Raw genomic sequence first — 52,354 nt, 5'->3', positions numbered from 1 at the left:
GCCTAAATGAGCACCAGTTTGTGACCTTACTTGGCAGGATGCGACTTTATCAGTGCTTGCCACAAGGCTATCAGAAGGCTATCCCCAGAATGCTGCTTACTGACACACAGATAAACAGTGTAGCTAAAGCGTATATCAATGACGATAACTTTGGCAGTCTGGGCAGTGACCTATCCATGTGGAAGTTCTATAACCTGCTTACTGGCAGCAACAAGAGCAGCTACATAGACAGCTTTCTGGATAGAGCCTACAACGCTACAGAACTGGCAACGGGTATTGCATCCGCTCTGCATGGTGATGAAAAATACAGCTGGTTTCTTTCTTAGCTGTATCTGGAATTATATCCTATTACTGGTTTCTCAAAACTGGAGATTATGCTACGGAATTTATTCTACGTGTTATTGGCTACTTTGGTATTCTTCATTGCAATGGCATTATTCCCACTTATAGCGGTGGGATATATCCTGCTATTGGGCTATGCCATTGTTAAAGGATAGCTTAGTATGGAGGACATCTATATAATAAGGTATAGGTGTCCTCTTACTGTTAATGGGAGAAATGTTCACTTCTTTACAAAGTGAATGTTTCTTTGATTATCAGCAAGTTGGATATTCCAGCTTAAAAATGATATTCACTTTTATTTATTTACATACAAAACTGAACATTATGAGTTTAAAATATTCAAGCACCACAGCAGATTATCTGCAATGGAGCGAAGCAATGAACTTGATAAGAAAACTGGCTAAAGATGGAAATTACAGAATTTCCATTCTTGTTGCTCTGGGCTGTTTCACTGGTCTAAGAATATCTGACATTCTGGCTTTACACTGGAAGCAGATACTAAATACCAGTGAATTTACAGTGATAGAGAAAAAGACAGATAAGGTAAGAACTATTAGGATAAACGCCCAACTTGGGCAGCACATTAAAGAGTGCTATGAACAGATAAAGCCTATAGGGATTAACGCACCTATTTTAGTGAGCCAGAAAGGGACTGTTTTCACTATCCAAAGAATCAATGTGATACTAAAAGAGGTGAAAAAGAAGTATAAATTAAAGGTCAAGAACTTTAGTTGTCATTCACTTAGAAAGACTTTTGGCAGGCAAGTTTATAACATGAATAGTGACAATTCAGAACTTGCCCTAGTAAAACTCATGGAACTGTTCAATCACAGTTCTGTAGCCATTACTAAAAGATACTTAGGTTTGAGGCAGGAAGAACTACTTAATACTTATGACTGCCTTAGCTTTTAACACACAAGTTTAGTTCTAATACAAACGCTTTTCGTATATTTGTGCCGTTCCAGTAATGGAATAACATATTTATTTAACGAAAGGCGTTTTGCATTATCCTTGTCTCTAAAGTTCGCCAAAATTTTACACTACGAGGATATGCACAACGCCCATACTTGGCTATATACCTGCTTTCTGGCAGTATATCATAGTCTAGGTGTGGGCAACTTGTGTGTATTTGTAGTGTGGGTGTTTGGCGATACCTAGAGACAGATATGCTGATAGTTCCCACACCTTTCTTGTATGTAGAAATTGCATCTTTGGGAACTGGATGTACAATTAAATGCAAGAATTATGAAACACATATCATTACAGTTGTCCCCAACCTTGTTTGTACTTTGCATGGCAGGTAAAATGTTAAATCCTTTACAAATTCATAGATTAGGCATTTTTATCTAAAAATCTTTGTGCAGGAATGTAATTTAATTAATATCTTTGAAAGCAAATAAGAAGGCATTGCATTAGCCTTTTTCATAGAGGCTATTTCAGTCCTCCAGTGTCTTGAATACTATGTGAAACAACTTCTGAAAGGGGACAAGGAAGTAGAAATTTACATTTAGAGGGAAGAGGTTATTTAACTAATCTGTAAATGAGAATTCTATACTAAAGTAGAAATATAATTTATCTAATGAATATATAGTTATATGGCACCAACTTTTCGTTTAAGTCCAGAAAGCCTGCAAATGATTGAGAATATCTGTAATGGCTTTAGAAGATTTGAGAATTATCATATTGTAACAACTGATGATAATTGGAGTACTGGAACATTTCATGTTGATGTTTATCACATGGGACGCTTTTGTTCTAAATATATGTTTTGTCCCACTCTGAATGGTAAAATTGGTTCAATAGCCATATATGGCGTTGGACTACCTGACCATCTAAAAAAAATACAAGCATCTATGAACTGTTTTGGTTTAAGTGTTGCAGAAGTTTCCATAGACAAAGAAGGAATGTCTCCTTATGTGGATGTAGTGCTAGCTCCTTATTAAAGTGTGTATACCTATAATATGATAAATTTTTATTCCTTTCTAATATTTTGATTTGCAGATTGTAATATTCAATTTGTATATTATGGATTAATATTAGTAATGATTGGGTAAAGCTAAGTGATTTTAAACAAATGTAAGTATAAATCTTTATTTTTAATACAATGACAGACTTTTATAAGAATTTAATGAACAGTATCAATTCTGAAAAGGAAAGAAACGCCAAAATGATGGGAGCGTTAAGAATTGAGGATAAAGCTGCAATTTTACAGCTTGTATGCCAATTGATTATTTCTGCGGATGGCGGTATGATAGAAGAAAGGGACGATTGTGTGGTAGATTATGTTCTGAAAGAGTTAGGATATGATACAAACACTAGCTCTGGGGCAACGGACGGCAATTTATTATGGAATCGTGCTACTGAATTCAACCCATTTGAAGCATTCCAGATAGTATCAGAACTTGATAGGGATGTGAAAAATATGGTTAAGACCATATTACTGCAAATTTGTAAAATGGGAGGCAATTTTGTAAATAGAGTGGATATTGCCCAACAGATATTTCAAAGAACAAATATTGAATATTATCCAGTAAACTTGACATTATGATAACACGGGCAGAAGCTCAACAAATAACCGTTTCTTCTTATAATGACTTATGTAATAGGCATGGAGGAACGGTTAGAGGAAATGATACTATCTCTGATATAGTGAATGTTGGATGTCACTACCTCTTGTCCCATTACAAGGATATTGTACAAACTGCTGATAAAGACGAAGTATATGACTTGGTTCCTCTGAACTATAAATATATGGCAGAAGCAAAAATTATAGCAGGGGCAATGAAACAATGGTTGCCAGATTTATTGACTCAACAACATATTGATGGTATTGCTTCCATGATTATCCTCAATATAGGTTGGTCTGGAATGTGGAATTTTTTATGCGATTATTTTAAGCAAGAGCATGATAGAGTAATATGAAAACATTCTTACTGGACAGCTTTAACAGATATAAAAGATTTAGTGAGGAATTGGATGTTAGGACTATATTGTGTAATAAGCCTTGGCTGATATTCAATGATTGTGGGGACAAGGAATTATATGTTTTTCAAGAAGACGGTTCTCTCATTGCATCAGTAAATGGTAATGTTACCAATGCTAAATGGCAATATATACCTGCCAATAAATCTCTTGTTGTTTCTTTCAAGGAACAATCATATATGTTTCATCCTTCGTTTATTAATAACGTCATATTCGCTTTACAGCAAGATGGCACAGAAAGGTTTGCCTTTATGATAAGTGAAGAGCAAAGTGAATCTTTTTATCCTAAATCTCTTAAAGAGCTGAATAACTATTTTGAAGGAATAGAACGTAAAAGAAACGAAGCGAAAGAACAAGAGAAAAGATGGCTGATTGAACAGCAACAGAAAGAGCAGCAACGAATAGAGGAAGAGAATAAAAGACAGCAACAATATCGTATAGAGCAGGAAAGACAACGACAAGAGGAAGCTAGAAGAGCAGAGGAGGAGCGAAGAAGAGAAGAAGAAAAACTTGCAGAAATCAAGAAAGAGAATGATATATTAAAACAATACAAATTATTTTTGGCTGCAAAAGTTTTAGGCTATAATTTAATAGGAATTATAACTGTAACACTCACAATTTTAACATATAATAGCGCCACTGACGGGGTTTGGGTTATTGTTCCTCTTATAGTTTTCTGTATATCATATTATCTTCATAAAGCAATTATTTCATGGCTACGGAGAAGAATAATATCTAATCATTTACAAACTAAAAAGAAGAAAAAAGAAAAGGAAGATAGAAAGAGAGAAGAAGAATGGGGAAGGTATATAAAGCAGAGAGACCAAAGAGATTTTGAACAAATTGAAAAGCATAGAATGGAAAGAGAAAGACAAGAAAAAAGAATGAGAAGAAAAAATTATAAAATTACGAGGTGGCTTAATAAAATGCTTTTGAAGTGATTGAATTAAATGAGGTGAAATCAACAATTAGAATCACTTTAAGACTTGTTTGGAATAACATACCCGTCTATAAAATCATTTTAATAAATGGAGAATGAAAATATTTAGAATATTAATAGTATTGATGGCATTGGTTTCTGGATTTTATGCTTGTGTAAATAAAGAAAACGAAACTAGAGATAATGCCATTGACAGTACATTACAAACTAATGCCACTGCCATACTGGAAAGCAAGTTGTCTGAACTTAATGCCCAATCTGGGCAGGTAATTGTTATGGAAGTCCAGACTGGGCAAATAAAGGCTCTGGTTGGACTTGAAAGGAAAGACAGTGCAGACTACCAACCATGCGAGAACTTCTCTGTACAACAGCCTACTGGCTTGATGCAGGGTGTCTCGCTATTGGCTGCACTGGAAACAGGAAAGGTGAAAATGAGTGATAGGGTGAATGTTGGCAATGGCATTTATGTCTGTAAGGGAGATACTGTTTTCGACCATAACTGGCATAGAGGCGGCTATGGTGAAATTACGGTAAAGCAAGGACTGGCTAGTGGTTCAAACATTGCTACAGTCAAGACTATGGAGAATGCTTTTGGTAACAATGCACAAGCATACTTTGATGTATTGTCAAAAATGAGCTATGGCAAGCCAGACAGTATCAATGGCATTCTGCAACCTTATAGGATTACAGAAAGAAATATCACTTGGGACTGCATAGGATATGGACAGTCTGTTTCTCCTATTCAAGTCCTTACATTCTACAATGCTATCGCCAACAATGGGAAAATGGTGCAGCCTCAACTATACAAGGACAGTGTAGTGGTTATCAATCCCCAGATAGCAGATAAGGCTAATATCGACAGCTTGAAACTGGCACTGGCATATAATGTTACAGACGGACTGGGGCAACCTGCCAAGTCAGATAAGACTACCGTAGCAGGAAAACAAGGCACTATCATAGTCTCTACAGATGATGGCAATACAATGTATGCAGTGGAGTTCTGCGGCTACTTTCCTATTGACAATCCCAAGTATAGTATTATTGTTTCCATTAACAAGACTGGTTTGCCTGCTAGTGGTGGGTTGATGGCAGGTGATGTGTTTAGGCAAATAGTTGATTGCATGATTTATAGACATTTAGAAATAAATTAACACGTTTGGGTTATATTCAAATGGTTTCATAAGAAGAAAGGACAAGTCCTTAAAAGTGAAAAGCCATATAGCATTATTAAATGTGGCATTACCCTTGCATACATAGAAGAACTAAAAGCAAACGAGATATTTGTGTTTGGAAGTAACCTGCAAGGCATACATGGTGGCGGTGCGGCACGAATAGCAAGAGAATGTTTTGGTGCTATCATGGGGCAAGGAGTAGGGCTACAAGGACAGTCTTATGCCATACCTACTATGCAAGGTGGAGTGAAAACAATAAAACCGTATGTTGATGAATTTATAAAATTTGCTCAAATTCATACAGAATTTCATTTTTTGGTAACAAGGATTGGCTGTGGCATTGCAGGCTTTAGGGATGAAGACATTGCACCGTTGTTTGAGAATGCCATAAATCTATCTAATATAAGTTTGCCAAAAGAATTTGTAGACATTATTACATTTTGATTATTTTTTAAGTGTAGGTGATATATGTTGGCAGTAGTTGATTATATAAATCTTTAATAGCTTTTGCGATGAAAATTATATTTCTGGATTTTGACGGTGTAATGGATACCGCTTATTACGATATGGTTCTTGTTAGTAAAGGCTTGCAAGAGGTTGATGAGTATGGTGTATTATTTGACCCTGCATGTGTTAGGAACTTAGAAACTATAATTAGAAAAACAAAAGCGGATATTGTTGTAACTTCTTCTTGGAAATACCTAATGTCTTATGAAGAGTTTTTAGAAATGTGGAATGCAAGAAATCTACCAGGCTTTATAACAGATACCACACCCAATATTAGTAATCACCGTGGGGATGAGATAGACGCATGGATTAGAGAATGCAAAACAGAATGTGAGTATGTCATTATTGACGACCTTGATGCAAATAATTTCAATGAGCATCATTTACCGCATCTGATAACGGTCAATCCTTATAATGGATTAGACGAAATTGCAGTGAAACAAGCTATTGAGATATTAGGTATGGATGTTAGCTAAATAATAGAGTGTTGAAGTGACAACATTTGATTTTACCGTATGGCTTAAATGTGAGAATGGAGGTAAATTATGAACATTAAAAGAGTAAATGGAACTGTGTGCCACCAAAAAACAATACTCATACTATATATTAATTTAGTTATCTGATAATTGATACATTTTTTCATATAAAATGGCATAAGTGGAATTATGAAACGTGAATTTAAAAGCGGTGAAGTAGTATTGGAAGTATATGATGCGTCTCTTAGAATTGTAATGGACCATTTACTTCCACCATACGAAGAGAATGGAGAATGTAGCTATACTATTAATATAGCAGGTAACGAGAACTTTGGAGGGGGATTTCCACGTAAGTATGTGGAGAAGCAAGTAGATGAATATCTAGATACAATAAGAGAGTTCATTATAGAAGGATTAATTAGTAAAGGTAATCTTAAATGAATTAATATGGATAATGAAACAAAGACAGCAAGTGAGATATGGGATATTATGGAGGAATTAGGAATTGCAGTAGACAAATCTTTCATTGAGCCCTGCGATTTAACTCCACCCACTTTAGAGGAACTATGTAGGATGTTTGGAGTTAACAGCTTAGAAGAACTTAGAAACATGCCTCCTAGTCCAATGGCTTTTTGATATTAATAAGAAGAATTATGATAAGAATGACAAGTAATGATTATTATGACTTCTTGGAGAAGGTTTTAGAGAGATACGAAGCAGGAGAGCTATCAGAGGAGGAAGCAAGACAAATGATAAACGATGTTGATGTCAGTGACTACAAAGCAGACCCACGTCCAATAGCTGACATTCCTGCCGAATGGTCTACAATAATAGCAACGCCAATTATAGCTAATAAAACTAATGATTATGTTACTAAAGACACTAAACAAGTTAATAGAGGAGAATAACATAGACCCAGAAGAGTTTGCTAAAGACCCTTATGGTGTTATTGATAGATTAGAAGATGAAGGGTTAAAGTGGCTATTATTAATGGCAATGGAGATACAGGATTAATAACTACAAATCTAAAAAAAATAATGGGAGGAACAAATAATGATAATGACAAATGAAGAGTACAGCGATTTTAGTAGAAATCTGTTTGATAAGTTTGAGGCAGGGGAAATGACAGCAGAGGAAGTATACGCAGAATTAAATAAGGTAGAAGGCGTTGTATTCTCTGGTCCGCCCAGACGTAACTTGCCAGAGAAGACTATTGAGGAGATTGAAGAAATAAAACGAGAATTCAACATTAAATGAATTGATATGGATAATGAATTATCAGAACCAATTTATGAGAATTACGATGAGGACTTACAAGCCTTTAATGGGACTGGTGTTATACTTACTAGTGAAGAGATAAAAGAATTGTTTAATTGTAAAGGAGAATGGGAAGTTACAGATGGAGTTACAGATATGAGTTTTTAGTTATTAATATATTCATCCATAGGAGGGACAACTTATGGATTTAATAGAAGAAATGTGGATAAGCAAACCACAAAGAAGAATAACTAAATTATCTGATTTATCAGACGGAGTTATAGCAAGAATAAAGTTTTATAATGCTAATAAGGAATATACAGTGAATAGCTTTAAGTTAATGTTTGAAGATTATAAGAAATCTATCTATTGTTGTCAAGACTTTATAAAATTATGCCAAATCATTAACGATTATGACTACATCGTAAACTATATTAATCAATCTCATTTTAAGAATGAATTGGATATATTTACCCCAGAATTTGATAAAAAACGTACTCACCATATGACATCTTATAGGTCAAATGAAGATGTATTACAAGTAAGAGTAATTTCCAATGAAGGAGATATAAAGAGCTATGATATGTCTGCAATAGGAATTACATTTAAAGATATATTTCACATTATAGATAAAGAACGTAATAACTATAAACCTTAAATGAATTAATATGACTAATGAACTAATGCCAAATAAACAACCGGAGTGCTTCACTCCCAATGCTCCAATTAAATACGCAACGGCAGGAGGAAGAGGAGTAATGATAGGTTGCGGAATTATGACAGCCTTATATGTCATAGGTGTAATTATAGGGCTATGCTTGGGATATAGTTGGAGTAGCCTTTTTCTACCTTTCCTGCCATTTATCATCATAGGTGTTATGGTGGAATTTCCATGCTGTATATGGAAAGGCTTTAAGAAGTTCTACAATCTGGGATATGATAAGGAATGTAGAATATAGCAAAGTAAAAACAAGACAAATGTAAGGTAGTAAGTGAAATTTCATTTACTGCCTTATTTTTTATAATACAGTGAACTGGAATATTGGATAAATTTGTTTCTTTGCAGCCATTGATTTTAAAAGATAATACCATGAATGAATATGTAGATTTTTATATGCAGAGATGCTTGCAGGTAGCCACAAGCATAGATGACAAAAGCAAACATATTATATTGAACAATATCAAGGCTATAAATTATGAGGAAGCTGTAAAACTCGCTGAAACCATAATCATAGATGATAACAAACGAAAATTATTGCTAAGTGAAGAAGTCTTTGTTAACGATAGCACTCTAGCTCAATATTTAGAAAAAGAAGAACTGGATGCGTTAAAATTATGGAGATTATCCGTATTGCTGTACGCTATGATAATGGGATGTAATGTTGCTGAACTATCCATATCTATAGCAGACCAATATTTAGACTTGTTCAACCACCTAAACGATGGCATGAAGGTTGCAAGTATTAGTATTGAAGTAGTGAGTAGGTTGCCAACAGAAACGAAGAAAGGTAAATCGCCAGTTAAAACCAAAAAGTTTACTATCTCTAGTCAACTACTGATTAATAAAATAAAACAAGCTTATTTAGAACTGCAAGATGATATTGTAACAGTAGATAACTTGAAGCATTATACAATTGAGAGGATTACCACTATGAATGAAATAGCAAACAAAAGAATCTTGAACTATTATTTTGCACAAGAATTGCAAGCCTTCTTGAGCAAATACAAAGGTGGAAAAATGTCCTCAAACAGAAAGATGCTTGTTTTATACATCCTATACTTGTTTGGTCGTTTCAAGAACAATGTTCCAGTAAATACAGATAATTATAGAGCATTAATGCGCGACTATAATAAATCTCCAATAAAACTTTCTCTATTCACAGTAAACGGGCAGTCGTTCCCCTTAATCTTACTGCCTAATCCAGAAATTGAAAAAATAAGGTCTAAATATAGAAAGTTCATAGAGGAAATGTGAAATTTCGAGATAATCTGATTCTTCACGAAAAGTAATTTATGGCTCCTTATCTTTGCCACCATAAAAACATGGTGAGCTAGATACCAAAATAAATCCCAAGGGCATGGGTACCATAAAATGACAGAAGAATTAGCACTTCAAGTTTTAACGCTAGCAGTGCTAGCAAGTAAAGGAATCAAGATAGCTAGGCTATCAGGTAATCGTAACTTTGACGAAAAGGTGGTTAAAGCCAAAATGAAGTCCATGAAGGCAAATGGAATGTTAGTTCCTGCTATCATACTGGATGCAATGAAGGTTATAGAAGCCGGATTGGAAATTGTAGATTTTGAAACGGGAGAAATCATTAGCGCAGCTGATGCAGCCCGGTACGTTGTGTTAGCGGATGCAAACCACCGTTACAAAGCTCATCTAAATCTTCTGGAAGCTAACAAGGACTTAAAAGACGAAGAAAAGTACAAAGGTGAGTTCTATCTTATCTATGCTTTGAATGAAGAAATTGCAGTCTCGAGAATGTTTTCAGAAATTAACATTTGTACAAATCCTTGGAAGGGAGGCGACTTTCCTAAGGGGGCTAAAATGGCGTGCAAAGAGAAACTTCCGCTACTTGATTTTATCGTGAAGCTTACTGAACAAGGTTATCCATTACCAACTGCCTCAAAATGGGGAACGTTTAAAGCGAGTATTACTAAAGAGATAATGGCAGATGCAATGGCAGGTAAGATAAGTGATAAATTACGGAAAACTAATGGATTGGAAAGAGGTGAGAAATTATTAAAAGCAGCAGAAGAACACCTCTCTAAAGAGGTTCTCAAAAGTCGAACTCTCGTTGATTGGGTTATCAATAAATACGATGAAGCAGGCGATGAACAAAAAGTTAGTGTGATTGACAATCTGGTTGACTTCTTTTCAAGTTTGAGCAAAGAGAAAGCAGAGCAGATAGAGAAAGCCAAAGGACAACGAGGTGGCGATACCAAAGAGACCATTATAAATCGTCTTCTTAACAAATTCTACGAGCAGTTCACACAATCTCAAAGAACTTCTACTGATGAGTAAAATTAAAAGCCGGTTATCGAGATGATAGCTGGCTTTTTTGTTTATTGTACTTATAACTTTTTCTATCCCTAATAGTAGTTTATTCAATTTTATAAGTTATTTTTGTACAATTCTAGATGGGGTGTTTTAAGCCAAATATTTAATAATATCTCTGTAATTGCTTGTAAAACAGTATATGTTAGAAATGTCATACATGTTACAGAAATGTTACAAAGCGATTGACGATTGATAATTGACGATTGATAATTGACGATTGATAATTATCGTTAATCGCTAATCCTTAATCCCTTGTTTCAAGTATTCGTAAAAGCTATATTGCGACCGTACCTTCTCCTTTTGCGGTCGTGACGACTTCCAGCGGTTTCGCAACCGGTCGTCCACGAAGCAGGCTTTCCGTTTGTCCGACAGTTGTATGGATAGCATATCGATGAGCTCTTGCTTCAAGTCCGGGTCCAGAATGGGGGTGACGGCTTCGATACGGCGGTACAAGTTACGCCGCATCCAGTCCGGCGAGCCGAGGAAGAGCTTGGGTGCGCCGCCGTTGCCGAAGTACCACACACGGGCATGTTCCAGAAAGGTATCCACGATGCGTGTCACGCGGATGTTGTGGCTGTACTCCTGCCCGGGGATGAGGCAGCAGATGCCGCGGACAATGAGGTCTATCTCTACACCGGCTTGCGAGGCTTCGTAGAGGCGGTCTATCATGGCGGGGTCTTGCAGGGCATTCATTTTTAGGATAATCCGTCCTTGCTTGCCTTGCCGGGTCAGTTCTATTTCGTGATTGATGAGGCGGTTCAGTTCAGGAATCAGGTTGAAGCGGGCCACAAGCAGGCGGTGGAACACTGGATTTTCCTTTCCCTGCAGAGTACGGAACAAGTTGTGCAGGTCGTTTACAATCACCGGGTTGCAGGTGAATAGTCCGCTGTCCGCATAGAGGGTGGCGGTCTTTTCGTTGAAGTTGCCGGTGCTGATGTAGGCGTAGCTTGTCAGTTTGCGCCCTTCCTTATCGCGGCGTAGCACGAGGGCTACTTTGGCATGTACCTTTAGTCCTGGTATGCTGAAAATGATGTTGATGCCGGCGGCTTTCATCATCTCGGCGGTGGCGAGGTTGTTTTCTTCGTCGAAGCGGGCTTTCAGTTCCACAAAGACGGTGACTTTCTTTCCGTTCTGTGCGGCGGCTATCAGGGTGTTGATGACGGTGGAGTTCTCTGCCACGCGATACTGGGTCACCATGATTTCGCGCACGGTGGGTTCGTGGACGGCCTCATATAGAAAATGGATGAAGTGGTCGAAGGAGTGGTAGGGATAATGCAGCAGCAGGTCCTTCTTCTCCACATAGCGGAAGATGGATTCGCGTTCGTCCAGGCAGGTCAGCTTCATGGGCTGGGGTTTCTTGATGGGACGTACGCTTTGGTTGGGATTGGGCAGATGCCGCAAATCCTCCATGTTGAGGTGCTTGTCTCCCGGCACCAGCTCCCGGCGGTCTATGCGGTAGGCATCTACCAGAAAGTCGAGGAAGTCCTGGGGCATGGCGCGGTCGTATACAAAACGGCACACGGCGCCTATCTTGCGTTTCTTTACCTTCTTCTTCACCTGCTCGATGATTTCGGAGGTATTGGCGGCATCGTCTATCAGAATATCCGCATCGCGTGAAATCTTGATGCAATAACTGCTGTCCACTTCATAACCGGGGAAGATGGTATCCAGATTGGCCTTGATGATGTCTTCAATGAACATCAGATAATAGTCTTTCCCCACCTTGGGCAGCTGGATGAAGCGCGGCACTTTGCTGTACGGCAGTTTCATCACGAAATACTGGATGCGGTTTGGAGAACTGGCGGGAGCTCCTTTCAGATGAAGCCGTACGGCCAGATAGAGACGGTTGTCGCGCAGGAATGAAATCACCTTGTCCTTGCTTACGGGCACCGGGGCCAGATAAGGGAATATCTCTTCGCGGAAGAAGTTGCGCACGAAGTCGCGGTGAAACGGTTCTACGTTGCGGCTTTGATAGAATATGATGTGATGTTTCCGCAGGGCGGGCAGTATCTTCTGTTCGTAGATGCGGATACGTTCCTCCAGTTGGCGGTTGACTTCTTGGTTGATTTCATCTACCAGTTCGGCGGCAGACTGCATAGTCTCTTCATCGCTTTGCGAGGCTCCGGTGGCTATGGCCTTATGGTCGGCTACGCGTATCTTGTAGAATTCTTCCAGATTGGAAGAGTATATAGAAATAAAGTTGATGCGTTCGTATAGCGGCAATGTCTCGTCTTCCGCTTCCAGCAGTACGCGGTAGTTGAAGGAAAGCCAGCTGATGTCACGTTTGAAATATCTGTTGTCCATGGTGTTAAGGTGTTAATGTGGCATATTAGCACATTACCACATTGTATTCTTCCCAAATATAATTACCTTTGTCTTAATAAACAAAGGAAAGATGACAAAAGTTGGTTTATTATCGGATACGCATGGCTACTGGGATGAAAAGTACCTGCAATATTTTGAGGGCTGTGACGAAATATGGCATGCCGGTGACATCGGTTCGCTGGAAGTGGCACAGAAGCTGGCGGCTTTCCGTCCCTTCCGTGCCGTGTATGGCAATATTGACGGGCAGGAGATACGGCAGCTCTATCCGCAGATTCTCCGTTTCACGGTGGATGGGGCGGAGGTGCTGATGAAGCATATCGGCGGTTATCCCGGCAACTACGACCCTTCCATCAAGGGCAGCATTCTGGTGCGTCCCCCAAAGCTGTTCATCAGCGGGCACTCGCATATACTGAAGGTGAAGTATGACAAGACGTTGGATGTACTCCACATCAATCCGGGCGCTGCGGGCATTCAAGGTTTCCATAAGGTGCGTACGATGGTACGCTTTGCGGTTGATGGGGGAACGTTTAAAGATTTGGAGGTGATAGAACTTGCTGACCGATGATGTAGTTTGTTTATTTTCAATGGATTGTATTTACCGATTGCTTGCGCTATAGTGTAAAAGCCGTTACATGCTAATGTAAAGGTTGTTACGCTATTGGGTAAAGGCCGTTACACTATTTGGTAAAGGTCGTTACACGCTGAGGTAAAGACCGTTTCATCAAGGGGTGACGGCCGTTACGCACTGAAGTAAGCAAAACAATGTACCGGAGTAAGCAAAGCAATGAAGTAAAAAGATGAAACCAAGCCTTCACTTAATCGAATTTTTCCATTATCTTTGTACCCGAATAGCAAGTAGAGCCGTGGGGCATCGTCCTCCTTCTTATTTTATTCTCCATTTTGAAGTATCACCGAAAAAGAACTGAAATATGAAAGGAATTATTCTTGCAGGTGGCAGTGCCACTCGTCTCTATCCGTTGTCCAAGGCTATCTCCAAGCAGATAATGCCCGTCTACGACAAGCCGATGATATACTACCCGCTCTCTACACTGATGTTGGCGGGAATTCGCGAAGTGCTTATTATCTCTACTCCACGTGACTTACCCATGTTCCGCGAGCTGCTGGGAACCGGTGAAGAACTCGGTATGTCCTTTTCCTATAAGATACAAGAGAATCCCAACGGACTGGCACAAGCCTTTGTGCTGGGTGCAGAGTTCTTGGACGGCGGACCGGGCTGCCTTATTCTGGGCGACAACATGTTCTACGGTCAAGGCTTCTCCGCCATGCTGAAGCGTGCCGCTTCCATAGACAAGGGTGCCTGCATCTTTGGTTATTACGTCAAGGACCCCCGTGCCTACGGTGTAGTGGAGTTTGATGCCAACGGCAAAGCCGTCTCGCTGGAAGAAAAGCCTGCCAATCCTAAAAGCAACTATGCCGTCCCCGGACTGTACTTCTACGACTCCACCGTGACAGAGAAAGCCGCCTCCTTGAAGCCCTCTGCTCGCGGCGAATACGAAATTACCGACCTCAACCGTCTCTATCTGGACGAGGGCACGCTGAAAGTGGAGCTCTTCGGCCGTGGCTTTGCCTGGCTCGACACCGGCAATTGCGACAGCCTGCTGGAAGCCAGCAATTTTGTCGCCACCATCCAGAACCGTCAAGGCTTCCGCGTGAGCTGTATCGAAGAGATTGCCTGGCGCAAGGGCTGGATAGATGTAGACCAGCTGTATCGCTTGGGTGAACAGCTTGGCAAGACCGAATATGGCAAATACCTGATGGAACTGGCTGAATCGAAGCGATGAACTCTTTGTTCCCCAAAAAGAGAAGGAGAATAGTTCTCCTATAAAGGCCCGCTGACTTTAATTTTTAATTTATAATTTTTAATTCTCATGAAGACTTATCTCGTAACCGGTGCCGCCGGTTTTATCGGCGCCAACTATATTAAATACATCCTGGCAAAACATAATGATATTAAAGTGGTGATACTGGATGCCTTGACCTACGCAGGCAATCTGGGCACCATTGCCAATGACATTGACGATGAACGTTGCTTTTTTGTAAAAGGTGACATCTGCGACCGCGTGCTTGCCGACGAACTGTTTGCCAAGTATAAATTCGATTACGTAGTGAATTTTGCTGCCGAGAGCCACGTAGACCGTAGCATAGAGAATCCCCAGCTTTTCCTGATGACCAACATCCTGGGTACACAAAACCTGCTCGATGCCGCCCGCCGTGCCTGGGTCACGGGTAAGGACGAGTCCGGTTATCCCACTTGGCGCAAAGGCGTTCGTTACCATCAAGTGTCTACCGACGAAGTTTACGGCTCACTTGGTGCCGAAGGCTACTTCACAGAGCAAACCCCGCTCTGCCCGCACAGCCCTTACAGCGCCAGCAAGACGAGTGCCGATATGGTAGTGATGGCCTATCACGATACCTATAAGATGCCCGTCACTATCACCCGCTGTTCCAACAACTACGGTCCTTATCACTTCCCCGAAAAGCTGATTCCGCTTATCATCAAGAATATTCTCGAAGGCAAGAACCTCCCCGTCTATGGCGACGGCAGTAACGTGCGTGACTGGCTCTACGTGGAAGACCACTGCAAAGCTATCGACCTGGTTGTCCGCGAGGGTGTGGAAGGCGAAGTCTACAACGTAGGCGGTCACAACGAAAAGACCAATCTTGAAATCGTGAAGCTGACTATTGCCACCGTCCGCCGCTTGATGGAGGAAGAACCCCGTTACCGTGCAGTGCTGAAGAAACAAGTAAAAGCCGCCGACGGCACGATTGACATCAGCTGGATAAACGAAGACCTTATCACCTTCGTCAAAGACCGCCTAGGTCACGACCAGCGTTATGCCATCGACCCCACAAAGATTACCAATGCCCTGGGCTGGTATCCGGAGACGAAGTTCGAGGTCGGCATCGTCAAGACCATTGAATGGTACCTGAACAACCAGCCGTGGGTGGAAGAAGTGACCAGCGGTGATTATCAGAAGTATTACGAACAGATGTATGGAGGTAGAGGTTAAGGTTTAGGGATTAGGGTCTAACCGCTAATCCTTAACCTCTAACCTCTCAATTCAGCGCCACCGCTAACAGTAATCCTAAGAACAGCATATTGCGCGACGTCTCGCCCAGTATGCTGTTCAGCTTTTTACCGCTACCTATCTGTATCATTTTGCGCCACGTCAGTGCGTGCATATAGAGATAGACGCAGGGAGCCCAGATAAATTCCAGCGGAGTCAGCTTGCCCGTGTAGACAAACCAGAAGCAGAGCAGCACGGCGGCGATGCCCAGTGCCAGATACATATTCTCACCGAACTTCTTGCCGTAGCGTACCACCAGCGTACACTTGCCGCTCACGGCATCCTGCTCGCGGTCGCGATAGTTGTTCACCATCAGCAAGGTGTCTATGGCGAGGCCACTGACGAGCGACAGCACCACCACATCCATATTCAGCGTATAGGCCTGCACGTAGTAGGTGCCGCATACGGGCACGAAGCCGAAGAACACCAGCACCAGTACGTCGCCCCAGCCCCGATAGGAGAGCAGCGTGGTATAGAGGAAAGCAAACAGTATGCACACCACGCCCAGCACCACCAGTTCCCAGCCTCCGTGGGGCAGCTGCCCCCAGACGGTGAACAGCACTGCCAGCCCTGCCAGGCACGACAGTGTCAGTGCGATGCCGATGCCGGTTTTCATGGCTGCCGGCGTAATCCAACCTTCGGCGCAGGCGCGCTGCGGCCCCAGCCGGTCTTCCCGACGGTCGGTCCCTTTCTGGAAGTCGAAGAGGTCGTTGATAAAGTTGGCGGCAATCTGCATGCCGCAGGCAAAGAGGGCGCACAGCAGGGCGGGTGCGGTCTTGAACTGTCCGTCGCTGAAGGCAAGGGCACTGCCCAGCAATACCGGGATGATGGCTCCCGTCAACGTCTTGGGGCGGGCGGCGAGAAACCATGCGTAGGGTGAATTCTGTTTAATCTCGTTCATCGTAGTTCCAATTTAGTTCGGCATCTGCCAGCAAAAATACTGAAAATCCCTATATTTGTACCCACTTATGATGAAGAAGTTAGTCTACATATCCATTCTTTCTCTGCTGCTCTTGTCTTCCTGCCGTTCCAAGCGGATGATTACCGTGTCGTTGCCGCAGCCAGTCATGCAGGCAGACAGCACGCAGCTTGGCGATACTATCGGGTTGCCTGCCCGCCTTTCGCCGATGTTCACCTTTGACCAGTCTGATTTGCGTAATGTCCGCCGCCAGCCGGCGAAGGGCGAGGTAAAGAAACAGCAGATAAAGAAAACGGCACCGGTACAAAAGGTAATTGTGCAGCGAGGTACAAGAATCACATCGAAAACCACCCACGTAGGCTCGGCCTATAAGGGCGTCAGCCGCATTAAGACGTACGACTTCACGCATCGCGACGTGCCTGCCGCCTTCGAGGGCTTCCGCATCGCCTTTGTCTCCGACCTGCACTACAAAAGCCTGCTGAAGGAGGAGGGATTGAAGGACCTGGTCCGCCTGCTCATAGACCAGAAGGCCGACGTGCTGCTGATTGGCGGCGACTTTCACGAAGGCTGCCAGTACGTGCCGCCCGTCATGGCTGCCCTGGCGCAAGTGAAGACGCCGTTGGGCACCTATGCCGTGCTTGGCAACAATGACTACGAGGCTTGCTATGACGACATCGTGCGCGAAATGAGGCATTATGGCATGCATCTGCTGGAGCATAAGGTGGACACCCTGCGGCGTGGCGGCGAGCGGATTCTTGTGGCGGGCGTGCGCAATCCTTTCGACTTGGGCAAGAACGGCACATCGCCCACACTCGGCCTTTCGCCCGACGATTTCGTAATCCTGCTGACGCATACGCCAGACTATGCCGAGGACGTCCCGGTGACAAACTCCGATCTCATCCTGGCCGGACACACGCATGGCGGGCAGGTGACGCTGTTCGGGCTTTATGCACCGATAGTCCCCTCGCACTACGGGCAGCGGTTCCTCTCCGGGCTGAAGTACAACTCAAAGAACATCCCGATGATTGTCACCAACGGCATCGGCACTTCGCAGAAAGCCATCCGCATGTTTGCTCCCGCAGAGGTGGTGATGATTGTGCTGCACCGGCTGACGGACTGATTTATTCTTCGGGCATCAGCACCACTCCCAGTTTCTTCTTGCCATCCATCTTTACCACCATTGGCTGGTGGAAATGTACATGCCGCAGGTACTTCGTCTCGTGTACGGCAGGCTGTGCATTCAGGAATTCCTGGTTGTATACGCCGTCATTCATAAAGGCGTTGATGGTAAAGTATCCCACTCCAAAGGAGGTCAGGTTCTGGAAGAAGTGGGTTCCCTGGCTGGGGTCTACCCGGTAGTTGGTCAGTCCGGCTTCCACTATCACGCGGGCAGCGCTGATGTGCGGCCACTTCACGGGGATGCCGAGCCAGGTGTCACTGCTACCCCAGCGTCCGGGACCTACAAGGACATAGTTGCGGCCTTCGTCCAGGAACTGCTGGTTCAGCTTCTCTATCTCCCAGGCAATCTCCTGGTTGTGGGAGGCACTATAGTCGTCTGTCTTCACATAGATAATGTCATGTATCTCGTTCATGATGCCATGTCCCAATGAGTTGTTGGAACGGAGCAGTACCTGGTCGTCCGGAATGGCGGTAAGGTCTTCATCCAGCATCTCCTTGGTGTCGACTATCGGGCGGATTTGCAGCAGGTAGAAGGTGCCGGTTTTGTCCTTCTCGCGGCTCATGGTGGCGGCAAACTCTATCTCTACGGGACGGCGCATCTCCTGCTCTCCGTATTTCAAAGCCAGTTGCAGGATGCGTGGCAGGGGGAATACGTCGTGTTGCAGGATGTTGGCAAAGGTGATGACTTTGCGTCCACCGGGATAAAGCCCGTCGCGGATAATCTGGTCGTAAGGGTCGTAGGTGGAGGCTATGTAGTTCAGTGCTCCGTCCTTTTCCGCTTCTTTGACGTGCAGTTTCAGCAGGTTGAAGCCGTCGTCGATGGAGAAGTCGTGACCGGCATTGCGCAGGTCGAGGGCATAGAAGCGGGTCTGAGTCTCTTTGAGGGCAATCTCCATTTCGCTGGTTTGCAGCACCTGGTTGGGGTGATAGGGCGAGAAGCGGAGCGTCATGCCGCCGTCCACAATATATTTGCCCAAGCCGAGTGCCAGATTGACGATACCTTCTTCCGCCTTCTCGTCGCCGATGGGGTAGTAGTTGAGCGAACGTGCCACGCCGGACATGCTGGGGTAGTAGCGGTCACCATACTGGTTGCCCACTACCTCTTGTAGGATGACAGCCATCTTTTCCTGGTCGATAACGTTGCTCGTTGCCTGCATGTATGCCTTCGAGTCGCGGAAGTAGACCGAAGCATATACTCCCTTGATGGCATCGCTCAGCATGCGCAGCATCTCGTACTTGTCGTCCAGATAGGGAATCATGTAGGTGTTGTAGATGCCGGCGAAGGGTTGGTAGTGCGAGTCTTCCAACAACGAGGACGAACGGATGGCAAGCGGCGACTTCACCACGTCGAAGAAGGTGAAGAAGTCCTCCACCAGGCGGTCGGGCAGCTTTGCTTTGAGGAAGTAGCGCAGGATGACGTCATCGTCGGCATCGGACAAGGCTATCTGATACAGATTGTTGGTATCCATAAACTCGTCGAACACATCGGTACAGAGCACGATGGTCTTGGGGATGGCGACACGGGCATTCTCAAACTCTTCGAACTCGGGGTGATGCTTCACCAGGTTGTCGATGAAAGCCAGTCCGCGCCCCTTGCCTCCCAGCGAACCGTCGCCAATACGGGCAAAGTTGGAGTATCGGTCAAAGCGGTCGCGCCTGAAGACTGCCACTACTCCCTGGTTTTTCATCTTGCGGTATTTCACGATAGCCTCGAAGATAATTTTACGGTGGGCATCCACGTCTTGCAAGCTATTCCAGGTGATGGGCCGCAGGAACTCTGCCACGGGAAACATGGCACGCGAGTAGAGCCAGCGGCTGACGTGGTTGCGGCTGATGTGGTAAAGGAATGATTCTGCCGGAACAGCAAAAAGAATGTTTTGCAGCTCTTTGAGATTCTTTACGCGGGCAATCTCTTCCAGCGTGTCCGGGTTGCGGAAGATAAAGTCGCCGAAGCCGAAATTGTCTGATACAATACGGCGCAAGTCCACATCCATCTTTTTGGAATTCTTGTCGATGAAGGCGGCATCGTATTTGGCTGCATACGCTACGTTGTCCGATTCGCTGGACTGTATGATAAGGGGTACAAACGGGTCTTCCTTGCGGATGGCGGCACAGAGCTTGATACCAGCCAGTCCGTCCTTCTCGCCCCGTTCTACGCGGGGGAAGCGTACGTCGGTGATGACACCTAATATATTATTCTTATATTTTTGGTAGATGCCAAAGGCTTCTTCATAGGTACGTGCCAGTACAATTTTGGGACGTCCCCTCATGCGCAGTGTGCGCTGGTGGGCATTCAGTGCTTCGGTAGAGAATTCCTGGCTCTGCTTCAATACGAATTTATACAGATTGGGCAGGATGGAGGAGTAAAAGCGGATGCCGTCTTCCACCAGCAGGATGAGCTGCACACCCACTTCGTTGACGTCGTGCTCCAGGTTCATCTTGTCCTCTATCAGCTTGATGATGGAAACCAGCAAGTCGGTGTTTCCCAGCCAGCAGAACACATACTCAAAGGGACTGAGGTCTTCATTGGCAATGCGCTTGGTGATGCCGTGGCTGAAAGGGGTAAGTATCACCATCGGAATCTGTTCATACAGGTTTTTGATGTATCGTGCCACGTCGAAGCTGTCGTTGTCTCCCGTGCCCGGCATGCAGATGATGAGGTCGAAAGAGATGGAGGACAGCTGTGTCAGCGCCTCCTCGCAAGTGGAAACCTGCGTGAAACGGGGAGGGTAGCGCAAGGAGAGCGAAGTGTATTCATTGAATATCTTTTCGTCGATGCGGCCGTCATCTTCCAGCATGAAAGCATCGTAAGGATTGGCTATCAGAAGGACGTTGAAAATGCGCCGTGTCATGAGGTTGGCAAACTGTGTGTCCTTGAAATAGAGCTGGTTTAATTTGAACTTACTGAGCATGGCTTCTCATGATTTGTTGGTTTCGGAAGGCAAAAGTAATAGAAATCGAACCTATTCGGATAGTTTTTCGACCGTTTTTTTTATATTTATGCGTAATATTGCATCCGAAAAACAATATATGACCTATGTCTGCTCCATATCCGTTTCCATATAAATCCGTTGCATGTACATTTCTGCTGTTATGGGTGTTCGTTTTTTTGTCCGCTGACTTGTTTGCCGGTTCATTCCGCACCTTGGGTATCAAGGAGGGATTGGGCAGTCGGCAAGTATTCCAGATAAACAAGGATTCAGCCGGATTTGTCTGGGTGTATACTCATGTCGGGATAGATCGTTATGACGGGAATGAAATCAAGCATTACAAGTTGGACGGAATGGTTGATTCCAGGGACAATATCCAGTCTTCCACTACCATGATGTGTGATAGGGAGGGTATTGTCTGGGTTGCATTGAAGAATGGAAAAATCTATGCATACAACAAACTGACGGACTCTTTCCAATTGCGTGTGGACTTGGCCGATTACCTGCCTTCTCCGGTATTGTATAATATGCTGTTTGATGACGAAAACCGTTTGTGGTTGTGTATGTCGAAGGGGCTTTATTCTTGGGAAGAAAGTGCAGGACTGTCTTTTGCCGGATTGAAGGGGCAATCTGTCCGTTGCATGGTCCAAATGGAAGATGAAGTGTTTTTTGCAGGCACCGACAAGGGTGTCTTCCGGCTGACGAAGGCAGGAGCGGCAGGTTCTTCGTCTTTTGAGACGAGGCCGGTTGACCTGCATACAGAGATGCATGTGGAATCGCTCTATGTCTTCGGAGCGAAGCTGTTCATCGGTACCTTTTCAAACGGCGTATTTGTGCTTGACGGTCCCGAAGGGCAAATACATTCCTTGAATGACCGGATTCCTCATGTACCTATCCGTTCGTTTGCAAGGACAAAGGATAATTTGCTGCTGGTGGGAGCCGACGGTGCAGGTGTTTTTTGCATGGATGTCGCTACTGGAGAACTTTTGAACCATTATATGAATAACGGGGATGATGACAAAAGCTTGAGTGGTAATACGGTATCCGATATTTGTGTGGATGAATCCGGAGTTGTATGGATTGGCACTTCTACGAATGGCATCAGCTATCTGGATCCGGAGATGCCGGATGTCTATAGAATCAGGCACGAACGCAATAATGATAATTCCCTGAAGTCGGACCATGTAAATGTGATGTTTCAGGACTCGGAGGGAGATTATTGGTATGGTACAAACAACGGCGTCAGCCTCTATCAACCTCGGTCACGCAAATGGACCCACTATCTGGACGGTACGGAATATAGTGGCAAAGTGGTATTGGCGCTTGCCGAAGACTCCGGGGGAAACATCTGGGTAGGTGGCTATGGTATCGGTGTCTATTGTATTCATAAACAGACCGGACGGGTACAGAAGAAAGAGAAAAGAAATGCACATCCGGAGAAGGGAATGGCCACCGACTATGTTTATGCCATTTATGCGGAAGGGGATTATGTCTGGTTCGGTGGTATTGAAGGAGAGTTTACCCGTTACGATATACGGACGGATACTTATACATATTACCCGATTGATTGCATAGGTGACATAAAGCCGGGTAAGGGGGGCTCATTACTGATTGCCGGTTGCAGCGGGTTGGCCGTCTTTGATAAGAAGTCGGGAGACACGCAGTGGCATCAGACGTTTGGAGACATCTCTCTGCATTATCCTGTCCGTTGCCTGATGCAGTCCTCATCCGGCGATACCTGGCTGGCTACAGACGGGGAAGGCCTTATACGTGTTGGGCCGGATGGGAAAGAGGCGCATGCCTATACCGTAGATGACAATCTGGTTTCCAATTCCATCAACAGCCTGCTGGAGGATAACGAAGGGCGTATCTGGTTCAGTACGGAGAAGGAATTGTATTGCTTGGACTGCTCCCGGGATATTATCATCAGTGCCAATGATTTTTTGGATGTCAGCTGGGGATATTACAACCCGAATGCTGCCCTTAAGTTGAAGAATGGATGTCTTGCTTTCGGCACTGCAGAAGGGGTTCTTTCCTTTCTCCCGTCTTTGGACTTAGGGCCCCATGTGTCTGTTGAGCTGATTCTGACAGACTTTAAACTGCTTTACGAATCGGTCAAAGCGGGAATGAAAGGCTCTCTTTTGCAAACGAATATCAATGATACCCGGAAAATAGATTTGAAGTATAATCAAAACTCCTTCTCTATTTCCTTCTCTGCCATCAACTTTGCAGTCCCGCATCGTATCAGGTATGAGTATAGGCTCGAAAATCACAATGAGGAGTGGGAACACTCCAATTCAGTGCGGAACGTGAGCTATATGAATCTCTCGTCCGGTAAGTATGTATTCCGCTTGCGGGCATTTGATAAGTACACCGGGCAGCAGGTGGGAGAAAGAAGTCTGGACATTGTCATTCATAACCCTTACTGGGTTTCGTGGTGGGCGCTGCTCCTCTATTTCATCTTGTTGTCTGTCTTTGTCTACATGTTTGTGCAGTATAGGAGGCATAAGGTGAACGAGGGGCGTATAAGGGACAAGATACGTTCCTTTATCAGTATAGCCCATGATATCCGTACACCGGTTACTTTAATAAAGGCTCCGCTGAGCGAGCTCGAAGCGCAGGAGGGACTTCCGGAGCAGGGTAAGAAAACCGTTGCGGTGGCAATGAAGAATGTGGAAAAACTGATGGGAATGATTACTCAACTGCTTGAGTTGCAGAAAACGGAACTGCATGCCGAGGAGTGTCTGAAGGTTTCTCCATACGACATTAAGGCTTATCTGGAGGAAAAGATGGCGGAGTTTCATTTAGCCGCCATGCAGAAGAGCGTCGGGATAGAGTTGGAGGTGGAGCCGGATATGCCCAAGGTTTGGATTGACCGGGAGAAGATGGATCATATCATAGACAATCTGCTCTCCAATGCCTTGAAGTATACAGAGAAGGGAGTCATTCACATACTGGTGAAGACTGCAAGAAAGAAGTGGACTATTGAAGTGAAGGATACGGGTATCGGCATTCCGAAAGAGGAGCAGGGCAATATTTTTCACGAATATTATAGAGCCCAGAATGCCATGAACTTTGAGGAAACCGGTTCGGGTATCGGTCTGATGATTACGCGCCGCATTGTGAAACAGCATCACGGCACCATCTCTTTCAGTAGCGTGGAAGGGCAGGGAACTACGTTTACGGTAACTTTCCCGCAGAGGATAAAGGCGAGCGTGGCGGTGGAAGCGAAGGCTGACGGCCGGGAAGAAGCTCAGGCCGCTACCGGGGCTGTGCATGAAGAAACGGAACGTGCCGGGAAGAATGTCCTTCTTCTGGCGGAGGACGATGCGGATATGAGGGAGTATCTGGTGGACAGCTTGTCTTCCGAATATAAGGTAGTTGCCGTGCCCGACGGCGGAAAGGCATTGGAGACGGCAAGGGAAATCAATCCTGATATCATTATCTCGGACATTGTGATGCCGGTACTGGAAGGTGATGAATTGTGCCGGATTCTGAAGTCATCGGTAGATACAAGCCATATACCTATTATATTACTGACCGCACTGAGTGAGAGGGAAAATATCATCTTCGGACTGGAGGCCGGTGCCAATGACTACATCATCAAGCCTTTCGACTTGTCTGTGCTGAAAGTGCGTATCAGGAATATTCTTCAGAATAGGCAGCATTTGCGCGAAACCGTGTTGGCGATGGATGCGCAGCCCGAAGAGACAGACTATACCAGCCAGTTGGACAAGGAGTTTCTGGACAAGGTTATGAAAGTGATTGAGGAGGAGTTGTCCGATTCGGAATTCTCCATCAATGACTTCTGCCGGATGCTGGGCATGAGCCGCACTTCTGTCTACAATAAGATAAAGACGCTGACCGGGCAGGGACCGAATGATTTCATCCGCATTGTCCGTTTGAACAAGGCAAAAGAGCTGCTGGTTTCCCGGAAATATTCGATAGGGGAAGTGGCGAATATGGTCGGATTTTCTGACCCGAAATATTTTAGTACATGCTTCAAAAAGCAGTTTGGCACCAGTCCCAGCAAAATTTAGAGCCATGAAGACTGCTTTTGAACCACCGCTGACAAGTATTAAACCTTTTTTGTCAGAGAATAAACCCTTGTCTCCCTGATAGTGCGTAATATTGTGGACAGTAAACAATATTAAAAAACGCATATAAAAAATGGAAACGTATTTAGGTCTTGATTTAGGAGGCACGAAGTTGCTGATTGGCGAAATGGATAGCCGTGGCAACATTTTGAGGTATAAGAAATATGACTCCGGTTACTTTAATCAGCAGGCTGCGCTGGAAATCATCAAGTCGTCGCTCGATGATTATATCCGTACCGTGGGCTGGTATGACCAGAAACCGGTAGCGATGGGTGTTGGCCTGATAGGGCGTGTAGATTCCAACGAAGGTGTCTGGCTGCAGATTGACCCGAGCAGGACACAGCGGATTGAGTTGGCAAAGGAACTGTCGGATATATATGGCATGCCTTGCCATATAGACAATGATGTGAAGAGCGCTACAAGAGCCGAACGCGTCTGGGGATTCGGACAAATTTCCAAAAACTTTATATACGTAAATGTAGGTACAGGCATTGCCGTGGGTACGGTGATAAATGGGAGACAAATCCGTGGCAGCCATTTCAATGCCGGCGAAGTGGGACACGTGCGTGTAGGTGTGAACATAGGCATTAAATGCGGTTGTGGACGGATGGACTGTGTGGAGGCGATTGCTGCCGGCATAGGTTTTGACAATTGTGCCCGTCTGCTCCGCAACCAGTATGAGACCGGCCTGCATATTCCGGCTGAAAAAGGGGAACGGGTGATTGTGAGTGAGGTGTTTGCACTTAGTCAGAAAGGTGACCCTCTCTGTACGGTGCTGGTGGAGAATGCAGCTGAGGCGCTTGCCAATCTTATCATGAATCTGGTACGTGTGATTGACCCGGACACGGTGGTGTTGGGTGGAGGCATTGTGGCCGACGGGTATATGCACGAGAAGATTCTGGAGAAACTTCATCCTACGACCATGCGTTTTGTCAGCAACGGGGTTGTCATTACGAAACTGAATCCCGGATTTATCGGGCTTCTGGGGGCCGGCGCGGTGGCGATGAATATGTGATTAGGAATTAATGATTAAGAATATGAAAATAACAATAACAAAGAATGAAAAGGAGTTTGACTGCACGGCTGCATGGCGCATCATCGGGCAGATGTTGAATGAACCGGAGAGTGTGATAGGACTTTCGACGGGACGTACTACCGGCAATCTTCATCGGTTGGTGGGAGAAATCTATACTAAATATCCATTTAAGGTGGATACCGTTACTTTCTTCGGATTGGATGAGGTAACGAATGTGCCGCGCGAATATGCCGGAGCATGCTACACGATGCTGAAAACGGAGTTGATGGATACATTGGGCATCAAGGAAGAGAATTTTTTGATGCTGCCTACCATTTCTGGTGATTTTGAACAGTCATGCAGGGATTTCCAGCAGGAAATTGCGAACCGTGGCGGCATTGATTTGCTGATTTTAGGGTTGGGTGAGAACGGACATCTGGGATTCAACCAGCCGGAATCTCCCTTTGGCGGTGAAGCATGGGTGACCCGGATGAATGTGGAACTGGAAGAACGCATCCGTAGAGAAACGGGTACTCCTCCCGATAAAGAGTTGGGAGGGGCTACTTTGGGAATAAAGAACATTATGCAGGCACGCCGGATTGTACTGGTTGCCAAAGGGACTAATAAAGCGGATATTGTCAAGCGGATGCTTGAAGGGCCTGTGACAACAGATGTTCCTGCTTCCATCCTTCAGCTTCATCCCAACTGTGAATTTCTGCTGGATGAGGCGGCGGCAAGCATGCTTAACTGCTAAGTCGCCTTGCAGGCGGCTGATAACTAATTATTTGAATTAATAATCAAAATACTATGACACAACAAGAAAAACAAATAAACTATATGGGGCCATTCATCACGATGGTGTTCTTGTTCTTTATTGTAGGTTTCCTTACGACTGCCAATACTCAGTTTCAGGGTCCTCTGAAAGAAACTTTTCTTTCGGAAGTGGGCGGGTTAAAAAATACTTTTGCTACTTTGATTACTTTCTCCTGGTTCCTTGCTTATCCGGTTTGTGGAGGGGTAGGCTCGTCGTGGATTAGCAAATACGGATATAAAGGAACATTGATGCGTGGATTGCTGGTGATGATTGTGGGACTTGGTTTGTTCTTTGCCTCTTCCTATTTCACAGTACACTTTCCTGAAGCGAATTGGCATGCAGGAAATAATGTTATCCCTGGAGGGTTCTTGATTTTCTTACTGGGTTCTTTCGTGGTAGGGGCTTCGGCCACCATTCTGCAAGTGGTTATAAATCCTTATCTGACGGCTTGCCATGTCAAGGGTACCCAGTCCATTCAGCGTTTGGCTATAGGCGGTTCCGCCAATTCTGTGGGAACTACGCTTGCTCCTTATTTCGTGACCGGTGTCGTGTTCGGCGGTCTGTCTATGGAGGACATTCAGATTGACCAGCTGATGGTTCCGTTCCTGGCATTGATGGCTGTTATTTCTTTGATTGTATTGTTGTTGATGAAATTGTCTTTGCCCGATATCCAAGGAACCAGGGTAGAGAAGGGAGAAAAGCTGGAAAAAAGTGTATGGTCCTTCCGTCATCTGACATTGGGCGTGGTGGCTATCTTCTTTTATGTAGGAGTGGAAGTCTGTATCGGGGCCAATATCAATCTGTATGCCATCGAGATGGATTATGCTTCTCCGGCACTGATGGCTACGCTCTATTGGGGTGGTATGCTTGTGGGCCGCCTGGTGGGGAGCAGCCTGAGCAGGATTTCTCCCCGCGTGCAGTTGACGGTTACTACGGTATCGGCAGGACTACTCGCCCTACTGGCCATTCTTCTGAATAATCCGTGGCTGCTCACGGCAGTAGGTCTGTTCCATTCCATCATGTGGGGAGCTATCTTTACTTTGTCCGTTGCCCATTTGGGAAAATACACTTCGGTGGCTTCGGGTGTGTTCATGATTGGAGTGGTAGGCGGTGCCATATTGCCCTTGTTGCAAGGAGTGCTTGCCGATGTTCTTGGAGGCTGGAGATGGTCATGGCTCATCGTTCTTTTTGGAGAAGCGTTTATGCTGTATTATGCATTGATAGGTTCACGGGTCCGTCAGACCTGCGATAATTTGTAATTAAAGATAGTACTTATGAAAAAAATTAGAATGATGATGGCTGCCGCTTTGGGCGTATTGGTTTCATGCGGTAGCGTTAAGTCGGGAGAAGAGGTCGTTGCGGCTTCCCGCGATTCAAAGGTTGTGGTTGCTTATGTCACTTCGTGGAGTGAGGTGATGCCCGACCCGCAGTACATGACGCATATCAACTATGCGTTCGGTCATGTAAACGAGAGCTTTAACGGTGTCAAGATTGATAATGAGGAACGTTTGAGACAGATTGTTGATTTGAGGAAACAGAAGCCGGAGCTGAAAGTGCTGCTTTCCATCGGCGGCTGGGGAAGCGGACGTTTCAGTGAGATGGCTGCCAATGATGAATATCGCCGTGCTTTTGCCGCGGACTGTGACCGTGTGGTGAAGGAGTTCGCTTTGGATGGCATTGACATCGATTGGGAATATCCCACCAGCTCTATGGCAAATATATCCTCGTCACCGGACGATACGGAGAATTTTACACTTCTGATGCAGGATATCAGAGCTGCCATCGGCAATGAAAAGGAACTGACACTTGCCACCGTAGCTTCTGCCCGTTACATTGACTTCAAGGCTATCTTGCCTTCCGTCGATTTTGTGAATATCATGGCTTATGACATGGCTTCTGCTCCCAAGCACCATTCGGCGCTTTATCCGTCAGGACATAGCGGTGACATTACTTCGGACGGTGCCGTTACTGCACACTTGAAAGCGGGCGTACCGCCTTCCAAGCTGGTGATGGGTATGCCCTTCTATGGTCGTGGAGGTGACGGTTATCCCAGCTTCCAAGACTATAATAAGGTAGGGAATACGGATACCCAATATACTGAAAAGTGGGATGAGGTGGCTCAAGTGCCTTATCTGGCCGATAAGAATGATACGTTGGTATTTGGTTTTGAGAATCCCCGTTCACTTGCCATCAAGTGTCAGTATATTCTGGATAAAGATTTGCTGGGAGGCATGTATTGGGATTATAGCGGAGACAATGAACAGGGTGATTTGCGCCGTACGGTAGCAGAAAACCTATTGGGCAAGCCGCACAAGGCGAAGGTACTGGTGTTGACGGAACGTGGCGGACAGCACGGAGGATTTACGGATGCCGGTTTGAGGTGGTTGGCGGCCGAAGGTGTAAAGGGGAATTTCAGTATTACCGAGATAAACAATGCCAGGAACATAACGGAGGCTTACTTGTCGCAGTTCAGCCTGGTTATTCAATTGGATTTCCCGCCTTATACTTGGCCGAAGGAAGCGGAAGATGCGTTCGTCAAGTATATAGAAGAAGGCCGTGGCGGCTGGATAGGTTTCCATCATGCTACTTTGCTGGGCGAGTTTGACGGTTATCCCATGTGGCAATGGTTCTCTGATTTCATGGGTGGTGTACGTTTCAAGAACTACATAGCTCCGCTGGCCGACGGTACGCTGATTGTGGAAGATAAACAGCATCCGGTAATGAAGGATGTTCCGGCCTCTTTCGTGGTGCCCGATGACGAGTGGTATACTTATGACAAGAGTCCGCGCCCTAATGTACATGTATTAGCCAATGTAGACGAATCGAGCTACACGCCTGCATCGGACATCAAGATGGGCGATCATCCGGTGGTTTGGGTCAATGAAAGCAAAAAGGCACGCAATGTTTATTTCCAGATAGGGCATAGTAGTAAGTTGTACGAAACGGAAGGGTTTACGACCATGTTCAGAAATGCCATTAACTGGACTTTAGAAAGGTAATACTTTTTATAATCAATGGATTTGGAAGAAAACGGGTACGTACAGAAACGTATCCGTTTTTTTATGGGTTTAAACTTTATCACTTTAAGTTTAAAATAAAACGTTTTTTATGGATGTGTTAGTAAATGAACTCCTTATGAGAAATATTCAACTTCCATTTCTTGTTTAGTACGTAATTTCGCTTATCGAAGTATTGGAATTTGTATCAATACAATATGAATAACTTTCTATTTTATAAACTAATACTATTATCATGAAAAGAAAAAGAGTCCTTTTGCTGCTTTGCATTCTCAGTTGCACTTTGCAGCTCTTCGCACAACAAATTAATGTGCAGGGTATCGTTTATGATCCTTCTGGAGAAACGGTTCCGGGTGCTAATGTCAGTATGAAAAGTAATCCGGCTGTGGGTACTGTGACGGATATTGATGGGAATTTCAGTCTGAAAGCTTCTGTGGGTGATGTGTTGGTCTTCACCTTTATCGGTTATGAGCCTATTGAGTATAAACTGACTGCTGCAGATACAAATCTGAAAGTCCGTTTTACTGATTCTTCTGAGTTGCTGGACGAGGTAGTTGTAGTAGGCTATGGTGTACAAAAGAAGAGTGTACTTTCGTCTGCTGTGAGCCGTGTTACCAGTGAAGAGTTGGATAAAGGTAATCCTACAAATATTCAGAATGCTTTGAAAGGTAAAGTTTCCGGTGTACAGATTATCTCTAATTCAGGTCAGCCCGGTGCGGAATCAAAGATTCGTATTCGGGGTACCGGTACGGTCAACAACTCCGATCCGCTTTATATAGTAGACGGCATGCCGTCTGAAAGTGGTATCAGTCATTTGAATCCTTCTGATATTGAGTCTATTGAAGTGTTGAAAGACGCAGCTTCCGCCGCTATTTACGGAGCCCGTGGTGCTAACGGTGTTGTGCTAATAACTACGAAGAAGGGTACTAAAGGGAAGGCTACTTTGAACTATGAATTTACGTACGGTATTCAGAATCCTTCCAAGAAGGTGGATTTGCTGGGTAGTGCGGATTATCAGATGTTGATGAATGAAATGGCTGCCAACGCAGGTAAGGACCCTTATTTCCCGACTGTTTCCAGCGTCAATACCGACTGGCAAAAGGAACTGCAGAACAAGAATGCTCCTATTATGAACCACAAGGTTTCGTTGAGTGGAGGTACGGACAACTCTACCTATTATGCTTCTTTCGGTTATGTAAAGCAAGAAGGTATTTATGCCAAAGGACATGCTGATTATGAACGCTACAATGTACGCTTGAATTACAATAATGTATTACTGGACACGAAATCACGAAATTGGTTGAATAAGATTAGTTTTGGTGCAATTGCAAGCTATTCCAAGTCAATCCAGACTGGTAATACTATTGGCAATAGTGAAGCTGCAGGCTTGATTACTTCCATGAATATGTTGCCTCCTACCGAGCCGGTTTATCAGACCGACCCTGCTATACTGGAGCAATATGCCGTAACTTATCCAAATCATGTCATTGCTCCCAACGGCCTGGCATACAATATCATCGAGATGCGTGAAATAACCAATCCGCTGGCAGCCATGCAGGTCAGTCATAACCAGAGGACTATGCCTCAGAATTTCGGTGCGAACTTTAACCTTGATGTCGACTTGTTGCCAGGCTTGAAGTTCAAGACTACCTATGGTGCGGAATGGGTGTTCAATTCCATTAAGAATGTAACTCCAGTCTACGAGCTAAATGCTACCAGTAAGAATGCCACTTCCAAGGTAGAGGATAAGAAAAGGGAGTCTTCCTATTGGCAGTGGGAAAATGTACTGTCGTATACAAAGTCTTTCGGCCGTCATAATATAGGTGCACTGTTCGGTACAAGTATGTCTTCCTACCATTACTCCAATTTGGAAGCGGAAGATTATAATCTGCTGGTGGTGGATATAGACAAGGGATATATAGACACGGCCACAGCGCCCGAAGAACAGTCCAAAGTATGGGGTGGGGCGGAAGATCACCGCATTGCATCCATATTCGGACGTATCAATTATAATTATGATGAAAAGTATTTGTTCGAAGCGGTAGTGAGACGGGACGGTTCGTCAAACTTCAGTCGCGAGCACCAATATGCTACATTCCCTTCGGTTTCTTTGGGTTGGGTGTTGACTCGTGAGAAGTTCATGGAAAACAGACCTTCCTGGTTGGATTTTGCCAAGATACGTCTAAGCTGGGGACAGAATGGTAACGAACGTATTGGCTCCTTTGCCTATACAAGTATGATGAGTCAGGGTAAGAATGCAGTCATAAATGGAAAGGTATATACGGGCATGCTGCCCAGTGGCTATGCCAATGCTGATTTGAAATGGGAGACCTCCGAACAGACCGACTTGGGTATTGACTTGCGTTTCTTCAACAGTGCATTGACATTCTCTGCCGACTATTTCGTGAAGAAGACGAAGGACATGCTGCTTTCCATGCCGATTCCTCTTTATACCAGTTATGGCAGTATGACGGTCAATTCGGGTACAGTGAAGAACGAAGGTATCGAGTTCGAAGCGTCCTATCGCTTTAAGGTGGGTGAAGTGAATCTGGGTATCAATGGAAATGCTTCTTATGTGAAGAATACCGTAACAGACCAGGGCCCCGACCGTGTCGGTCTCAATAATATCGGCGGTGGTATGGGCGGCCAGGTCAGTTGGAGAGAGAACGGGCGTCCGTACGGCTTCTTCTACGGTTACTTGCATGATGGTATTTTCCAGAATCAGCAGGAGATAGATAGCTATACCTACGTAGATTCTAACGGAAAGACTCAGTTGATACAACCGAATGCCAAGCCCGGAGATATCCGTTTTAAAGATTTGGACGGTAAAAATGGTCTTAATGGCGATGACCGTACTATGATAGGTAAGCCGAATCCCGACTGGACATATGGATTTACGCTCTCTGCCGATTGGAAGGGGCTGGATTTCAGTGCATTCTTTCAAGGAAGTATCGGAAACGATATTTATAAACTGTACAGACGTTCCAACGTGACTTTTGGTAACTACGACAAATCCTGGTTGAACCGTTGGCACGGTGAAGGAACTTCCAATTGGGTACCACGTGTGATAGATGGTGACAACAATAACTATCAGGTTTCAAACTTTTTTGTGGAAGATGGTTCGTATATGCGTTTGAAAGTGTTGCAGATTGGCTATAGTCTGCCCGGACAGATGTTGCAGCGTGTCGGCGTCAAGGGGCTGCGTTTCTTTGTGCAGGGCGAAAATCTGTTTACAATTACCAACTACAGCGGTTATGATCCTGAAGTGGGAACACGTGATGGATTTGACGGGGGAACATATCCGCAAGCACGTACTTATACTATCGGTGCGAATATTACATTTTGATTAACCTAAAAATTAGATACAATGAATAAGATATTAAAGGTATTGGCTTTGGGTGCGATGGCTTTGTCGACCACAGCTTGTTCAGATTTTCTGGAAGTGAATCCGAGAACTCAGGTGTCGGAAACCGAATTCTATAAGACGGAAGACGATATGATGAAGGGCTTGTATGCCGTGATGAATGAAATGCAGACCCGTATGCCGGAGGTTTGGTCTTACTCTTCTTTGCTGGGTGATGAGTCCGAAACCGGCGGTGGTATCGGTGAGGGGTCTTACAAGACGAAATGGGATACTTTTACCTATGACGCGACTTCTTGTTTCGGTGCATGGGGATATGGTTCTTGGTGGAATGAGTGGGATTTTGGCTTGTTCAATGGAGTCATTGCTGCCAATCTGTTGATTGACAAATTGGCCGGATGCAACCTCAGTGCAGACTTTGTCAATTCCATTTCTGCCGAAGCGCGCTTTTACCGTGCCATTTTCTATTACCATCTGTTTATGGGGTATGAGCAATTCCCGCTTATCAAACATTATCTGGCAGCCAGTGAAATGTATAGCGTTGCCAAAGGAACCCGTGAAGAAATTTATGAGTTTATGATGGGTGACTTGGATGACGAAGTGACTAAGTATCTGCCCCAGCGCAGTGCTACACAGCAGGGACGCGTTTGCCGGGATGCTGCCAAGCTGCTTCGTGCCAAAATTATTTTGTTCCATCGTGATGAGACTAAATATCAGGTGGCATTGAATGACATGAAAGAAATAATCACCAGTGGAAGATACCGGTTGAACCCTGATTATCAAAACTTATGGGTGAAAGACGGAGAATGGTGTGCGGAATCTATCTTTGAGGTATGTTATGCCGGCAATAACTCCGGTGAAGGGTTTGGGCTTGCACGTTCTTTGGGCGGTCGTAACATTGTTGACCCGAGAAGTGCCGAGCAGGGCGGCTTGGGCGAAGGTTATGGGCAGAATACCATGCCGAGTACTGTTTACAACATGTTTAAGGAAGGTGATACGCGCCGTGAGGGAACAGTCATTGTCTATGCGGACGAGGCTAAAAAAGTGGCAGAAATGGTGGCCAAAGGTGAACTACCGGCAGGAAGTGCTTTCCAAGTCAGTGACCAGCAGGAAAATTACGAGGGTCTGGGGCACTATAAGATTCATCCGAGAAAGGAGACGACGTCTACGGTGAATCCTACGGATAACTATTATAACTCTTGGCGTATTTACCGTTATGCCGATGTTTTGCTGCTGGCTGTGGAGCTTGATGTACGCATCAACGGAACTGCCAGTGCCGATGCGCAAGGCTGGTTCGACCAGGTCAGAGACCGCGCTTTCAAAGACAAAGAGCATCGTATCAACTTGGCCGGAAAGAGCAAGCAGGAGCTGTTGGATATTCTTTTTGAAGAGCGTGGGTATGAGTTTATGGATGAAATGCAGCGTTGGTTTGATATTCTGCGTTTCGATAAAGGAACAGAGATTTTAGGTAACAAAGGTTGGACGGAGAAGTTCAGATACTTTCCAATTGACCAGTCGGAAATGGATAGAGCTAAAGGTGGCTTGACACAGAACCCTGGCTGGTTATAAGTTTTGATTGTTTTTTTCTGAAGAGTCCCCGGTATTTCCTTGTGAATAATACCGGGGATTTTTTGTTCCTTCACAAAGTTTGTTTTGGCAAAACATCTGTCATGCTATCACGCAAATGGGTGTATTGTTTTGATTATAAATCAATTAAAGCGTGATAGATACCCGTGACAGATAAAAAACGTTACAACCATCTATCACGCTTTCCAATCTTTCTAAAAGATGATGCCTCCTATTTATTGGGTGAATCGTAAAAGTGGCTATTGTCTTAGTTCTCAACATGAAACTTTTAGTTTTGAGACTAAATACGAGAAGTTTTGATTGGGAAAATAATTGGTTTCATTAAGGGAAACCTTTAGTTTCCTTTCGTAAAACTAAAAGTTTCAGCAAGTGAAACTTTTGGTTTCAACGATATGAAACTGTCATTCCGGCCCGTTGGGAACCGGCAAGGGTATCTATATAAAACGACCGAAACAGATACTTTTCGAAGGAAAAGTATCTGTTTCGGCATAAAAACGTAGTGTTAACATAGGAAATAGGGGAATTATCCCCTATTTATTCTCTTGATTGCTGTTATGGAAACCGTTTTATTTGAGGAACGGGTTGCCGCTTTTGTCTTTGCTCACTACCCAGCGGAAAGCATTAACCAATAGCAGGTTCTGTGTACCGTCGATAAACTCTTCGTCACCATGCCCCATATTCAGGTAAATCATTCTGTAATTCTTGTTGGACCATACGATGGGGAAGTCGCCAAAATTCACTACATCCTTGATACCCAGTGGATAGTTCTTGGGAGATAGGGACAAGAGTACCTCTACGTCCTTGTTCTGGCGGGGGCTGGGAGTCCATTGGTACCATTCGCTGGCGGGAGCCACGAATGATGCAGGCAGATTCTTGGTAACGGGATGTTCTTCGTTGTCGACTTCGACCAATACCGGCTGGGGAGGCCAGTTGTTGCAATAGAACACCCCACCACCAAGAAACTTAACGAACCAGGGCCAATGCGTGTTTTTGTCGTTGTAGGCTGCTGCGTGGAAACCTACCCAACCGCCTCCGTTTTCCATGTATTGCTCAAAAGCATCGCGTTCGGCCTTGGTGTTGGGGGATGTGTTAAGCATGATAATGACATTGTATTCTTTCAGTTTCTCGTATGGGTATTTTGAAAAATCGGTAGTAATATCCAGAACAAAGCCGTCACCGTAATTGAGCTTCTTGAAGAAAGTGGTTGCTTGTTCTGCAAATTGTACGTGTGCTTCTTCCGCATGTTGCGTGTAATAAATCAAGGCCTTGAAGCGAGGAGCTTTGGCATAGTTTGCCGGATAACCTTCGGGGACTTGTGCGTACGTCAGCAGGGTGCAAGCCGTAAACAATAAAATAAACAGATGTTTCATAATTTGTAATTTATAATTTATAAGTTATTAATTCTCCATTATCTAATATTCCGCAATCAGAGACAGCCATTTGCCTGCCGAGGTAATCCATACCTCTTTATAACAGGCATTGTTGGTTTGCGGCCAATAGGGGACATCGTCGTTACCCAGGGTACGGATACCAACGGGCATCTCTCCTGTCATTTCTCCCGAAGAGAAGGTATTCAGTTGCGGATAGTTGTGTCCTTCTCCATAAATCAAGGATTGTCCGAAAGGATTCTTGCCTACGGTCCAGTACAACTGTTCCAGACCGATGTTGAGCAGTTCCTTGTCCTTCAGGAAGTTTCCGCAGATGGCGGCGGACTTTCCGTTGGAAAGATGGATGGCGGTATTGCCGTTGAAAATGTTGAACCACACGGGGAAACGTTTCATGTAGTGCTCTTTGTCCAGTTGTACTCCTCGTTTAATCTGTTCCGTGTACAGTTCCTTGGCATTGGCAGGGGGAAACAGATGGAGGGCGTAGAAGTTGGTGGTATCCTTATATTCCTCTGCATGGTAAACACCGCTTGGAATCATACCGTAGGGATGGGTATACTTCATCATTCCTTTCAGATACTCTCCATATAGTTGTATGGAATTCACCCATTTAGGATAATCGGGGTGCTCCTTCTGGGTTTCGCAAAGCATCACCATGGCCTGCATATAGACCTGCTCGCGCGACTGGTGTATGTAATGTACGATGGATTTGCGGGATTTGTCCCGGTAGAAGAATCCGCGTGTCCCGTCTTTGTCTTTCAGCGGTTCCGTGCGCTGGCAGTCGAGGGTGTAGCGGATGTATTCGGCGGCGATGTCCGCATAAGAAGGTTTTCCGGTCAGCTTGTATAATTGGCTTGCCGACCAGGAGATGGTAGCCATATACTGACTTTTCGAAGTGTTGTAACTGTGTTCGTAAGGCTGGACGAACTGGTCGAAGCTATCTTTTTTGAACTTCTCCATAGCAAAAGCGAAATCTTCTTCGGCCACGCGCAATAGGTATTCCTGCAGCATCGGGTCGTTGTCCAGCGTCATGGAGGCGTAAGCTTCGTATCCGGCATAGAGAAAGTTGTCAAATGCCATGTTCTGTACACGTACGGAAGATATGTCGTCCAATGTATTGAACACACCGTCTTGCCAGATAAGCAATCCCATGCTGCTGGCGCGGTAACCATCGCCGTAGCGGTTCTTTAGGATGAACTCTACTCCCCATTCCGCCTCTTCACGCAGGCGGGCGGCGAGGGCTGGGTTGATATTTCTTTGTTTATTATAGGCTTCGAGCAGAGCAAAGGTCACGTCTCCCGTCTGCAAGGTTTGCTGGGACAAGTCTCCTGCATCGTGCCATCCGCCGGAGTAGGAGATGCTGCGTCCGTCATGTCGGGACATGAGGTCTACGTGGCAGGTGGAATGCTTGCCGGGAACCGGATGTCCACAGCGCTGGCAGAAGATGAAGTTCAGCACTTTCCATTGTGAATCTTCCCAAAGTCTTTCTCCAATCCGGAAGGTGGGAGTTAGCGATGTTCCGACCTTCAGCTGATACTCTCCGGGATTATTGAAGGAGGTGAAATCAATAAGGCCAAATTCTCCGAGAGTGGTTTTCTCTTTTCGGATGTCTCCTTCGTAAGCTATTTCTCCGGTTGGGGTAAGCAGTTGGAAGCGCTTTCCGGCGTCTATGGTGAGGTTTGTGTTGATGAGGGCGGTTTTGGGGTGGTTGACGGCATAGCCGGTTGTCGAGTAGGAGATTTTTCCATCGGCAGGTATCCATCCGCTGACTTTCTCAGGGGCTTTCACCGTTTGCAGTTGTAGATTGTCCAGGTAGTAGATAGCTGAATCTCCTGTAGTCCGGTCTTTGCCTTTGAGGGCTGTGCTGAAGGTGATGGACATCACCTTGTCGCGCTGATACTCGTCTATTTCGAGGAAGCATTGGTTCCACTCCTTATTAATAAGGTTAATGAGGTGTGAACCCGAAGGCTGATTATATCCTTTCTTGGCAGGAGTATCTGCATTGCGAAACGTGAGGTTCATGTTGACGATGCGCGCGCCGTCGCAATCGGGATAGATGGAGAATACGATGCGGTTGTACTTCTCCAGATTGGCGCCGTCTAGATGATAGGTAACACTGCTGTTTCCGTAGGTGGCATAGTCTGGGTCGGAAGGAGAGCCGGTCGCCCTTTTCCCGGTGAATGTGGGGAATTGCAGTTTGATGCTGCCTTTGCCGGAAACGGTCTTTTCCGTACTGAAGGACATGCTTCCTGCGCCGGAATGACTCCATCCCTCTGTACCTGCCGAGCGGGTGAGAGGAGCGCTTTGCAAGACCTCCTTTTTCCATCCGTTGGTTTCGAAAGAGTTTTCAATATCCAGGGGGAGGGGTTGATGTATCAGTCCGCTTTCGTGGAGTTGTCGTTCCAGTTTGGGGTCTTGGGTCAGACGTGTCTGACCGTATGCGGCAATACTGCCGAGAGATAAAAGGTATAAAAATAATAATGTCTTTCTCATGTTGATGTCAACCTTTGGTTTCGGTTGCAATGTTAGCCATTATTAGGCAGAAGGAGGTTTGAAAACTGCCATAAAAGCTTTAAAAGCTATCCGAAGTAGAGGAAATATGAATTTCGGTAGATGTATAATCCCTATGATGTACGACTTATAATGCCAAAGAAAATACTAAAATCGTATTTTCATAACAGAAGAAAATTGTAACTTTGCGAAGTTATGTCACAATGTTAACCTATGATGCGTATCTTGATTTTAATAATAATGCTGTTGCCATGTTCGCTTGGTATGTATGCATCTGCAATAGATAGCCTTTTGTCTGTTCTGGATAAGACTATCGTAATGCGTAGACAATACGAGGAAGAAAAAGAACGGTATATTTCTTTGATAAAGGATGAGTTGAAGCAAGGGAGGCTTACTGACATGGAGCGTTATCTGATACAAAATCGTCTTTTTGCCGAATATAATTCTTATATTAGTGATTCTGCATTACATTATATAAATGAAAATATTCTTATTGCCACACGGCTAAATAATAGGCAATGGATAAATAGTTCTATATTAAATAAAGTACATATTCTAAATACTTCGGGCCTTTTTGTTGAAGCAATGGAATTGCTGAAATCGCTTCCTCGTAACACGTTGGAGGGTGAAAATATAGTGGACTATTATGTATGTTTTGAAAACCTATATCTCTATCAGGCAGAGTACGCCACTGATCGGAACTACGTGAACAATTATCTTCGGATAGCAAATTTGTATAGGGATTCTATAATCAGCCTAGTACCGGAAGATACTTATAGATATGTAGTCGTGCATGCACCTCAGCTCATTGACCAGGGAAAAAGTCAGGAGGCTATATGTTTATTGAAGAATTTTTTACCTCGGTTGAAATCCAATACGCGTGAGTATGCAGTAGCTACTTCAATTCTGGCTTTTGCTTATCATGTCGTGGGGAACAAGCAAAAAGAAATGGAAGCACGTATTAGCAGTGCCATTGCTGACATTAGGGCAGTGGTGAAAGAAAATTATTCTTTGTGCGCATTAGCGGAATTACTTTATGGAATGGGCGATTTGGAACGTGCTAATCACTATATCAAGATTAGTATGGAAGATGCTAATTATTATACTACTCGGTTGCGTAGTTCGCAGAATTCCAAGATGCTTCCGCTCATAGATCGTGCTTATCAGCAAGAAAAGGAAATACAGCAACAGCGGCAGAGAATGTTTATTACAGGCATATGTATCCTTTCTGTTTTCCTTCTATTGACAGTACTGTGTGTGCTATGGCAAATGAAAAAATTGTCTTATGCCCGTAAAAAAGTTGTTGCTGCCAATTCCCAATTGAGTATATTGAATAGTGAATTGAAGAAGCTGAACAAGTCTCAACATGAGGCTAATGAACGATTATTGCATACTAATCAGACTCTTACGGAAGCCAATCATATTAAGGAAGAGTATTTGGGACGTTTCCTCAGTTTAAGTTCCTCTTATATAAGTAAGATGGAAGAATATCGCCGCATATTGAACAAGCAGGCTGCTGCCGGTAAACTTGAGGAGTTATATCGTACATTGAAGTCCGACCGTTTCATAAATCAAGAGTTGAAAGAGTTCTATCACAATTTCGATGTATCTTTTCTTAAGATATTCCCTAACTTTGTAGAAGAATTTAATCGTTTGTTGCCAGTTGAAGAACAATTGCATCCTAAAAATGAAGAATTGCTTGTTACCGAACTGCGCATATTTGCACTGATTCGTTTAGGTATTACAGACAGTGCGCGTATTGCAGAATTTTTGCGTTATTCCATAACTACCATCTATACTTATCGTTCCAAGCTAAAAAACAAGTCTCTTTGTAAAGAGGACTTTGAAGAACGAGTGATGAAAATAACTTCTTTTTGATTTTATCCTCCTTTTGAGGCTTTCTTCTGCCTTAAAAAGTCTAGAAATGATTTAGAAATTAGTAGCAATAGCATTTTCGTAATGCGTTGTATTATAGTTGATTGCCTGTTGTAGGACTTTAGATTTTTATCTCAGCCCAAATCGTGCGTTTGTTTTGATAATACATTTGCATCAATCTATTTATTGTTTAACTAATTTCTAATAAGATGAAAAAGAAAAGTCTAAAGAGATGCCTTAAAAAGCGCATGATCCTTTTACTGGGTTTTCTTATGATGACTGGTGTTGCTGTTGCGCAACAACTTCAGGTACAAGGAAAGGTGACCGATGCAACGGGTGAAGGTCTTATCGGTGCAAGTGTATTGGTAAAGGGTACAACTTCGGGGGTGATAACTGACATTGACGGTAACTATGTGTTATTGAATGTCAATCCTGATGCAATACTTATTTTTTCTTATGTAGGTTACCAAACGCAGGAACTGAACGTATCCGGTAGAAACAAGATTGATGTTGTCTTGCATGATGACCAGCAGGTGTTGGAAGAAGTTGTAGTAGTGGGTTACGGTTCATTGAGTAAAAAAGAAGTTTCCAGTTCCATTGTACAAGTGGATAAGAAAAATTTTAATTTGGGGGCTATGAATAACCCGATGGAAATGGTATCGGGAAAAGTCGCGGGCTTGAATGTCAATACGCAGGCAGCTGCCAATCCTAACTCCAGTTCTTCATTACAAGTACGTGGTGCAACATCTGTTTCTGCAAGTAATAGTCCTTTGATTGTCATAGATGGTGTGGCAGGTGGCGATATCCGTAACATCGCTGCACAGGATATTGAATCTATTACGGTATTGAAAGATGCGGGTTCAGCTGCTATTTACGGAACGCGAGGTGCTAATGGTGTGATTTTAGTTACAACGAAACGTGGCTCGGGTGAAGCTGGAAAAACGGTAGTCACATATGACAGTTACATCGCTTTTAATGTAGCCAAGCCCTCTCCGGATATTCTGTCGGCTGATGAATTCCGTCGTTCGAGACGAGGTACAGACTATGGAGCCGACACTGACTGGTATGGACTGATTACTCGTGATGTAGCATACGACACAAACCAATATATATCTATTGATGGTAGCACAAAGAATGGTTTCTATGGTGCTTCCTTCAATTACAAAAGTGCCAATGGACTTGACATCGTGAGTGGTCGTGAAGAATTTGGAGGTCGTTTTTCTATGGAACAGCGTGTACTGGAGAATCGCTTACAATTCAACGGTTCGTTGAGTGCACGTCGTGTAAATGAAACCTGGGGAAATGATGGTTTCTTCGATAGGGCACTCACAATGAATCCTACAATGCCGGTATATAATGCAGACGGTTCGTATTATCAGCCTACTTCTCCTACGGGTGCAACCAATCCGGTTGCGGAGCTTGCTTTGAGAGATAACAACGGCCAGCGTATGTATTTGTTGGGTACGGCTGAGGCTAAACTGAATATTTTGCAGACAGAAAAGCATTTGTTGAATACAACATTAAGTTACTCATTGCATTACAATGACATGAAGCAACAATATTATGCTTCGTCTGCCGGTTCGGAGTCCTATTGGAATGGTTATAAAGGACGTGCGGAAATGAAGTATCAGAAATGGTACACCAATCGATTGGAGTGGTTGGGAAATTATGCACTGAACTTGGGCGACCACAATATTAAGGCTGTAGTGGGCTATACTTATGAGAAGTCTATCTGGGAACAGATTGGTGGTAGTAACAACGACTTCTCTTTTGATAATACGAAATATTGGGATTTGGGCAGTGGCTCTTATCTGAAGGATGGTTTGGCAAGTTTATATAGCGGTCGCTCTGAATCGACACTTATTGGCTTCTTTGGTCGGTTGAACTATAATTGGAAGGATATGCTTTTTGCATCGGCTTCGTTGCGCTATGAAGGCTCTTCCAAATTTGGTGCTAACCAAAAGTGGGGGTACTTCCCAGCAGCTTCTTTGGCTTGGGAAATGATGGAGATGGGCTTTATGAAGAATACCCGGAAAGTGTTGACCAGTTTGAAACCGCGTGTTTCTTTCGGAATTACCGGTCGTTCGGATTTTGATGCTTATAAATCACTTTCTACTTACAATACCAATGGTAGTTATCTCTTTGACGGGCGTTGGGTAACGGGCTATGCTCCCTCCAGTAATGCTAATCCGGATTTGGCTTGGGAAAAGAGCGTTGCGATTAATCTGGGTGTTGACTTTGTTCTATGGAATCGTTTACGTGGTTCAGTGGAGTATTTTGACCGTAGTTCTAAAGACTTGCTTTATACGTACACGGCACCTCAACCGCCTTTTGTCTATTCCACTATTTTGGTTAACGTTGGAACAACGAAAAATACCGGTATAGAAGTATCTTTGGATGGTGACATCCTTACTAAAACAGCAGTGAAGTGGACGAGCGGAATCAATTATTCTTATGGAAAGACTAAGTTGACCAAACTTTCTAACGATATTTACAAGGCATCTTATCTCGACCTTTACTTAAAACCGGGTACTGGTTCCAGCGAATATTTCTTCCGTGTGCAGGAAGGGGGAGAGATAGGGCAGTTCTACGGTTATGAATATGCAGGTGTTGACGAAAATGGCAATATGCTTATTTTGAATGATAAAGATGAGCAAATACCGATTTCTCAGGCTGATGCCAAGTATAAACGTTATATTGGCAATGGTGCTCCCAAGCACTTCTTGTCTTGGAGTAACAACCTGACTTGGAGAAACTTTGATTTGAGTGTATTCTTCCGCGGTACATTCGGTTTTGATGTATTCAACATGCGTAAATATGGTATGGGGCTTCAGGGATGTGGTACAGATAATGTTCTTCGCTCTGCGTATCTGGAAGATAAGAATATCCGTACCGGTGGTGGAGTAATATCTTCCTATTTCCTGGAGGATGGTAGCTTCATAAAACTGGAAAATGTAACCTTGGGATATAATTTTACTCCTAAGAACCGTAAGTTACTGGATAATATGCGCATATATCTGTCTGCCAAGAATCTGTTTACCTTGACCGGATATTCTGGTAATGACCCTTCAATTATAGACGTGAATGGTATCCAGCCGGGAGTAGATAGTAATAGTGCTTATCCTACAGCAACTCAATTGAGTTTAGGTGTGACTCTTCGCTTCAAATAAATGAGAAACAAATTATTAAAAATATGAAAGATATGAAATATATAAAATGTCGTTGGTTATTGGCGATGATTATGTCATGTTCACTTTTCTCTTGTACTAATTTGGACGAGGAAGTGTTCGATCGTGTGGATGCCGGAATTTATTATCAAGATGAGACGAGTGTTCAGGGGGCAGTGGCAGCCATCTATTCGAAAGCTGCATATAGTTATTTGGAATACTTCTGGTATTTGCAGGAGTTTTCTGCCGACCAGGTGGCATGGCGCAGTTGGAACGGTGGACTTTGGGGATGGGATGAGGCATTGAAGTTTGCTTTGTCTTCACATACCTGGACGTCAGAATCAACCATTATTCGCCAAACTTGGGAGAATGCGTGGACCACTATTGGGCTTTGCAATACGCTTATTACAGATTTGCAGGCAATCAGCCCCGCATCTATACGCATGACTGAGGATGCTTTGAATAGTTATATTGCCGAAGTACGTACCCTGCGTGCTTGGGCATACTACAATATCTTTGAGATTTGGGGTGGAGCACTTCCCTTGAACATTTCTTCGGGTGCGGAAATCCCTGGTTCTGCAGATACTGATTTTGATAAGGGGTGCAAGATTATCTACGATTTTATCAGTCAGGAATTAGATGAGTCAGTTACAGATCTTATGAAAGAAGATGGTTCTGGAAAGACTCGCAACCGCATGAACCAAGCTGCCAATCGTATGATTAAGATGCGCTTGTTGCTGAATTCTGAGGTGTTTATCAAACAAAACAGTTATAATGAGTGTGCCACTCTTTGCCAAAAAATTCTGAATGGCGATTATGGTACTTACAGCATTACCGATGACTATCGCGATATTTATTCGATAAACAATGTAGAATGTCCGGAAGTTGTAATGGCATTGGCGATGGAAGTCGGTCAGGTCAATACCGGTTGGATGCGTAACATGCCTTTCATGCCTTACAATTGTTGGGATTACTTTGGAGGTACATACAGCCAGAGCGGATGGAATTGTGTATGCTTGGCACCTTCATGGGATAATTCTGGAAATGTACAGCCGTATGGTGGTACTGACAATCCTAAGAGCTTTCTTACTGACTACGGTGATAAGTTAGGAGCAGTTTATGAACGTTTCCACGATAAAGATATCCGTAAGCAGAACTATGTGTATAATGAAACAACAGGAAACTATCAAGGCATTTTTTTGAAAGGGGCTATTAAAGCCAACTATGGTAAGGGTGCGGCTTTGAAAGCAGATGCCGACCGTGACGGTCAGGATTTGGTTTATGTGGATCAGGTGGGTACATTCCTTAATTTAGGACGTAATCTGGAGACTGTCATGTCACCTCGCTGGGGTGAAACGAATTCAGGTGTCCGTTTGGTAAGATATCCGGTTTATCCGGAGAGTGCAGGCATTGATTTCCAAAACATCGATGAGGTGGAATTCCGTTTGAGTGAAGTGGTCTATACTCTTGCTGAATGTAAAATGCGTGCAGGTGATACAGAAGGTGCTAAAGAGCTGGTATATAGAGTTAAAACACGCTATTTTACAGATAAATCGGCTCTCGAACAGCCCGGTCCTGGTTTTACATCCTTTGATATGGATTGGATGTTGAGTGAATGGGGACTTGAATTCTTGGGAGAGGGGCGTCGTCGTCGTACAGACTTGCGTCGTTTCGATAAGTTTACGCAAGGGCAATGGTGGTTCTTTGGCCGTGCCACGGACGACGGTTTAAGCTATCCGGCTAAACGTGACCGCAAATACGAGTGGTATCCCTTGCCCCAGTCTGCCCTTATGGTAAATCCGGGACTGGTACAGAATCCTAATTATTAATCATCCTATAATAATAGTAACAATGAAAAAATATATATGTAATCCGCTATGGCTTTTGTTGCTTTTTGTAGCTTTCATCAGTAGTTGTGACAAGGAGGAAATTGTGTTTGACCATGAGTTGCCGCAATTTGAACTTCGTAGCGATGCTATCTTGCTGGAGGTGATTATGCCCCAAGGAACTGGTGCCGATGAAATAATTTATATTGCAGGCGATTTCAATGGAGGTCAGGATGCTGCTTCCGGAGACCTTAAGTGGCAGATGGAGAAAGCTGCAAACAATGATGTTAAATGGGGCATATACCTCTATCCGGAAGATTTTGTTAATGGAAAGACACTTGCCGATGGCTTTTATTTCGTTTCTAAGACACAAGGTATAGAGCGTACTTTGCAGAATGGGGATGCTTTACATCAAATTTCGGCTAAGGTAGGTACTCGCACTGATATAACGGTAACCCGCTGGAATGCTTATTTTGAGGAGCCGGAAGACCCAAGTGAAGTGATTCATGACGGTTATGCTGTGTTCGTGATGGACAATACAGGTTGGGATGCACTGACACTTTATGCGTGGGGAAATGATTTGCCGGAACTTTTTGGAGGTTGGCCCGGTATTTCACCTACTGGTAGCGTTGAGATAAAAGGAATTACCTATAAATACTTCGATACAGGTGAAGCAAATAAGGGATTGGTTTACAATTTGATATTTAACGATAATGGAGTAGGTTCACAATTTGATGGACCACAGAACTTTACTCTTGACCGTGACATATATTTGGAAATCACAGAAAGCGGTTGGACGGAAATAGATCCGGATGCAGTGGTTATCCATGATGGTTATGCCATATTTATTGAAGACCAGTCCGGATGGGCAGAAACAACCATATATGCGTGGGGAAATGATATACCGGAACTCTTTGGCAGTTGGCCAGGAATATTACCAACCGGTAGTGTTGAGATAAAAGGTGTCACGTATAATTATTACGATACAGGTGAAGCAAATAAGGGATTGACTTACAATCTGATAATGAATAATAACAATGGAGGCTCACAATTTGACCTCGCAGCAGTGACGCTTGATCGAGATTATTATTTCCGTATTACGGACATAGCTGGTGAGGAGATTGACCCTAACAATCCGGACGGAGACTCTGAACCGGAATCTGAAGCGGCTTTTGTTTCTAATCAGAATAATTTCTTGAAATGAGTTTTGTATAGTAATGAAGATGTTAAATGACCTATTGGTGGAATGAGATTGGGGATAGGATATCTCTTTTCAATCTTGCGGATATATGTCCCAAGGCTTGGTTTTTCTATCCCAAGTCTTGGGATAGAAAAACCAAGCCTTGGGAAGAAGTTATCTCTTAGCTCTTTTGTTTTTTAGTATTGGCTTCCGGGATTTTTAGTATTAAGTCTTAGTATCTTTTCTGCCAATGCCCATCACTGGAGAGTTTGGATGCTCCTTTTGCAGATATCAGTTCCGCCAATGAGTATAAGTATAGATAAAAAGTAGAAATATGAAAAAAGTAATAATTGCGACACTGCTCTTTACGATGCTACATTCTTGTATGGGGTGTAGTGATAGTCAGAGTGACATGGAACCGATTCCCGTCCCACAGGAAGAATACATGGCTTCGGATATGGTGATTTATGAGGCAAATCCCCGCATTTTTGCCGAAGAAAATGCGTTCTCTGCCATCAAAGCAGAGCTTGACCGTATTCAAAGCCTGGGAACTACCGTGCTTTGGCTGATGCCTGTAAATGAGCCGGGAGTACTGAAAAGTGTGAATTCACCTTATTGTATAAAGGATTATAAAAAGCTGAATACACGTTACGGAACAAAAAAAGACTTGAAAGAACTGGTAGATGCTGCCCATGCCAAAGGAATGAAAGTGATTCTTGACTGGGTTGCCAACCATACTTCGTGGGACAATGCTTGGGTGACTGAGCATCCGGATTGGTATACACAGGATGCAAATGGCAATGTGGTACAACCTCAAGAACAGCCTTGGGCGGATGTTGCTGACTTGAATTTTGACAACGAAACCATGCAGCAAGCCATGATTGATGCCATGAAGTATTGGGTAACAGAAATTGGTATTGATGGATACCGTTGTGATTATGCCGAGGGGGTACCAGATGCTTTCTGGAAGAAAGCAATCGCCGAGCTCCGTACACTTGACAATAATTTGCTGATGCTTGCCGAAGGCGGAAAAACGTCTTTAATGAACAATGGTTTCAATCTGCTCTACGGCTGGAACTTCCATAGTAAACTGAAAGACTATTATGCCGGTAAATGCTCACTTACTGACCTTTATGCTATGAATACTTCCGAATTGGAGGGAATGCCGAAGGGTACGTTACGGTTACGCTATTCTACTAATCATGACCAGGCAAGTGAGGCTTCACCGATAGAATGTTATGGCGGTGAGCGTGGTGCCATGTCTGCTTTTGTATTGACGACTATGCTCGAGGGGATACCTCTTATTTATAGTTCGCAGGAAGTAGCCTATCCGCGGTCACTTAACTTTTTCAATTACGGAGTTATAGACTTGAAGTCCAATGAAGTCTTTGCGCAAGAGATGGCAGAAATCATCAGAGCCTATAAAGCTACGAGCAGTGTACGTGGTGGTGAACTGGAAGTTTATACTACCGGAGATGTCGCTTCATTTTATCGGGCAGCAGGCAGTCATGGCATGTTGGTCATGGTGAATACTGCCAATGAGTCTGTACAAGTGAAAGTACCTATGGAGCATGCTGGCAAGACCATGACCGATGTGATTGCCGGTGTGGATGTGGAGTTGCCTACAGTAATGACGATGGAACCTTATCAATATTTTATATATCAACAATAACGGATGTATATGAAACATGTATTATTAACAGTTGTATTTCTGGGAATTGCTTGTGTGGCGATGGCACACGAATTGTCATCTCCCAATGGGAATCTGAAACTCAATGTTGTGCTTGATTCCGAGGGGGGGCCGGTCTATAGCTTATATTACAAAGGAGAGCCGGTTGTAGAACCTTCTGCCTTGGGAATACTTATGGAAGAAGCGGATTTGTCAAATGGCTTCCGGATTCTTGATGCAACAAATTCTACTTTTGATGAAACTTGGATGCCTGTATGGGGAGAGTATGAAAAAGTCCGTAACCATTACAATGAACTTACTGTCACTCTCTCACAACCGGCAAAGCACGACCGTATGATGATTGTACGTTTTCGATTGTTTGACGATGGACTCGGATTCCGTTATGAGTTGCCGGAGCAGAAAACCATGAATTATCTGACGGTAAAAGACGAACTGACGGAATTCAATCTGACCGGTAATCATACACTCTATTGCATTCCCGGTGATTATGATACGAATGAGTTTGCCTATACTACTGCGGCCATTTCCGAAGTGCGCGAAGCTATGGAACGTAATCTACGTAAAAAAGGATATGAAGCTAAAGCGACTTCATTCACAGTACAAACACCCCTTATGATAAAGACTACCGAAGGACTTTATATCAATATTCATGAAGCTGCCTTGGTAGATTATTCTGCCATGTTGCTGAATGTGGATGATAAAGAGTTTAACTTTTCTGCTCATCTTACTCCCGATAAATTAGGAAAGAAAGGATATCTGCAATTACCGTTGCATACCCCGTGGCGTACAATTATGGTTAGTGACGATGCACGTAGCATCCTTGCTTCTCAGTTGATTCTTAATCTGAATGAACCTTGTAAGCTGGAAGATACTTCTTGGATTAAGCCACAGAAATTTATCGGTGTCTGGTGGGAGATGTTTACTGGTGGAGGAGGTACATGGGCATATAGCGACTATTATAAGGCTAAACCCGGCATAACCGACTATTCAAAGTTAACTCCTAATGGACATCATCCGGCCAATACTGAACATGTGAAAGAGTACATAGACTTTGCGGCGGAGAATGGTATTGATGCGGTATTGGTTGAGGGCTGGAATGAAGGTTGGGAAGATTGGGCATCCTATCGTAAGGATCGTCAGTTCCTTTTTGACAAACCTTATCCGGACTTTGATGTTGCGGTACTACATGCCTATGCCAAATCAAAGGGAGTAAAGATTATCATGCATCATGAGACGGCTGCTAATGCTGCCGACTATGAGCGGCAGCTGGATGTAGCCTTTCAATTTATGGTAGATAATGGCTATAATTCTGTAAAGACCGGATATGTGGGCTCAATCATTCCCCGTAGTGAATATCATTCCTCACAATGGATGAACAATCATTATATACATGTGGTGAAGCGTGCTGCTGATTATAAGATTATGGTAGATAGTCACGAGGCTGTTCGTCCCACCGGCTTGTGCCGTACCTGGCCCAACTGGGTAGCGCAAGAATCTGCCCGTGGTGGTGAGTTTGAATCTATGGGGGGCAATGATCCGGATCATACTTGTATCTTGCCGTTTACTCGGTTGAAGGGTGGTCCGATGGATTACACTCCTGGTATTTTCCAGACAAAACTTTCGTATTATAATGGTTCGAAACCTAAAGGTCAGGCGGGTACTACATTGGTAAAACAATTGGCTCTATATGTAACGATGCCCTCTCCGTTACAGATGGCAGCAGACCTGCCGGATAATTATCGCCGTTTTCCCGATGCGTTTCAATTTATTAAGGATGTAGCGGTGGATTGGAGCAATTCTTGGTATCTGGAAGCCGAACCGGGTGATTATATCACAGTGGCTCGTCAAGCCAAAGGAAAACAAGAGTGGTATGTAGGTGCTATTACCGACGAACATCCTCGTACGGCAACTATTCCTTTCTCTTTCTTACCCGAAGGAAGGAAATATATTGTTACCGTTTATGCAGATGGTCGGGATGCAGACTGGAAAGATAATCCGCAGAGCTATGACATCCGTCGTGGCATAGTAACGTCAAAGAGTGTGCTGCGTCAACCTCTGGCAAGTAGTGGAGGGGTGGCTATCAGTGTTCGAGAAGCAACAAAAGAAGAGGTAAAAGGATTGAAGAAATTATGAAGCTTGTCCGTACATAGTAATTATTATGTTGCGGATTTAATACAAGCATTTAAGAATTAAAGTTAGCAATTGGAAAGGCATAGTCCGTGAGGATTGTGTCTTTTTTCGTAAATTATTCGTCATTTCTTATTTTCTTTATTATAATTTTTTCTATATTTATGCCGTTATGGCGAATTGTTGACAGAATAGGAAAAGAATAGACCATTTAGGTATGAATAGAGAATGCCGGGGATTTGACATTTTATCATTCTTTAATCAAAATATAACCGTAAAATTTAGCTGTTTTGAAAAGTTTTCTTATATTTGCGGTGTTATTCATTGACATTTTGTTTGAATAGCGTGAAGTCAACAAGGTAATAACCTTTAAAACGTAATATTATGAATATCGAACGTATCATGGCCTCTTTAGAGGCAAAGCACCCCGGCGAGTCTGAGTATCTTCAAGCCGTAAAGGAAGTTCTTCTTTCCATCGAAGATATCTATAACCAACATCCTGAGTTCGAGAAAGCGAAAATTATAGAACGTCTGGTTGAACCTGACCGTATCTTTACTTTCCGTGTAACGTGGGTGGATGATAAGGGTGAAGTTCAGACGAACCTCGGCTATCGTGTGCAGTTCAACAATGCCATTGGCCCGTACAAAGGCGGTATTCGTTTCCATGCTTCCGTAAATCTTTCTATCCTCAAATTCCTGGGATTTGAGCAGACTTTCAAGAATGCTTTGACTACATTGCCTATGGGCGGTGGTAAGGGTGGTTCCGACTTCTCTCCGCGCGGAAAGAGCGATGCTGAAATCATGCGTTTCTGTCAGGCCTTCATGCTGGAATTGTGGCGTCACCTCGGTCCGGATATGGATGTTCCTGCCGGTGATATCGGTGTAGGCGGTCGCGAAGTGGGCTATATGTTCGGTATGTATAAGAAGTTGACTCGCGAATTTACGGGCACATTTACCGGTAAAGGATTGGAATTTGGCGGTTCGCTGATTCGTCCCGAAGCAACAGGATTCGGCGGCTTGTATTTCGTAAACCAAATGTTACAAACAAAAGGCATTGACATCAAGGGCAAGACCGTGGCTATCTCCGGTTTTGGAAATGTGGCTTGGGGTGCTGCTACCAAGGCTACCGAATTGGGTGCCAAGGTGGTTACCATCTCCGGTCCCGACGGTTACATCTACGACCCGAACGGTATCAGTGGCGAAAAGATAGATTATATGCTGGAACTCCGGTCATCGGGCAACGATATCGTAGCACCGTATGCCGACGAATTCCCCGGCTCTACTTTCGTAGCAGGCAAACGCCCGTGGGAAGTGAAAGCGGACATCGCTCTGCCTTGCGCTACCCAGAACGAGCTGAACGGCGAAGATGCACAACACCTCATTGACAACAAGGTGACATGTGTAGGCGAAATCTCCAATATGGGATGTACGCCCGAAGCTATCGACCTTTTTATTGAAAATAAGATTATGTATGCACCGGGTAAGGCTGTCAATGCAGGTGGTGTGGCTACCAGCGGACT

General features: G+C 44.1%; 42 protein-coding genes (1 of these 42 running past the window's edge). 37 read left to right on the top strand and 5 right to left on the bottom strand.

Going from position 1 to position 52,354, the window contains the following annotated elements:
* The 19 genes from DWX62_RS03665 to DWX62_RS03580 form a co-directional block, all read left to right on the top strand.
* On the top strand, positions 1–326 hold a 326-nt coding region (locus tag DWX62_RS03665), incomplete at its 5' end, for a DUF3871 family protein (RefSeq protein WP_120172586.1).
* A gap of 48 nt (positions 327–374) precedes the next feature.
* Positions 375–497 carry a hypothetical protein gene (locus tag DWX62_RS22455; protein WP_255421214.1) on the top strand — a complete coding sequence of 41 codons (123 nt, stop codon included), beginning with the start codon at positions 375–377 and terminating at the stop codon, positions 495–497.
* 169 nt (positions 498–666) lie between these two features.
* Positions 667–1,254, top strand: a complete 588-nt coding sequence (locus DWX62_RS03660; RefSeq protein ID WP_117974375.1) for a tyrosine-type recombinase/integrase — start codon at positions 667–669, stop codon at positions 1,252–1,254.
* A 683-nt stretch (positions 1,255–1,937) separates the two neighbouring features.
* A complete protein-coding gene (locus DWX62_RS03655) occupies positions 1,938–2,285 on the top strand; it encodes a hypothetical protein (protein ID WP_117974297.1) in 348 nt (115 codons plus the stop codon).
* A 161-nt stretch (positions 2,286–2,446) separates the two neighbouring features.
* The gene (locus tag DWX62_RS03650; RefSeq protein WP_117974299.1) at positions 2,447–2,890 is read left to right on the top strand and encodes a hypothetical protein; all 444 of its coding nucleotides are present in this window, start codon (positions 2,447–2,449) and stop codon (positions 2,888–2,890) included.
* A complete protein-coding gene (locus tag DWX62_RS03645; RefSeq protein WP_117878652.1) occupies positions 2,887–3,264 on the top strand; it encodes a hypothetical protein in 378 nt (125 codons plus the stop codon). Before DWX62_RS03650 ends, DWX62_RS03645 begins: the two co-directional genes overlap by 4 nt.
* Positions 3,261–4,265, top strand: a complete 1,005-nt coding sequence (locus DWX62_RS21845; protein WP_057254400.1) for a hypothetical protein — start codon at positions 3,261–3,263, stop codon at positions 4,263–4,265. The genes DWX62_RS03645 and DWX62_RS21845 overlap by 4 nt, the downstream gene beginning before the upstream one ends.
* 94 nt (positions 4,266–4,359) lie before the next feature.
* Entirely contained in the window at positions 4,360–5,415 is a 1,056-nt protein-coding gene (locus DWX62_RS03630) for a penicillin-binding transpeptidase domain-containing protein (RefSeq protein WP_117974303.1), read from the top strand.
* A 75-nt stretch (positions 5,416–5,490) separates the two neighbouring features.
* Positions 5,491–5,880, top strand: a complete 390-nt coding sequence (locus DWX62_RS03625) for a hypothetical protein (RefSeq protein WP_117878646.1) — start codon at positions 5,491–5,493, stop codon at positions 5,878–5,880.
* A gap of 68 nt (positions 5,881–5,948) precedes the next feature.
* A complete protein-coding gene (locus DWX62_RS03620; protein ID WP_117878644.1) occupies positions 5,949–6,419 on the top strand; it encodes an HAD domain-containing protein in 471 nt (156 codons plus the stop codon).
* A gap of 189 nt (positions 6,420–6,608) precedes the next feature.
* A complete protein-coding gene (locus DWX62_RS03615; RefSeq protein WP_117878642.1) occupies positions 6,609–6,860 on the top strand; it encodes a hypothetical protein in 252 nt (83 codons plus the stop codon).
* Positions 6,861–6,866: 6 nt separating this feature from the next.
* Positions 6,867–7,055, top strand: coding sequence for a hypothetical protein (locus DWX62_RS03610; protein ID WP_057256150.1), 189 nt, complete (start codon positions 6,867–6,869; stop codon positions 7,053–7,055).
* A 17-nt stretch (positions 7,056–7,072) separates the two neighbouring features.
* Positions 7,073–7,327, top strand: a complete 255-nt coding sequence (locus tag DWX62_RS03605; RefSeq protein WP_120172584.1) for a hypothetical protein — start codon at positions 7,073–7,075, stop codon at positions 7,325–7,327.
* A gap of 151 nt (positions 7,328–7,478) precedes the next feature.
* Complete coding sequence (locus tag DWX62_RS03600; protein WP_133303591.1) at positions 7,479–7,676, top strand: hypothetical protein; 198 nt, start codon at positions 7,479–7,481, stop codon at positions 7,674–7,676.
* Positions 7,677–7,682: 6 nt separating this feature from the next.
* Entirely contained in the window at positions 7,683–7,844 is a 162-nt protein-coding gene (locus DWX62_RS21840) for a hypothetical protein (protein WP_165859000.1), read from the top strand.
* A gap of 34 nt (positions 7,845–7,878) precedes the next feature.
* Complete coding sequence (locus DWX62_RS03595) at positions 7,879–8,334, top strand: hypothetical protein (RefSeq protein WP_117878636.1); 456 nt, start codon at positions 7,879–7,881, stop codon at positions 8,332–8,334.
* 10 nt (positions 8,335–8,344) lie between these two features.
* Positions 8,345–8,635, top strand: a complete 291-nt coding sequence (locus DWX62_RS03590; RefSeq protein ID WP_243636243.1) for a hypothetical protein — start codon at positions 8,345–8,347, stop codon at positions 8,633–8,635.
* Between the two features lie 131 nt (positions 8,636–8,766).
* Positions 8,767–9,651 (top strand): hypothetical protein, encoded by an 885-nt coding sequence (locus tag DWX62_RS03585; RefSeq protein WP_117878634.1) that lies wholly within the window; start codon positions 8,767–8,769, stop codon positions 9,649–9,651.
* A 117-nt stretch (positions 9,652–9,768) separates the two neighbouring features.
* A complete protein-coding gene (locus DWX62_RS03580; protein ID WP_117878632.1) occupies positions 9,769–10,704 on the top strand; it encodes a hypothetical protein in 936 nt (311 codons plus the stop codon).
* Between the two features lie 273 nt (positions 10,705–10,977).
* Here the strand turns inward: DWX62_RS03580 and DWX62_RS03575 are convergent, their stop codons facing one another.
* Positions 10,978–13,044, bottom strand: coding sequence for an RNA degradosome polyphosphate kinase (locus DWX62_RS03575; RefSeq protein ID WP_120172583.1), 2,067 nt, complete (start codon positions 13,042–13,044; stop codon positions 10,978–10,980).
* Positions 13,045–13,135: 91 nt separating this feature from the next.
* Between DWX62_RS03575 and DWX62_RS03570 the strand changes: the two genes are divergently transcribed.
* The 3 genes from DWX62_RS03570 (at position 13,136) to rfbB (ending at position 16,097) form a co-directional block, all read left to right on the top strand.
* Positions 13,136–13,630, top strand: coding sequence for a metallophosphoesterase family protein (locus DWX62_RS03570; protein ID WP_005827049.1), 495 nt, complete (start codon positions 13,136–13,138; stop codon positions 13,628–13,630).
* A gap of 364 nt (positions 13,631–13,994) precedes the next feature.
* Positions 13,995–14,867 carry a glucose-1-phosphate thymidylyltransferase RfbA gene (rfbA, locus tag DWX62_RS03565; protein ID WP_005827046.1) on the top strand — a complete coding sequence of 291 codons (873 nt, stop codon included), beginning with the start codon at positions 13,995–13,997 and terminating at the stop codon, positions 14,865–14,867.
* Positions 14,868–14,954: 87 nt separating this feature from the next.
* The gene (gene rfbB, locus DWX62_RS03560) at positions 14,955–16,097 is read left to right on the top strand and encodes a dTDP-glucose 4,6-dehydratase (protein ID WP_005827045.1); all 1,143 of its coding nucleotides are present in this window, start codon (positions 14,955–14,957) and stop codon (positions 16,095–16,097) included.
* A 46-nt stretch (positions 16,098–16,143) separates the two neighbouring features.
* Here rfbB and menA read toward each other — a convergent pair whose 3' ends face one another.
* Positions 16,144–17,055, bottom strand: a complete 912-nt coding sequence (gene menA / locus DWX62_RS03555) for a 1,4-dihydroxy-2-naphthoate octaprenyltransferase (RefSeq protein ID WP_005827044.1) — start codon at positions 17,053–17,055, stop codon at positions 16,144–16,146.
* 70 nt (positions 17,056–17,125) lie between these two features.
* On the opposite strand from menA, the gene DWX62_RS03550 reads away from it, so the two are divergent.
* Positions 17,126–18,193, top strand: coding sequence for a metallophosphoesterase (locus DWX62_RS03550; protein ID WP_034523237.1), 1,068 nt, complete (start codon positions 17,126–17,128; stop codon positions 18,191–18,193).
* Between the two features lies 1 nt (position 18,194).
* Here DWX62_RS03550 and DWX62_RS03545 read toward each other — a convergent pair whose 3' ends face one another.
* Positions 18,195–21,164 carry a PEP/pyruvate-binding domain-containing protein gene (locus tag DWX62_RS03545; RefSeq protein WP_005827042.1) on the bottom strand — a complete coding sequence of 990 codons (2,970 nt, stop codon included), beginning with the start codon at positions 21,162–21,164 and terminating at the stop codon, positions 18,195–18,197.
* 125 nt (positions 21,165–21,289) lie between these two features.
* Between DWX62_RS03545 and DWX62_RS03540 the strand changes: the two genes are divergently transcribed.
* The 7 genes from DWX62_RS03540 (at position 21,290) to DWX62_RS03510 (ending at position 35,055) form a co-directional block, all read left to right on the top strand.
* On the top strand, positions 21,290–25,222 hold the full coding sequence (locus DWX62_RS03540) for a hybrid sensor histidine kinase/response regulator transcription factor (protein ID WP_120172582.1): 3,933 nt from the start codon (positions 21,290–21,292) through the stop codon (positions 25,220–25,222).
* Positions 25,223–25,352: 130 nt separating this feature from the next.
* Complete coding sequence (locus tag DWX62_RS03535; protein WP_035449096.1) at positions 25,353–26,294, top strand: ROK family protein; 942 nt, start codon at positions 25,353–25,355, stop codon at positions 26,292–26,294.
* Between the two features lie 22 nt (positions 26,295–26,316).
* Positions 26,317–27,048: a glucosamine-6-phosphate deaminase gene (locus tag DWX62_RS03530; protein WP_005833056.1), complete on the top strand. Its 732-nt coding sequence runs from the start codon at positions 26,317–26,319 to the stop codon at positions 27,046–27,048.
* Positions 27,049–27,101: 53 nt separating this feature from the next.
* On the top strand, positions 27,102–28,367 hold the full coding sequence (locus DWX62_RS03525) for an MFS transporter (protein ID WP_008665144.1): 1,266 nt from the start codon (positions 27,102–27,104) through the stop codon (positions 28,365–28,367).
* A gap of 15 nt (positions 28,368–28,382) precedes the next feature.
* The gene (locus tag DWX62_RS03520) at positions 28,383–30,107 is read left to right on the top strand and encodes a glycosyl hydrolase family 18 protein (RefSeq protein ID WP_034532961.1); all 1,725 of its coding nucleotides are present in this window, start codon (positions 28,383–28,385) and stop codon (positions 30,105–30,107) included.
* A 253-nt stretch (positions 30,108–30,360) separates the two neighbouring features.
* A complete protein-coding gene (locus tag DWX62_RS03515) occupies positions 30,361–33,471 on the top strand; it encodes a TonB-dependent receptor (RefSeq protein ID WP_120172581.1) in 3,111 nt (1,036 codons plus the stop codon).
* A gap of 21 nt (positions 33,472–33,492) precedes the next feature.
* Complete coding sequence (locus DWX62_RS03510; RefSeq protein ID WP_005827028.1) at positions 33,493–35,055, top strand: RagB/SusD family nutrient uptake outer membrane protein; 1,563 nt, start codon at positions 33,493–33,495, stop codon at positions 35,053–35,055.
* Positions 35,056–35,639: 584 nt separating this feature from the next.
* Here the strand turns inward: DWX62_RS03510 and DWX62_RS03505 are convergent.
* The gene (locus tag DWX62_RS03505; RefSeq protein ID WP_008665150.1) at positions 35,640–36,443 is read right to left on the bottom strand and encodes a ThuA domain-containing protein; all 804 of its coding nucleotides are present in this window, start codon (positions 36,441–36,443) and stop codon (positions 35,640–35,642) included.
* A gap of 42 nt (positions 36,444–36,485) precedes the next feature.
* Positions 36,486–38,951: a glycoside hydrolase family 9 protein gene (locus DWX62_RS03500; RefSeq protein WP_057258628.1), complete on the bottom strand. Its 2,466-nt coding sequence runs from the start codon at positions 38,949–38,951 to the stop codon at positions 36,486–36,488.
* 231 nt (positions 38,952–39,182) lie between these two features.
* Between DWX62_RS03500 and DWX62_RS03495 the strand changes: the two genes are divergently transcribed.
* The 7 genes from DWX62_RS03495 to gdhA form a co-directional block, all read left to right on the top strand.
* Positions 39,183–40,847, top strand: a complete 1,665-nt coding sequence (locus DWX62_RS03495) for a DUF6377 domain-containing protein (protein WP_005827019.1) — start codon at positions 39,183–39,185, stop codon at positions 40,845–40,847.
* 206 nt (positions 40,848–41,053) lie between these two features.
* Positions 41,054–44,014: a SusC/RagA family TonB-linked outer membrane protein gene (locus tag DWX62_RS03490; RefSeq protein WP_005827017.1), complete on the top strand. Its 2,961-nt coding sequence runs from the start codon at positions 41,054–41,056 to the stop codon at positions 44,012–44,014.
* A 32-nt stretch (positions 44,015–44,046) separates the two neighbouring features.
* Positions 44,047–45,840 (top strand): RagB/SusD family nutrient uptake outer membrane protein, encoded by a 1,794-nt coding sequence (locus tag DWX62_RS03485; RefSeq protein WP_005833034.1) that lies wholly within the window; start codon positions 44,047–44,049, stop codon positions 45,838–45,840.
* Between the two features lie 22 nt (positions 45,841–45,862).
* Positions 45,863–47,041, top strand: coding sequence for a hypothetical protein (locus DWX62_RS03480; protein WP_117703655.1), 1,179 nt, complete (start codon positions 45,863–45,865; stop codon positions 47,039–47,041).
* A gap of 310 nt (positions 47,042–47,351) precedes the next feature.
* Complete coding sequence (locus DWX62_RS03475) at positions 47,352–48,689, top strand: alpha-amylase family glycosyl hydrolase (RefSeq protein ID WP_008665154.1); 1,338 nt, start codon at positions 47,352–47,354, stop codon at positions 48,687–48,689.
* A gap of 3 nt (positions 48,690–48,692) precedes the next feature.
* Complete coding sequence (locus DWX62_RS03470) at positions 48,693–50,840, top strand: glycoside hydrolase family 97 protein (RefSeq protein WP_008665155.1); 2,148 nt, start codon at positions 48,693–48,695, stop codon at positions 50,838–50,840.
* Between the two features lie 378 nt (positions 50,841–51,218).
* Positions 51,219–52,354 carry the 5' portion of an NADP-specific glutamate dehydrogenase gene (gene gdhA / locus DWX62_RS03465; RefSeq protein WP_008665157.1) on the top strand. 202 nt of this gene lie beyond the right edge of the window, so only the first 1,136 of its 1,338 coding nucleotides appear in the window; the start codon lies at positions 51,219–51,221; its stop codon lies beyond the right edge, outside the window.

The sequence above is a fragment of the Bacteroides sp. AF20-13LB genome (assembly GCF_003603065.1).
Taxonomy (GTDB): domain Bacteria; phylum Bacteroidota; class Bacteroidia; order Bacteroidales; family Bacteroidaceae; genus Bacteroides; species Bacteroides uniformis.
This window is presented reverse-complemented; position numbering and strand designations above follow the sequence as displayed.

Coding starts and splice junctions, on each gene's coding strand:
- DWX62_RS21845 (WP_057254400.1), top strand. CDS start 3,261: ATGAAAACATTCTTACTGGACAGCTTTAACAGATATAAAAGATTTAGT.
- DWX62_RS03500 (WP_057258628.1), bottom strand. CDS start 38,951: ATGAGAAAGACATTATTATTTTTATACCTTTTATCTCTCGGCAGTATT.
- DWX62_RS03585 (WP_117878634.1), top strand. CDS start 8,767: ATGAATGAATATGTAGATTTTTATATGCAGAGATGCTTGCAGGTAGCC.
- DWX62_RS03530 (WP_005833056.1), top strand. CDS start 26,317: ATGAAAATAACAATAACAAAGAATGAAAAGGAGTTTGACTGCACGGCT.
- DWX62_RS03650 (WP_117974299.1), top strand. CDS start 2,447: ATGACAGACTTTTATAAGAATTTAATGAACAGTATCAATTCTGAAAAG.
- DWX62_RS03545 (WP_005827042.1), bottom strand. CDS start 21,164: ATGCTCAGTAAGTTCAAATTAAACCAGCTCTATTTCAAGGACACACAG.
- rfbA (WP_005827046.1), top strand. CDS start 13,995: ATGAAAGGAATTATTCTTGCAGGTGGCAGTGCCACTCGTCTCTATCCG.
- DWX62_RS03595 (WP_117878636.1), top strand. CDS start 7,879: ATGGATTTAATAGAAGAAATGTGGATAAGCAAACCACAAAGAAGAATA.
- DWX62_RS03475 (WP_008665154.1), top strand. CDS start 47,352: ATGAAAAAAGTAATAATTGCGACACTGCTCTTTACGATGCTACATTCT.
- DWX62_RS03610 (WP_057256150.1), top strand. CDS start 6,867: ATGGATAATGAAACAAAGACAGCAAGTGAGATATGGGATATTATGGAG.
- DWX62_RS21840 (WP_165859000.1), top strand. CDS start 7,683: ATGGATAATGAATTATCAGAACCAATTTATGAGAATTACGATGAGGAC.
- DWX62_RS03580 (WP_117878632.1), top strand. CDS start 9,769: ATGACAGAAGAATTAGCACTTCAAGTTTTAACGCTAGCAGTGCTAGCA.
- DWX62_RS03470 (WP_008665155.1), top strand. CDS start 48,693: ATGTATATGAAACATGTATTATTAACAGTTGTATTTCTGGGAATTGCT.
- DWX62_RS03485 (WP_005833034.1), top strand. CDS start 44,047: ATGAAATATATAAAATGTCGTTGGTTATTGGCGATGATTATGTCATGT.
- DWX62_RS03615 (WP_117878642.1), top strand. CDS start 6,609: ATGAAACGTGAATTTAAAAGCGGTGAAGTAGTATTGGAAGTATATGAT.
- DWX62_RS03655 (WP_117974297.1), top strand. CDS start 1,938: ATGGCACCAACTTTTCGTTTAAGTCCAGAAAGCCTGCAAATGATTGAG.
- DWX62_RS03505 (WP_008665150.1), bottom strand. CDS start 36,443: ATGAAACATCTGTTTATTTTATTGTTTACGGCTTGCACCCTGCTGACG.
- DWX62_RS03620 (WP_117878644.1), top strand. CDS start 5,949: ATGAAAATTATATTTCTGGATTTTGACGGTGTAATGGATACCGCTTAT.
- DWX62_RS03575 (WP_120172583.1), bottom strand. CDS start 13,044: ATGGACAACAGATATTTCAAACGTGACATCAGCTGGCTTTCCTTCAAC.
- DWX62_RS03645 (WP_117878652.1), top strand. CDS start 2,887: ATGATAACACGGGCAGAAGCTCAACAAATAACCGTTTCTTCTTATAAT.
- DWX62_RS03495 (WP_005827019.1), top strand. CDS start 39,183: ATGATGCGTATCTTGATTTTAATAATAATGCTGTTGCCATGTTCGCTT.
- DWX62_RS03540 (WP_120172582.1), top strand. CDS start 21,290: ATGTCTGCTCCATATCCGTTTCCATATAAATCCGTTGCATGTACATTT.
- menA (WP_005827044.1), bottom strand. CDS start 17,055: ATGAACGAGATTAAACAGAATTCACCCTACGCATGGTTTCTCGCCGCC.
- DWX62_RS03510 (WP_005827028.1), top strand. CDS start 33,493: ATGAATAAGATATTAAAGGTATTGGCTTTGGGTGCGATGGCTTTGTCG.
- DWX62_RS03550 (WP_034523237.1), top strand. CDS start 17,126: ATGAAGAAGTTAGTCTACATATCCATTCTTTCTCTGCTGCTCTTGTCT.
- DWX62_RS03515 (WP_120172581.1), top strand. CDS start 30,361: ATGAAAAGAAAAAGAGTCCTTTTGCTGCTTTGCATTCTCAGTTGCACT.
- DWX62_RS22455 (WP_255421214.1), top strand. CDS start 375: ATGCTACGGAATTTATTCTACGTGTTATTGGCTACTTTGGTATTCTTC.
- DWX62_RS03600 (WP_133303591.1), top strand. CDS start 7,479: ATGACAAATGAAGAGTACAGCGATTTTAGTAGAAATCTGTTTGATAAG.
- DWX62_RS03480 (WP_117703655.1), top strand. CDS start 45,863: ATGAAAAAATATATATGTAATCCGCTATGGCTTTTGTTGCTTTTTGTA.
- rfbB (WP_005827045.1), top strand. CDS start 14,955: ATGAAGACTTATCTCGTAACCGGTGCCGCCGGTTTTATCGGCGCCAAC.
- DWX62_RS03570 (WP_005827049.1), top strand. CDS start 13,136: ATGACAAAAGTTGGTTTATTATCGGATACGCATGGCTACTGGGATGAA.
- DWX62_RS03630 (WP_117974303.1), top strand. CDS start 4,360: ATGAAAATATTTAGAATATTAATAGTATTGATGGCATTGGTTTCTGGA.
- DWX62_RS03490 (WP_005827017.1), top strand. CDS start 41,054: ATGAAAAAGAAAAGTCTAAAGAGATGCCTTAAAAAGCGCATGATCCTT.
- DWX62_RS03520 (WP_034532961.1), top strand. CDS start 28,383: ATGAAAAAAATTAGAATGATGATGGCTGCCGCTTTGGGCGTATTGGTT.
- DWX62_RS03605 (WP_120172584.1), top strand. CDS start 7,073: ATGATAAGAATGACAAGTAATGATTATTATGACTTCTTGGAGAAGGTT.
- DWX62_RS03525 (WP_008665144.1), top strand. CDS start 27,102: ATGACACAACAAGAAAAACAAATAAACTATATGGGGCCATTCATCACG.
- DWX62_RS03590 (WP_243636243.1), top strand. CDS start 8,345: ATGACTAATGAACTAATGCCAAATAAACAACCGGAGTGCTTCACTCCC.
- DWX62_RS03660 (WP_117974375.1), top strand. CDS start 667: ATGAGTTTAAAATATTCAAGCACCACAGCAGATTATCTGCAATGGAGC.
- DWX62_RS03535 (WP_035449096.1), top strand. CDS start 25,353: ATGGAAACGTATTTAGGTCTTGATTTAGGAGGCACGAAGTTGCTGATT.